Genomic DNA, 57,414 nt, shown 5'->3' with positions numbered 1-57,414 from the left:
GATAAGAAAAAATTCTTGGTGATAGAGCCGGCTAAGGGAGAGTATAAAGATGTATTTGGAAACTACAATGATGTGAATGTATTTTCTACTAATCCAAATTTAGCCTCCTTAGTACACATAAACCCATTCGTATTTCCTAATTCCGTACATGTCTTAGAACATATTGACGGATTAGTCGAAATATTTAGTGTTTGTTGGCCGATGTATGATGCCATGCCTGCTTTCTTTAAGGAGGCAATCCTACAAGCATATGAGGTTGTCGGTTGGGATTTAATCTCTTCAAGATTTGAAGGGGAAGAAAAAGTCTATCCTAATTTTGAAGTAGTATCTGAGGAATTGGAGAATTTGATTGACCAATCGGACTATGCTTCAGATATTAAATCCAATTACCGAGGCGCGTTGTTGACGCGTGTTCGTTCATTGACAGTAGGACTAAATCGATTGATTTTTTCAAACCAACATACCTCTTTTGAACAACTATTTGATGAAAATTGTATTTTAGATATAAGTAGGATTAAATCAGCAGAAACAAGGGCATTGATAATGGGCTTGACAATTTATGCACTTAATGAGCATCGACAAGATCAAGTGGAGCGCAAGATTCTTAAGAAGAACCAAGAGTTTTGGCATGCAACTATTATTGAAGAGGCACATAATTTATTAAAAAATACCAGTCAGCAAGGAGATTCTAGTTTGATTGGTAAGTCTGTTGAAATGGTAACCAATACAATTGCAGAAATTCGTACATATGGAGAAGGTGTGATCATTGTGGACCAGTCTCCTTCGGCAGTTGATATTGCAGCAATCAAAAATACGAATACAAAAATTATTCTACGAACACCAGAAGCAAATGATAGGGAAGCGATTGGTCGTTCCATTGGATTAACCGTTGATCAGGTGAATGAAATTGCTAAATTACCTAAAGGGGTAGCAGTTGTATATCAAAATGAATGGCTCAGTCCAGTTTTAACAAAAGTTGATAAGGCACCTGTTAAGGAAGGTGAATATCAAAATAGATTTCCTCAACTTATTCAGTCAGTTAGAGAGGCTCGATCTGATTTGATCTCGGTTTTATTACAAGCTTGGTTAGAATCAATTCCAATTTCTAAAAAATCATTATTAGGTAGTTTAGAATTGATAGATGTGAGTAGAAAAACACGAAATCTCATCAGTCATTTAATTGATGACTATGCTTTTTTAGGAGGAAAATTAATTTGGTCAAATCAGGAAATATTATTGTTACAAGGATTAGTTTTGGAAGTATTAGGAATCAGTCAATCCTTGTTTGAACACACTGTGGATTTGGGAGCACAAGCTTTAAGGGATTTGGTAATCAGTAGGACAAATGGATTTAATCAGAGTCAGATTGATGCCATTTGCCACGTATTAACAAAGGTGGATTAAGATGGAAAAGAGTTTACGGTTTGATAGTTTAGAAACAAATAGACTAGATACCTTTAGTCATAATATTGAAGATAGGTTAAGAAATATACATAAGGAATTTCCTTCAAATGTTAAAGCTAAGGATGGAGTATACGGGATACAGGAAATCCAAAAAGAAAATGGGCTAGTTGAGAGAATTGGCAGAAATGAACAAAACAATGTTTATAAAGAGTATTTACGAGATGGTCAGCTTTATCTTCGGAGGGAAAAAATTAATACAGGATTTTGGAAACATTCTTATATTGATGATTCTGGGCAGGTGTATCTAGAAGAATGGCGTAGTAAAAATTCAGATGGAACTTGGCAACGCAATCAAAGAGTAAAACCAAATATTGTAATAAAAAAAGGTAATGTGACTTCTGTTTCAGATAATCAAGGCAGAATAACTTCGACGTCAATTGAGGACTTGCAATTGAAAGTGGGAGAGAAGCGGTCTAGTATACAAGGAATAAAAAGAGAAAGCTATTATAGAGTTAATGATCAAAAAGGACATCTGATTCCAGACAGATTTTATGGTTCCAACTTGCCAGAAAATATTGTTGCTCAGCTCGATAGAGTCAATCAAAGAAAAATAAAAGAAGTAGAAGACCTTGTTGCAAATCTAAAAAATGAGGGAAACAAGGTAAACTACCGAATTGATGTGAATTACCATCCGAATTCTCAGCGACCAACTTCATTTGAGCCACATATAAGAGTAAATGGGGAGAAGTATCCACTAACTAAAGATTTACAAAAAATCTATAATTCTGATGTAAAATTACTTGGACGAATAGCAACCGATCTAGGTGAAGGTGCAAATAAACTATTGGTATCCGATATACATAGAGAGGGCATGAAGAACGGAAAAATGGCTATGGCTTTGACGGGAGCTATGTCATTAATTGATAATACTGTGAAGATTGTTGAAGGCCAACAATCAGTTGAAGAAGGATTTGTAGCCTTTACAAATGATACTGGAACTGCAGGTGCTATTGCTTATGGAACAGGTATTATTACAGAGACAGTCAGCCAAAGGATGGCAAATTCCAGCCGTGCCTTACTGAAAGGAATGGCCAAAAACAATATTCCGGCAATCACCGTATCTTACGCAGTTGAATCATATGATACAGTTTCTGAATTTGCTCGTGGGAAAATTGAAGGAACTGAGTTCACCTATCGGATGGGAGATCATACAGCAGCTACTGCTGGTGCTGTTGCAGGTGCAAATGTTGGCGCTGTATTAGGAACCTCTGCTGGTCCAGCTGGAACTGTAGCAGGAGGAGTTGTTGGTGGTATGGTTGGCTATGTGATTGCATCTGAAGCTTATCAGTCAGCAATTGAGATGGGGTCTCCTGCGGTTGAAGCCTTGGGTGAAAAGGTTCAAGAGTATGGCCAACAAGTAGCAGAACTCGCAACAGAAACCATTCCTGAAAAAGCAAGTACTTTAATTGGAGATATGACCAAATACGCAAGTGAATTTAAACTCCCTCTGCAATTATAAAAAATGAGGTTCCAGTTGGAGCCTCATTTCTTACTATTAAATACAAACAGTTTACTCAAAACATAATTGAGTACAATCACTAAGACTTGTGAGAAGAGTGTTGCAATGGCATTGACAAGGGAACGGTCATTGTTTACAAATTGACCGATTATACCTGGGAAAGCCTGTACTAAGAGAAAAGCCAGAAGCATATCTAGTCCCATAGTAACAAGTCTGGCAGATACAAACTTAAGAAGTCTTTTCTCCCATCCCCTAGATTCTTGCCGAAAGACGATTCGGTCATTTGTGATAAAGGCAAACAAAATGGCGATAACATTAGCAAGAAAAGCAACAAGGACTACTTGATTGAGAAAGGCAAATAATAGGATCCGGGCGACCATATACACTAAGGTTGCAGCAACACCAAATATTAAATAAAGGATAACTTCGTTCTGGAATGTTTTTTTCATAATATTTTTCATACGTCAAGTCTATCATTTTTTAATAAAATATGCTATACTTATCAACGTTGTTGATAGTTATGTGCAACAACCCTTGGGGCTTACTCACTTTACCCAAGCATATTACAAGCATTTTGCTAAAGGAGAATCAGGATGAATACATCTAAATGGTCCGCCCGTGATTTGGCGGAAGTTGCTCTTGTTGCTGCAATTTATATTGCACTAACTGTTACCCCACCTTTAAATGCCATTTCGTTTGGTGCTGTACAGTTCCGAATCTCAGAAATGTTGAATTTTTTAGGTTTTTATCATAAAAAATATATTCTTGCTGTGACGATTGGATGTATGATTTCCAATCTGATGGTATATGGGGTTGTTGATCTACTGGTTGGTGGACTCTCTACCTTACTCTTTGTAAGTATCGGTGTCCTTTTGTTTGAACGATATAAAAAAGAATATCTTTTTAATGGCTGGATGAACAAAGCATTTTTCTATTTTTCATTTTTCTTTGCTGCAACGATGTTTACCATTGCATTAGAACTAAACATCATGTATCAAGCCCCTTTCTTCTTGACTTGGCTAACTACAGGTTTAGGTGAATTGTTATCCCTGTTAATTGGGGCAGTTGTTATTGAATCAGTGATGAAACGTATTCCGGGATACACACGCTTATAATAAAAAAACAATCCTAGCTATGATTGCTCGGATTGTTTTCTATTTAGAGAATTATTTTTCTAAAAGCCCCAAACGGTTTAATTCATGATTAATTGTCATAAGCACAGTTTCTAAATCTTGTGGATTGTTTACAAAATCGAACTGATTTCCATCAATTCGGATTTTAGGAGAGGCTTTATAATCTTGGTACCAACTTGGATAGGCAGAATGGACCTGTTGATAATACTCAAGAAGTTCAGGATTTGCTGTTACCTGTTCGTAGGAGCGACCACGCAGTTGGATTCGACTCAACATGGTTTCAAGAGATACATCGATGTAAACCAATAAATCTGGAGATTTCTTAGGCATCCCTTCTAGTTCCTCCAGCATATTTGCTAATAATTCTTTATAGATTTCTAGCTCCATTTTTGTGACATTGCCATTTTGATAATTAAGAGTTAGAAATAACTCATCCTCAAAAATAGAACGATCTAGAATATTATTATCTGCTCGGTAGGCCTCTTTAATGGATTGGAATCGTTTGTTTAAAAAGTAAATCTGTAATAAAAATGCGTATTTCTCAGGATCTTGGTAGTACAAGTCCAAAACAGGGTTTTGATCAACGGCTTCATAAAAAACATCGGTTCCAAGATGTTCTCCGAGAGCTGTAGCTAATGAGCTTTTTCCTGCTCCAATCGTTCCGGCTAATACAATCAACATAGTGCTCCTCTCTTTTTCTAACGTTCTCATTGTATAAAATTATGGTATGGTTTTCAAGAATTAGACACGATTCCATTCAAATAAAATTCCCTCAAAATTTCTAGTAGGAGTCACAAACCTGAGGTAAAAGAGAATTTAAAAGCTCTTTTTTCTGTTGTCAACCAAGGCCGATTTCGTGCTATAATAGTGTTTATGGAAGAAAAATATTTGAAAATTGCCCAAGAATTGGGTGTTAGTTTAAAACAAATTGATACAGTCTTGACGCTCACTGCAGAGGGAAATACCATTCCTTTTATTGCCCGATATCGTAAGGAAGCAACAGGAAACCTCGACGAAGTGGTCATCAAATCAATTATTGATCGTGACAAGGCTTTAACAGCTCTGGCTGAGCGTAAGGCGACGGTTTTAGCAAAGATTGAAGAACAAGGGAAATTAACCGATCAGCTCCGTCAAGCGATTGAAGAAGCAGAAAAGTTAGCGGATGTGGAAGAACTGTATTTACCTTATAAAGAAAAACGTCGCACAAAGGCCACAATAGCTCGTGAAGCTGGATTATTCCCACTAGCACGTCTTATTTTACAAAACGTAGCAGATTTGGAAAATCAAGCAACTCATTTTGTTTGTGAAGGTTTTGACACGCCTGAAGCTTGTCTTGTAGGTGCTGTTGATATTCTCGTAGAAGCTATTTCGGAAGATCCAAAGCTCCGTGCATGGACCTATCATGAAATTCAAACAAATTCGAGTCTCTATTCTGAATTAAAAGACCAAGTTGCTGATGAAAAGTTTGTGTTCCAAATGTATTACGATTTTTCTGAAAAAGTTGCGAAAATGCAGGGTTATCGTACCTTAGCTTTGAATCGTGGAGAAAAATTGGGCGTTCTTAAAGTTCATTTTGAACACAATTTGAATAAGATAATTCGTTTCTTTGAGGTTCGTTTTCCACAGAAAAATGCTTATATAGTAGATGCAATCAATCAGGCAGTTAAGAAAAAAATTATCCCAGCTATGGAGCGGCGCGTTCGGACAGAGTTGACAGAAAGTGCAGAAGAAGGGGCGATTGCTCTCTTTTCAGACAATCTTCGGAACTTGCTTCTCGTTCCACCATTAAAAGGAAAAATGGTCTTGGGTTTCGACCCCGCCTTTCGTACTGGTGCTAAGTTAGCTGTCGTAGATCAGACTGGTAAGCTACTGACGACACAAGTGATTCATCCAGTCAAGCCAGCTTCTCAGGCCCAGATTGCTCAGGCAAAGGAAGAGTTGGCCGACTTAATTGGTCAATACCAGGTGGAAATTATTGCCATCGGGAATGGGACAGCTAGCCGAGAATCGGAAGCTTTCGTTGCTGATTTGTTGAAAGATTTTCCGACGGTTTCTTACGTGATTGTAAATGAGAGCGGAGCTTCTGTCTACTCCGCATCTGAACTGGCTCGAACCGAATTTCCAGACCTAACGGTAGAAAAACGCTCTGCTATTTCCATCGCACGCCGTCTGCAAGACCCATTGGCTGAGTTGGTTAAAATTGATCCAAAATCGATTGGTGTTGGACAGTATCAACATGATGTCAATCAAAAATTTTTGTCTGACAGTCTAGATTTTGTCGTTGATACAGTTGTTAACCAGGTCGGGGTCAATGTCAATACTGCAAGTCCTGCTCTTCTTTCACATGTGGCTGGCCTCAATAAAACTATTTCAGAAAACATTGTCACGTATCGTGTAGAAAATGGTGCTCTGACTTCTCGTCAACAGCTTAAAAAAGTTCCTCGCTTGGGAGATAAGGCTTTTGAGCAGGCAGCTGGTTTCTTGCGTATTCCAGATGGAACAAACTTTTTGGACAATACTGGCGTGCACCCAGAGTCATATAAGGCTGTAGAGACGTTGTTGAAACTGCTAGAAATTGACCACTTAGATGTTGCTGCGCAGGAAAAATTAAAACAAATTTCTATTGAAAAGATGGCAGAGGAAATTGGTGTCGGTCAGGAAACGTTGAAAGATATTATCGCTGACTTGCTCAAGCCTGGGCGTGATTTGCGTGATGAATTTGCAGCGCCAGTTCTTCGTCAAGATGTTCTTGATTTTAAGGATTTGCAAATTGGTCAGAAGTTGGAAGGTGTGGTCCGGAATGTGGTAGACTTTGGTGCTTTCGTGGACATTGGTATTCACGAAGATGGGCTGATTCATATATCAAACATGAGTAAGAATTTCATCAAGCATCCAAGTCAAGTTGTATCTGTTGGTGATTTGGTGACAGTTTGGGTTCATAAACTTGATCAGCAACGTGAGAAGGTTAATTTGACCTTGGTGGCTCCCCGTGAATCTCACTGAGTATGTTCAGCAGGTATCTGTAGAGGACTTCGGTAAAGAATTTCGACATGTAGCTCTTTGGAATAGCCGATTACGGTCGACAGGTGGTCGTTTCTTCCCAAAGGATGGCCACTTGGATTTTAATCCCAAACATCTGGAGGAGCAAGGGTTGGAAGTTTTTAGAAAGATTGTCCGCCATGAACTCTGCCATTACCATCTTTACTATGAGAAGAAGGGTTATCGGCATGGAGATACGGATTTCAAGAAACTGCTGGCTGCGGTGGACGGCCTGCGCTATGCTCCTAAACTGGAACAAGCTACCAAGCCTAGTCTGCATTATATCTGTCAGTCCTGTGCCCAAGCCTACCAGCGCAAGCGCCGCATTGATCTAAAGAAATACCGGTGTGGAAAGTGTAGGGGGCTTTTAGAGAAAATACTTTAATACAAGAAAACCAGTCCTAAGAGATTCACTTAGGGCTGGTTTTCTGTGATAAGGTATTGGAGATATTATTGATAAAAAGGTTTAGATATAAGTAAAAGGATTAGGGATGAAGGATCGGTTCTGGGAGTTGTAAAATGATATTTTTATCATTTTTGGCAACTTTATTTGAATGGTGTGAAAGTTGTTCGATGTAGTATTGTCTACTAGTATTGAAAAGTGTAATGAGTTCGGAGTAGAGAGACTGACCATGGAGTTCCACCAGGATTTCACAGAGTTTTAAAACTCGGAGATAAGCAGATTGGAGATTTTTACGAATTTGATAGGTATCATAGCGATTAACTTTGCTGCGAATGTCAGTAGTGTTGGAGAAAACTGTTTCAAATTCCTGCTGACTTTCTTTCAGGTTCTCAAAAAATCTTTTTAAACCAAGGATTTCGATATATTCAATTGCTTCTGGACTGGATAAACGATTAAATAGTTTGTCCAGTTCTAGACTTTCTTTTTCATAATCAAGTCTATGTATTTCTCGGAAAGGTTTTACAATTTCTGTTAATTTACTATAAGCAGTTTTTTCAGATTGTCTTTTGCTCGTTTCGAAGGCAGCTAGACTACGTTTGAAAATAGAAAAGTCGCTGTTACGGAGTTGGTTGGCATCCTGAATCTTTTTTGTTATTTCTTTGCCCTTATCTTGATTGATGGCTTTTTGGTATTGGTTGAAGGACACTTGCCACTTATCTATTGCAAGAGTCAAATGGTTGTCCTGACTGTAAGGTATTTGACTTTGTTGTAGCGTTTTTAGGCTGCGAGCATTAAGTTGGTAGAAGTTGCTATTGTCCAACTTTTGCAGTGGTAATGGTTTCACTTTACTTATTTGTGTGCTTGTGTTTGATGTAGAGTGATTTTCCTTTTTTGCTGTCATCAGCTATCCTCATTTCTTATGTGATGGTACTATGATAGCAATTATCCTATCTTTTCAACAGGACATTTTTGTCCCGAAAATGAATATGGAAGTGATTAGGTACTATTTTTATTTCCAGATGACAAATAATGAACTAATTGGTCAGTATATTTCTCTTATGTAGGTCTTTATTCTAATGATTGGTTGATGATTTTAATACTTGTCGCATTAAAATAGCCAAGTTAGATAACATTTTTGTATGTTATTGCATTCAAAATAAAATAAGTACAAAGAAGTTTTTGCTTGGGAGCTTTCAGTCGATGGATTAGTCGGCTGATTTGTAGTTTGTTAGCTGATAGGAAGATTTTTGGAAGCATGAAAAATGATAAGCAAAGTCAGTATATCGTTCAAGATAAATAAAGAATTTTATTTTGTAACGTGATATAATTTTATAGAAAGCCCTTACGCTATTTCAGTGCGTAAGTTAGGAAAAAACCACGAGGAGAAACCATGATTACTTCAGAAGAAATAAAATTACGTTTGTGGAACGGAGCCAATGAACTCCGCGGCTCCATGGATGCCAGTCGTTACAAGGATTATATGCTTGGGCTCATGTTCTACAAGTTTTTAAGTGACCAAACCCTGAAAACATTCGCATCAACAGCAGGTGTGGGAAATGAGAGCAATTGGTACCAAGAGTATATCCTTGCCCATCAAGAATACGGTACGGAATTGGAAAAGATGATCCAGGACGTTTTGGGTTATTTTGTCCGTCCTGAGCACCTCTATCAAACCTGGGTCAAGGATATGAATGAGGGCAGGTTTGAAGTCCAAAAGGTAACGGATAGCTTGAGCCAGTTTGAGCGGAGTATCGCTGTTGCTAATGGTTCTGATGATTTTCAAGGCCTATTTGCCAGCTCAACCCTTGACTTGACAGATACAGCATTGGGAAGCAATCTCAATGAACGCAGTAAAAATATTCAAGCCCTCATCCGTTTGTTCGAGGATTTGGATATGGTTGCTCTACAAAATGGAGATGTCTTGGGAGATGCTTATGAATACCTGATTGGTCAATTTGCCATGGAATCTGGTAAGAAAGCGGGTGAGTTCTACACGCCTCACCAAGTCAGCGAAGTCATGGCTCAGATTGTCGCAACCAACTCATCAATTTCTTCTATCTATGACCCAACGGTTGGGTCAGGTTCCCTCCTTCTGACCGTAAAAAAACACTTGTCAGAAGACAAGCAAAAAAGTTTAAACTACTACGGTCAGGAGAAGAATACAGCTACCTATAACTTGACCCGCATGAACCTCTTGCTCCACGGTGTCCGTCCGGAAAAGATGAGTATTAAAAATGGTGATACCCTATCGCAAGACTGGCCAGAAGATCCAGAACGTCCAAATGAAGGTGTCCAATTTGATGCGGTGGTCATGAACCCACCATATTCTGTAAAAAATTGGAATCGTTCAGGCTTGAAACCCAGCGACCCCCGTTTCGAAATCGCTGGTGTTCTTCCACCTGACTCAAAAGGCGATTTTGCCTTCCTTTTACACGGTCTCTATCACCTGGGAACCCATGGAACCATGGCCATTGTCTTGCCACACGGTGTTCTCTTCCGCGGAGCAGCTGAGGGTGAAATCCGCAAGCGTCTTTTGGAAAAAAATCAGATTGATGCCGTTATTGGTTTGCCAAGCAACCTCTTTACCAACACTGGTATCCCAGTTTGTATCATCATCCTCAAGAAAAATCGGGATTTGAATGAGCCTGTACTCTTTATCGATGCCTCACGAAACTTTATCAAGGCAGGTAAACAAAATGCCTTGCAAGAAAAGGACATCGCAAAGATTGTGGATGTCTATACGAACAGAACGGAAGAAGATGGCTACAGTCACTTGGCAAGTCGTCAGGAATTGATCCAAAATGACTATAATATGAACATCCCACGCTATGTGACTGCTCTGGATAAAGAAATTCCCCATGATGTGGATGCGCATCTTTATGGTGGTATTCCAAAGAAAAATATAGACTCCCTGATGGTACTCAATCAGACAGTCAAAGAGGTTTTGGACAATGCCTTTAGTGAAAATCGTCCAGGCTACTTAACTTTACATCAGTCCATTGAAGAGTTTTCAAGAGCAATCTTATCCAGCCCAGTTGTTCGGGCAGAATACGAACAAGTCCAGTCAACTATTACGGCCTTTATCGAAGAATATTGGACAAAATTGCACCGTTTACAAACGGAAACCAATACAAGATTATTGAAAGAAGAAATGTTGGCAGACATTAAGAAATGCTTGTCACAATTTGACCAAATTGATATCTACGAAGGTTATCAAATCATTGCAGAAATTTGGACTAAGACCCTGACCCATGACGCAGAGTTGATTGAGCAATTAGGATTTTATGAGGCTGGGCGTACCCGTGAGCCGAATATGGTGGCTAAAGGGAAGAACAAGGAGAAGGTTCAAGATGGCTGGAATGGTGTGATTATTCCTAATAGTTTGATTGCTAGTGAGTGCTACGGTGAAGAACTTACCCATATTGACAGCCTGAAAAACCGGATTTCGGAAATTGACAGTGAAGTCAGTGAATTGGTGGAAAATGCCAAGGTGGAAGATAGCGAAGAGTATAATGCCTTCTTTGATGTCTTGAAAAAGAATGACGATGGGGAAGCACAGGATAGTTTTGAAGGTAAATTGGTCAAGGCTGCTCTGAAAGAAGCAGTAAAAGGCTCTACAGAATTTGGTTTCTTGAAACAAGTGGATGATCTAGCCAAGGAGAAGTCGACAGTAGCCAAGGAAATCAAGACCAAGGAACAGGAACTCAAGGAACTGGTGTCAAACCGTATCCAAGTCTTGACAGATGAGGAAGTTGATCAGCTACTCTATAAGAAATGGTTTGGTCAGGTGACGGACAAGGCATTGGAACTGGTTGAATTGCCATTAAAGGCTGAGATTGCCATTATCGAAGAACTCCATAATCGCTATGCTGAAACCTTGGACGACATGGATGCGGAAATAGCCCTGCTTGAAAGAGAACTTGAAAATCTGATGAAAGAGCTGGTGGTATTATCATGAAGATGATGAAACAAACTTTCAACAAGAGCTATTTTATAGCCCAAAAATCCTGTGAAAGAAAATCATTAACAGTCATTTTCTGCGATTTTCCGAAAACGAAAGAAAAATCGAAAGAAGTTGGGGGAATATAGCAATGCCGAACAAAGATAAAAATATCCCCAAACGCCGCTTTAAAGAGTTTGAAAATGCAGATGCTTGGGAACTGCGAAAGTTTGGGGAAGTGGTTTATCGTTCAAATCTAATATCATCTAGTAAAGATTTACCTAGATTGGAGTTTGAAGATATTAACTCAGGATTAGGTACTTTAAATAAGGATATTTCTCAGAAATTAGATTATAGGAAAGGTTTAGAGTTTAATGTGGGGGATGTACTATTCGGAAAATTACGTCCATATTTAAAAAATTGGTGGTATGCAGAGTTTAAAGGAATAGCACTAGGTGATTTTTGGAATTTAAAGTCGGATCTTTGGCATAGTTGTTTTTTATATACCTATATACAGAGTAATTCTTTTCAATTAGTTGCAAATGATACTTCTGGTACGAAGATGCCAAGATCAGATTGGAATTTAGTTGCTGAAAGTATTGCAAAGTTCCCCTCCCTCTCCGAACAAGAAGCCATCGGCACTTTCTTCTCCACCCTAGACCAACACATCACCCTTCATCAGCGTAAGCTTGACAAATTAAAGAGTGTAAAACAAGCGTATTTGAGTGAAATGTTCCCCGCTGAAGGAGAGCGTGTGCCAAAACGCCGTTTTCCTGGATTTACTGACGCTTGGGAACTGCAGAATGTAGGAGAAATTTGTAGAATTTCAACTGGTAAAAGTAATACTCAAGATAGAGAGGAGCAAGGTAAATTCCCATTCTATGTGAGATCTCCAATAATTGAAAAATCGACTAAGTATTTATTTGATGAGGAAGCAGTTCTCACAGTTGGAGATGGAGTTGGGACAGGTAAGGTATTTCATTATGTTCATGGTAAATATGACTTACATCAACGAGTTTATAGGATGTTTTCATTCACCCATGTTAACGCTAAATACTTTTATTATTACTTTTCAAAAAAATTTTTTGATAGAGTGATGGCTATGACTGCAAAGAACTCTGTCGATTCAGTTCGTTTAGAAATGATCTCAGATATGGAGATAACTATACCACAATTAGAAGAACAAGAAAAAATTGTTAAGATACTCTCCACCCTCGACCAACAAATCACCCTTCATCAGCGTAAGCTAGAAAAACTCAAAAACTTGAAAAAAGCACTTTTAAATGAGCTGTTTGTATGATTTTCAGCGTAAGTAGCAGTTACTTACATGATGATAGAAAGGAAATGAATGGAAACTATCTCAAAAAACGCTTCAGAACGTGAATTTCAAGATAAATTCGTTCGGGAATTATCCAAGTTTAAATGGCAAACTCCTGAACACCTAAATGGAAACTTACAGAAAGTTACAGTTCAGGATTTGATAAATAATTGGCGGTCAGAGCTAAATCGTATGAATGCGGATGTCTTGGAAGGTGTTGCTCTTACCGATAGCGAGTTCGATCAAGTCATGACAAAGGTCAAGCAGATTTCCAATAGTTACGAGGCCGCAAAAATCCTATCCATGGAAGGTTCTACGGGTAAAATCGATGGTATATACCGTGACCAGCACCCACATGTGACCAAGAAGCAAATTACCTTAACCATTTTGAAAAAGGCTCAGGTTAGTGGGGGAGATTCCAGCTATCAAGTGGCTCGCGAAGTTTGGTCGGACAATGGCAACCGCTTTGACCTAGTCTTATTGATTAACGGTCTGCCCTTGATTAACATTGAGCAAAAGCGGAGTGACAAGTCCTTGGACGAGGCCTTTGGTCAGTTTAAACGCTACTATGCCGATGGGGAATATACCAATAACTTCATGGCCTTTTCTCAAATGATGGTGGTCACAACAGACATCGAAACCCGGTATTTTGCAACGCCAAAATCTATCAATGATTTTAATCCTGCCTTTGTTTTTCATTGGTCTGTCACCAAGAAGGACCAAGAAAGTGGTAAGCATTTGGGACAAAGGGTCTTGACAGATTTCAGAGAAGTCATTGAGCATTTTCTGATGGTTCCAATGGCTCATCAGATGGTGGGCGACTACCTGATTATCGATGAAGATCTTGACAATGAGGAGAATAGACGCCACATGCTTATGCGTCCCTATCAGGTCTATGCCCTGCAGGCAGTTGAAAAGGCAGCTTTTGGATGGGATAATGCGGAAAAAATACCCCATGGAGGCTTTGTTTGGCATACGACAGGTTCTGGAAAGACCATTACCAGCTTTAAAACAGCTCAATTTCTTTCGACACGAACGGAGTTTGACAAGGTTGTCTTCTTGCTAGATAGGCGGGATTTGGATGAGCAGACTTCCAAGGCCTTTAAGGCTTACGCGACCTATGAATCTGTCAATGTTGACGATACCAAAAGTACTTATCAGCTCCGTAAACAACTAACAGCTTCAAAGAGCGGTATTGTTGTGACCACTACCTTCAAATTGAGCAATTTGGTCAAGGACTTGATGGAAGCTGATGATCGAAGTTTGACAAATAAGAAAATGATTTTCATCATTGACGAGGCCCATAGGACAACCATGGGCGGTATGATGGGGATGATTAAGGATTATTTCTATAAAAATGGTCTATTCTTTGGTTTTACAGGTACTCCCCTCTTTGATGAAAACAAGGTCAAGGGGAAAATTAACGAACGCAGTGAGTTGATTAACACGACTGAAAAATTGTTTGGGCCTCTTTTGCACCAATATACGATTGACGAGGCGATTGCGGATGGGAATGTCCTTGGCTTCCATGTGGATTACATCAATACTGGTGAATTTAGGAGCTATGAAGACTTGCGTGAAGATTTGATTGAACTTCTAACAGAAAAACATCCAGAAAAAGCTATCAAAGAGATTGAACGTCAAGTCATGCGGCTGTCAGAATTGGATGTAGAAAAGCATGCGGCCAAAGAGGGACTTTTGGTCTATCACGATCAAACCCATATTCCTAGAGTGGTAGAGGAGATTTTGGCGGGCTGGCAGGAACAATCACAGGGTGGCGAGTTCAATGCCATGCTGACGGTTGCTTTTAAGGAGCGGGTCATCGCCTACTATCACGAGTTTAAAAAGCAAATAGCAGAGCAGTTTAGGGATGGAGATGCCAAGCCCAATATTGCCATGACCTTTAGTTTTGGAAATGAAAATGATTCTGACAATGTCGCTAGGGAAGTCATTGAAGAGATGTTCGCGGATTATGAAGGTTTTACAGGTATCCGTTTTATTGCTGGTGATAAGAAAAAGGGCGAGGATGCTTATTTTGAAGATGTGACTGACCGTGCCAAGCGTGGTGGAAGTGGTCGTAATCCTAAGAATATCGATATTCTCATCGTTGCAGATCAGCTTTTGACGGGTTATGATGCGAAACGCTTGAATACTCTCTACGTTGATAGGAAGCTGGAATTACAGGGCTTAATACAGGCATATTCTCGAACCAACCGGGTTTTTGGTTCCAGCAAGGAATTTGGTACTATTATCAATTTCCAATACCCTCGCATAACAGAGGAAATTGTTAAGGAAGCCTTGTTGCTATACGGTAGCGGTGGTAGCAATAGCCGTGTTCTTGTTGAAAAATATGGGGTTGCGGTAGACTTACTTCGGACAAAAGTAGAGGCTCTACGGTCAGAATTGCCCAACCCGACCAAGTGGATTGACATCCAGTATGATGAGGAGAAGAAGGTAGCGTATAAAACTGCTTTTAAAGAAAGCTTCAAGCAACTGGATCGTGTCAAGCAATACTATGAATTTGTTTGGGATGATGAAGCCTTTGGTTTGGATGAGCATAGCTGGCTTCAGTACATCGGTGCTTATAGAAACCTGTTTCCTAGAGAAACTGGTGGCGATGATTGGATACCAAAAGACTTGAAGGGGCGTACCAAATTGCAGGGTAGTCAAATCATTGATGCCCAAAGTTTATTTGCTTTGATAGGAAACAAAACAACCAATGAAGGTGGTTTCCAAGTAATCAATGACAATAATTTGGTCTTGATTTTGGAGCAAATCCAAGAATTGAGTGACCTTGGTGAGAATGAACTGGCTGAAGCCTTGAAAACCTTTATTAACGAAGAATTGGTCACAGGTAAATTGTCTGCCTCTGTCGATTTTGACGTCGCTTTTAAAGAATGGCAGGAGAATAGACAGTTTGCGGTCATCAAGGAATTTGCAGGCCAGTGGGGAATTGGTAGCGACTTGCTTAGAAAGTCACTACAGGAGTACAACACAAGTAAGCCAGGTGAGGTTCCTTACCGTAATGAAATTGCTACGACCTTGGATCCAGATCAAGCGACCAATGAGTTCGCAGGTAATAAGCTGAAGTTAAATATGAATTTGAACAAGGTTCTCCCACAGTGGATAGCAGAAACCAAGCAGAAATACAAATAAGACCACTAAGGCCAAGATTTTTCTTGGTCTTTTTCATCGTTTTCAGAAACCAACAGAAAACATTTTCTAGTAGCTATCGAATGAATAAACTGTCATCCTCAGCCACTGTGGAATAGGGTAAAAAATACTCCTGCTTGGGAACTGCGGAGATTTTCAGAGTTAGCGGAAATTCGTAGAGGATTGACTTACTCCCCTGTCAATATCCGTTTAGAAGGTATTAGAGTGTTACGCTCTTCTAATATTGATGAAGATACATTTACATTTGGAGAAGATGATGTTTTTGTAGATAAAGGGGTAGTAAAAAGTCCATTGGTCAAAGAAGGTGACATTCTGATAACGGCTGCGAATGGTTCTAGCAGACTAGTTGGGAAACACACTATAATTAAAGATTTACCAGAAAATTCTGCAATACATGGTGGATTCATGTTGTTAGCTTCTTGTAGAAATCCAGAGTTCATCAACTCACTTATGAGTTCTGCATGGTATACCAAATTTATCAATCTATATGTTGCTGGTGGAAACGGAGCTATTGGTAACTTAAACAAACATGATTTAGATGAGCAAAATGTTTTGGTCCCTAGTCAAAAAGAACAATCTGCCATCGGCACCTTCTTCTCCACCCTTGACCAACACATCACCCTTCATCAGCGTAAGTCGTAGAAGGATTGGATATGATGAATAAAATTACACGAGAAACCTTACTTCACGAATATTTTAAACAATGGACCAGGCTATTTAAAGAGGGGGCGGTTCGACCGATTACTTTGGAAAAGTATAGAAATAATTATGTTCATTTGAAAAATATTGTTCCTGATTTGTCTCTTTATCAGTTAGATAGGACGACCTATCAGCAAATTTTGAATGACTATGCTTTGACCCATGAACGTCAGACAGTTATTGACTTTCATCACCAGCTCAAGGGTGCGGTCTTGGATGCTGTTGATGAGGGTTATATTGACCGAGATCCGACCCGTAAAGTGGTTTTTAAGGGCAAGGCACCAAGAATTAAAAAAATGAAATACCTAAATCAGTTTGAACTCCACAATGTCCTTTCTGATTTGAACTTGGAGTGTCGGATCAACTGGGACTGGCTGATTTTGCTCATTGCGAAGACAGGGCTGCGATTTTCAGAGGCTTTAGGTCTGACACCAGCTGATTTTAATTTTGTTCAGCAGAATGTTTCCGTGACAAAGACATGGAATTACAAGGGAAATGGTGGTTTTTTACCTACCAAAAATAAATCTTCCATGCGGAAAGTGCAGATTGATTGGCAGTTGAGTATGCAATTTCAGCAACTCATCAAAGACTTACCCCAGGATAAGCCTATTTTTGTCAATGGTTCAGTCTGCAACTCCACTCCAAATAAGTGGTTGGAGCGCCACTGCAAAAATGTGGGTGTACCAGTCATTTCTATCCACGGGCTTAGACATACCCATGCCTCTCTTTTGATGTATGCAGGTGTTTCAATAGCTAGTGTGTCCAGACGATTGGGACACTCCTCCATGACAACCACCCAAAAAGTCTATATGCATGTCATCTCGGAACTTGAAAATCAAGATACAGATTTAGTCATGCGTTACCTATCTGGCTTAAGCTAGACATCAAATCGACTTACGCTGATGAAGGGTGATAGTGGCATCTAACTGTTTGAAGAAGACACCAATTTTTTGTTGTTCTTCCATATTTTCCGTAAAACACACATCTTGATTTTTCAAAATTGTAAAATGACGCTTATATCCTTGTGGTTCAGGTTTATAACGTTCTAAAGTTGTATACAGATAATCACCTTCAAAATTATCTGCACTTAAAATTTTTACGCCATCAGTAGCAACAAAGAAGGGGCTTTTGGGCTTATATAATGAAACTGTATGGTCCCCAAACAGAGTTACATCTTTGTAATCAGTAAAAGGTTCACCATCAAAATATCCAACAATTGGCTTATCACCTTGTTGAATAACTTCGTACTCACCATTCTCTGAAACACCAGCTAAGTACGAACGGAACGAGTGTGTTTTTAGAATGTCTTTGAACTTCCGCAGTTCCCAAGCGTGATGATTTTTATACGCTCAGAGTTGAGTAATAGAATTAAATTTTTGGTTTTCAAAGCAGAATTTTCATCCATTTTCAGAAAATCTATCAATTGCCTTGGCAAAGCTTGGTTTTCTAGAATCAGTCCTTGGGCTGATTTTTTTGTTGGGAAATATGGTATACTAGTATGGAATTGAGGTGAGTCTATGACGCAAAAGAGAGAAGAACGCTTAATTGAGTTATATGAAAAAGGTGTCTTGACCAAGGAAGAGGCTCGCGCCTGTTTTAAGGAAATGAATCAAGAACCAGACTTTCTTTTTGTGGAAGAAAAAGCAAAATTGAATTTTACCTTACCAAGTTTCAAGGTCTTTGCTTCCTCAAAGCTGAAACAGGCCTATTCATTTGATGGAATTGAATCACTCTTTCTAAAATTATCCGAGGGGCGGCTGACTCTGACTAAGTCTAAGAATGAACAGATCACCGTAGAAATTGTTTATAATCAAGATGCGCCAGAAGACAAGCTCCCTCGTCTTTATGTTGAAAAGAAAGGACTATATTTCAACAGTAGTTTGGCCTGTCACTTGACCATTAGCTTACCCCAGGAATGGATGTCAGTACTAGCTGTAGAACTTGGTCAAGCAGATGCCCGGTTAGACTACTTGCCGTTTGAAGATATTTCTATCCGCAGTTCAAGAGATAAAAAACAACAGGATATTCGCTTGACAACCTGCGGTGGCTACCCACAACATTTGTATGTGCAATTGGCACACGCGCCCTTCACCTTACAAACAGGGAAGGGGCAGGGAATTCGAGGTCAGATTGAGTCTCAATCAGGACAGGTTGTAGTCAACCGAAAGAAGAAAAATAGTCCTTATCAATTTGAAAAATCAGGAAATGATTTACTCTTTATAAAAGCACAGACTGGTCAAGGTGCTTTTTATGTGAAAGGAATAAAAGATGTCAATTGATTTGTATAGAGTAAGAAAGGGAAAAGTTGTGTCTGGCGTTCTTGCAGGCATTGCTCATAAATTAGGATGGGAAGCATGGCTTGTTCGAGCCCTCTTTATAGCAGGTCTTCTATTTGGAAAATCTTTTATCTTGTTAATCGCCCTTTACGCAGCAGCAGTTTACTTCTTACCATATAAGGAAGATAAGGATGCCGAGAAATATGGAACTGGCCCGCGTAAGATAAAAGATGCTGAGAAGATACATAAATCTTGGTTTGAATAATGCAAAAAAACTTGAGTTTAAAAGCTCAAGTTTTTTGTATGCTTAGTTTGCGTGACTAGCTATTAATTCCATTTGACCTGTAAAGGTCCAGTCTGATACATCGGCTGGTAAGATAAAGTGGGTACCTTTTTGAAGTGGATAGCTGGTTTCACCGACTTGGATGGCACCTTCCCCTTCGATGACACTGACAAGCAGGTAAGGAACGGTCTGTCCCATTTTGATTTCTTGATGAATATCCCATTTATAGACTGTAAAAAACGGATTTGCTACTAAGACGGTCGAATCAAGATGATCGATTTTAAGCTTGGCAGGTGTTGAATTGGCAACTGGACCAATTGTCAGCACATCAATCGATTTTTCAATGTGTAGTTCACGGAGGTTGCCTGCATCATCACGGCGATCAAAGTCATAGACACGGTAGGTTGTATCGCTAGATTGTTGGGTTTCTAGTATCATGATACCTTTACCGATGGCGTGCATGGTTCCGCTTGGTACAAAGAAGAAATCACCCTTTTTGACGGGTACATGGGTCAACAGCTTGTCCCAATCTCCAGCTTCGATTTGCTGGCGGAGTTCTTCTTTGGATTGGGCTTTGTGGCCATAAATGATTTCAGCTCCGTCCTCAGCTTCTAAAATGTACCAACATTCTGTCTTGCCCAATTCACCTTCGTGAGCCAAGCCATAGCTATCATCGGGATGGACTTGGACGCTAAGCCAATCGTCTGCATCAAGGATTTTGGTTAATAATGGAAAGACATTATCTGTGGGATTGCCAAATAAATGTTTTTCATTCTGATAGAGGTCATCCAGTCCTCTTCCTTTATATTGACCATTTGAGACTATTGTTACGCCGTTTGGGTGGGCAGATATAGCCCAACATTCACCAGTCTTTTCACTAGGAATATCGTAGTGGTAGTTGGTTTTCAGGCGTTGACCACCCCAAATTTTTTCGTGCATTACAGGTGTGAGAAACAAGGGTTCCATATTCATCTCCTTTTTAAAAAGAATTCTACTATAAAAGTATAACAGAATTGTTAGAATTGTGTATCTGATAGCATGAGTGTTTTTTATTGACTTTAATTGAATAAGTAAGTAAACTTATTCTTTTTATTAATATAGTCCACTTCTTTCCCCTGCAAGCGCTAGCTTATGGTATAATATAATAAAACTGAAAGTGAGGGAACAAATGACCGTTTATGTAAAAGATCTGGTCGATAATCTGCGGATTGAATGTGCTTATAGTACTGAAGAGCTCCTGAAAAAACCAATTACAACGGCAGACATTACCCGTCCAGGATTGGAAATGACTGGCTACTTTGATTATTACGCCCCAGAACGCATTCAACTGATTGGTATGAAGGAATGGTCCTATTTGACAGCAATGACTGGTCATAACCGTTATCAGGTCCTTTCTCAAATGTTCCAACCAGAAACGCCTGTTGTTATTGTTGCCCGTGGTCTGGAAATTCCTGAAGAGATGTATAAGGCTGCTAAGGAAAAACAGATTGCAATTTGTAGAAGTAAAACTGCGACTAGTCGACTGTCAGGGGAACTCTCCTCTTATTTAGATAGTCGATTGGCACAACGTACCAGTGTTCATGGTGTCCTGATGGATATCTATGGCATGGGGGTTTTAATCCAAGGTGATTCTGGTATTGGTAAAAGTGAGACGGGCCTAGAGTTGGTTAAACGAGGACACCGATTGGTGGCTGATGACCGAGTTGATGTCTTTGCCAAAGATGATGTTACCCTTTGGGGTGAGCCTGCAGAAATACTTCGTCATTTATTGGAAATTAGAGGAGTTGGGATTATTGATGTGATGAGTCTACATGGTGCAAGTGCCGTTAAAGATTCATCAGAAGTGCAATTAGCAGTCTACCTTGAAAATTTTGAAACTGGCAAGGTGTTTGACCGACTGGGAAATTCTGGTGATACGATTGAGATTGCTGGGATAACGGTTCCTCAAATTCGTATACCTGTAAAAACAGGACGAAATATTTCTGTAGTGATTGAAGCAGCTGCAATGAATTACCGAGCAAAACAAATGGGATTTGATGCGACAAAATTATTTGAGGAGCGTCTTTCCAATTTAATTGAACACAATAGGAGTGAAAACTAAGATGGATCCAGTTGCAATTACATTAGGCCCCCTAGAGATTCGTTGGTATGCCGTCTGTATTTTACTTGGTTTAATGCTCGGAGTTTACTTAGCAGTAAAAGAGGCTCCACGCAAGAAAATCCTTCAAGATGATATTATGGATTTTATCTTGATTGCCTTTCCACTTTCCATTATTGGAGCGAGAATATATTACGTTGCCTTTTCTTGGAGCGACTATAAAGACGATATCTTATCCGTTTTTGCTATTTGGAATGGCGGAATCGCTATCTATGGTGGTTTGATTACGGGAGCCATCATCTTGTATTTCTTTACACAGTACCGCTTTATCAAAACTCTAGATTTTCTAGATGTCGTTGCGCCATCGGTCATGTTGGCTCAAGCGATTGGTCGTTGGGGAAATTTCTTTAACCAAGAAGCTTATGGTAAAGCTGTTGATAGCCTAAATTATTTACCAAGATTCATACGTGATCAGATGTATATAGACGGTGCTTATCGTCAACCAACCTTCCTATTTGAATCGTTGTGGAACTTATTGGGATTTGTAGTGATTTGTATATTACGCAGACGTCCTAAACTTCTCAAACAGGGAGAAATCACAGCTTTCTATCTCATTTGGTATGGTTGTGGTCGTCTCTTAATTGAAGGATTGCGGACGGATAGTCTCATGTTCTTGGGCATACGCGTCTCACAATGGTTGTCTGGAATCTTAATCCTCGTTGGTATTATCATGGTTGTACTACGGAGGAGAAAGGCAACTATTCCGTTCTATCAATCATAAAGGAGAGAATATGATTATTGAAATTTCAGTGTTGATTATTGCCTTGTCCATCGCGGCGGTGGCAGTATACATTATTTTGTTTTTAAAAAAATTGAATACAGTAACGGATGAAGCGCAACAGACCCTAAAGGTCTTGACTAGTGATGTGAATGTGACACTCTACCAGACCAATGAGCTATTAGCTAAAACCAATGTCTTGGTAGAAGATGTCAATGGAAAAGTTGCAACACTCGATCCGCTATTTGTAGCAGTGGCAGACTTGTCAACTTCTGTTTCTGACCTGAATACATCAGCAAGAAATTTGACAGTCAAGGCTAAGTCTGCTGGAGCAAGTACAGTGAAGGCAGGTGGAGCGCTCTCTGCACTGTCAGCTATCTCATCTCTCTTAGGTAGGAAAGGAGAAAAAAATGGTAAGAAAATCTAGTAGTGTACTAACCAGTCTCTTATTGGGAGCAGCAGGAGGTGCAGCAGCAGCTGCATTTCTAGCAAGCAAAACTGGTAAAGTAGTCAAAAAAAAGGTAGTCAATTTTGCAAATGATTATAAGGAAAATCATGATGAAATCAATGCTGATTTCGTGAACAAAGCTCAAGATCTAGGAAAACAAGCATCTGAACGGTTCACTGAAGTGAAAACACAACTTGAAACTGGTGAACTGAAAGTTGAAGACTTGGTCAAATCTGGCAAGGAAAAATCTTTGGAAACCTTTGAACAAATCAAAGAAAAAATTGCAGAACAAAATCTTTCTACAGCGGATATTCTGGATGCAATTAAAGCTAAAACCGCTAAAGCACCAACAGTTGATGTAACGGCTGATGATATAGAAGATGCTGTGGTAGTTTCAGAGGATATTGAAATTGATATTGATTCTGTTGTTGTTGAACCTACTGTGGAGGAAGTAACTGAAGCACCAACAAATGATAGCGAAGAGTCTCACAACCTCTAAAATAATAGTCAAAGAATCAATTTAGCATTGCTAAATTGATTCTTTCTTTTGACAAGAAATTGGTTCATTTGTGAGGGAAGGAATAATTTTGCCACAAAAACCTTCCTAAATTCTATTATTTCCAGTATTGAAATAATCATTTCATGTTACAATGATTGATAGAGAATATTAGAAAGAAGATTAAGATGAAATTACCACGTTTTGGGGTTGAAGAATGGCTGAATGTCCATGAAAAAAATGCAAAATATGATATCGCAGGAGTTTCCATCAAATCATTATCCTTAGATGAACTTTTTGAGTTGACAAATACTTCTGCAGCGACATTTTATAAGGAACTGGGAAAGACAAAATTGGATTATGGCTGGATTGAGGGGTCTCCAGGGTTTAAGAAATCGGTCAGTCAACTCTATCGTACAATCGAACCAGAACATATCTTACAGACAAATGGTGCTACTGGAGCAAATTTTCTAGCCCTCTTTAGTCTAATTGAACCAGGTGATCATATTATTTCGCTCTATCCCACTTACCAACAGCTCTATGATATTCCAAAATCACTAGGTGCAGAGCTTGAATACTGGCAGATCAAAGAAGAATTGAATTGGTTACCAGATTTAGATGATTTACGTCAATTAATTCGCCCTCAGACAAAGATGATTTGTTTAAATAATGCCAATAATCCTACGGGTGCGGTAATGGATGATGTTTTCCTAAAAGAAGTGGCTACGATTGCGGCCAGTGTTGGTGCCTATGTACTAGTCGATGAAATTTACACATCGTTTTCAGAAAACAACAATTCTTCCATTGTAGACCTGTATGAAAATGGCATAGCAGTCAACAGTTTGTCCAAAACCTACTCCTTAGCAGGTATTCGTATTGGCTGGGTCGCTGCAAATGATAAGGTCATTTCCATTTTACGTGATTATAGGGATTACACTTTGATTTGCGCAGGTGTATTCGATGATATGGTGGCTCAGCTTGCTTTGGAAAATCGCCAGGCAATTTTGAAAAGAAACCACCGCATTATCCACGAAAATCTATCAATTTTGGACCATTGGGTATCTATGCAACCTAGGGCATCCTATATAAAACCTGCTTTTGTCTCAACCTCCTTTGTCAAATTGGATGTTCCCATTCCGATTGAAGAATTTTCTTTGAACCTATTAGAAAAATATGGGGTATTGGTTGTACCTGGAAGTCGATTTGAAAAAGAGGGCTATGTTCGCATTGGTTATGCCTGTGACCAAGAGACACTGAAAAAAGGATTGGAGCTATTAGGAAATGCTTTAGCAGCATACGACAAAAGTCATTGAAAATCAACTAGAATCGAAGATCCATTGACAACTCATCACAAATGATATGAGTTCTTCCCAGTCTATCTTTAAGTCAAAGATAGCACCTTCTGGCATTCTTTTTTAAGGTAACAGGCAGAAATGTAGCACTAGAACTTTTCACTCATCGAGGATCTTGACGAGAGGGTAAGTAGTATAATCTTAAAGTACATAAACAAAGCTAGCTTAGAGAACCTAAACTAGCTTTTATTTTTATTGATAGTTGGGAGAGTAAAGAGATCGTTCCAATCAGGGAAATTTAGGTCGGGTTTTGGGAGGCGATTATTCCATCCCTTTAGCCAGATTTGATAACGGGTATCAAAGAGCATGCGAATGAGTTTATCCATCATCTCGGCTTCTTGAGGGGAGAATTCTTTTCTTAATCGATCAATCTCCTGTAATTTTTGCAAGGGATTGATGACAAAGTCACTAAAACGTTCGATACCAGCTTGAATGAAAATACCAAAAAATAGATCGAAAAAGGCTTGTAATTCTTCCTCTGTCAGACTAGCAGTCCATGCTTTTAAGGTACGGTCGATTTGCAAACTTTCTTCAGTAAGTGCTGGGGCGGTCCGGAAATCGTACCCATCTACCTCCCAAGAAAAGCTGATGTGTTGTAATAAACCGATTGTGCGGCTGCTCACTATTTGCGCTTTTTCTGGTGTTTCCAACATCATCCCTACAATGGAATTTTGAGGAATAATCGGTACAATTTTTTGTTCGATTCCCAAATACCCATTCGACGTCAAATACTGTTTATGAAGTCCTGGAGCGTCAAAAGCGTAAACAATCAAAATATATTGTTGAAGGGCTGGTGGGAGTTGAGAAGTAGCATAAATTGCTAAATTACCACCCTTCGAGTGGCCTGAAACATAAAAATCAGAATGTTGAGCAGCCATGATATCCTGCAAATAGCGACTGGCAGATTGTTGTGCAGGAATTTCCTTCATATAGGTCATATGGAAATCTTCCTTCCACCCAATGATGGTATCATCGGTGCCACGGAAACAGGTCAACACTGTATCTCTATCCAAGTGATAGCTAACTGCTGCAAATTGTTGTTGTAAATCAATCTGATAATCATTAACATAGGCAAATGCTTTCAAGTATTTATAGCGTTTTGAGCTAGCCATTAATTCAAAAAGAGTTAAGCGGCTCTTTGTGACCATGGTAAAAGGAGGAAATTTTTGATTGTATTTTTCATTGAAAGCATCAAATAATTTATCAATACGAATACCAGAACTGGTGAATTCTGTCGGAACAAGATCGTCAAAGGGGAGATAGGATAATTCTGTCAAGGCTAGAATATCTAATTTATTAATAGCTTGGTCATAGAAACTATCGTATTTGATATTTTTAATGTAATCTAGTAAATTTGGCATAAAAACCTCAAGTTTTCTTATAGATAAATAGTATAACCTAATCATGCATAGATGACAACTATTCGTATAGTTATTTGGCCATTTTCATAAAAATTTCACATTCATTTCCACCGAATAAATTTGCATAAATTTTATTGAATAGGCTATAATAATAGAAGAGTGAAAGGAGACACAGATGCAGAAGATTTTTCTAGTAGAAGATGATAAAACCATTAGCCAATTGGTCGCTAAAAACTTGACGAACTGGGGGTATCAGGTCCAAGAAGTAAAGGATTTTCAGACGATTTTGAAGCAAATCGACGATTTTCAACCTCACTTGATTATACTTGATATCAGTCTTCCTTTCTTTAACGGCTATTATTGGTGTCAGGAAATCCGTAAGACCTCTCGTGTCCCCATCATGTTTTTGTCTTCGCATGATCAGCCGATGGATATTGTCATGGCGATTAATATGGGAGCGGATGACTTTGTGACCAAACCCTTTGAAATGACAGTGCTTTTGGCAAAAATACAAGGACTTTTGAGAAGAACCTATGATTTTGTTGGTGAGCAGAGTTTACTCTGGTTTGAACAGGTTGCACTTGATTTAAAAACTATGCAGGTCTCCTATACAGAAGCTGTTGAAGAATTGACTCGTAATGAATTTCAGATTTTACGAGTACTTTTTGAGCATGGCAAAGAAGTCGTTAGCCGCGAGGCATTGATGCGTGAGTTGTGGAACAGTGATATCTTTGTCGATGATAATACTTTATCAGTAAATATTGCCCGATTGCGCAAAAAATTGACAGAATTGGGCTTGCCTGACCTCATTGCGACCAAGAAAGGAGTTGGCTACGGCCTAGTGTGGATACATGAATAAAAATGATGTTGGTAGCGTTTTTTATCAATTTCTAGGTTCCTGGCTAGGCCATCGTTGGATTTTTCTCCTTGCTATTATCGTTTTTTCGGGGATTACTCTAGGATTCGGCTCTCTTTTTGAAATAGACAGCAATTTAATCATCTATGCCCTTACCCTTCTCAGTCTCTGCTGGTTTCTTGCTCTTTTGTTCGACCTTCTTGTCGAGTTTTCTCGTTTTAGAAAAATCTGGCGTGGTCAGAAGGTCGCATCAATGACAGCTAGTGAGCGTTGCTTACAGGAGAAGTTGGAAAGACTGGAAGTCGAAAACAAATCACTCTTTGAAAAGCAGCGAAAGGACAAGGCTGAATTAGATGATTACTATACCCTATGGGTTCATCAAATGAAAACACCCATAGCAGCAAGCCACCTCTTAATCAATGAAATTGAGACCAGTCAAATTCGTCACCAATTAGAATCTGAGTTGTTCAAGATAGAGCAGTATACTGGTTTGGTCCTGAATTACTTGCGACTCCAGTCTTTTCATGATGATTTAGTCATTGAACCTGTTCATTTAGATGAGCTTATCAGGACTTTGGTGAAGAAGTATTCTCTCTTTTTTATACAGTCTAATAATCGTTTGGACTTAGGACAACTGGATCGGATTGTAAGGACTGATAAACGATGGCTAGGACTTCTGATTGAGCAAATTTTATCCAATGCCCTCAAGTATTGTCAGAAAGGGACCATTTCGATTGTTTTGGACGGAGATGATTTGGTCATTGGTGATACAGGAATCGGGATTGCAGAGAGTGATTTGGAACGGGTCTTTGAACGTGGATTTTCAGGATTTAATGGTCGTAGAACACAGCAATCTTCGGGACTTGGGCTTTATCTTTCACGTAAAATCGCAGCGGAGCTGGGCTATTCCCTAAAACTAAGCTCCAAAGTGGGACAAGGCACAGAAGTTCGGATTGGTATCAAGGAGGTGGAACTGGTTTTGGATTAATCTTACAAAACTGTAACGTAAATGAAAGCTTGAACTATGGTAGCTTATGTTGGCTTAAGCTAGAATGGAGGTAGAAAAAGAAAGGGAGTGATGTTATGACTGTCTTAGATGTTCAGCATGTGCAAAAGATTTATAGTTCACGCTTTAAGGCGGGGCAATTAGAGGCCTTAAAAGATATTCATTTTACTGTAGAAGAGGGAGAATATGTCGCTATCATGGGTGAGTCTGGCTCAGGGAAATCGACCTTGCTCAATATTTTGGCCACCCTCGATAAGCCAACGCGAGGTAAGGTTTTGCTGAACGGTTTGGATACACAGTCTATCAAGAGTAAGGAAGCAGCAGCCTTTCGTCGGGAGAAATTGGGCTTTGTGTTCCAGGACTTTAACCTCTTGGATACCTTATCTGTCAAGGACAATGTTCTCCTGCCATTAGTTCTTTCTCGCTATCCGATAGATGAGATGAACAAGCGTTTGGTACATACACTCAATAGTCTTGAAATTGGGACCTTGCAGGAGAAAATGCCATACGAAATCTCTGGTGGTCAGCAACAACGAGTTGCGGTGGCGCGTGCCATTATCACACGACCAGAAATTCTTCTAGCAGATGAGCCGACTGGTGCCTTAGATTCCAAATCGTCAGCAACCTTGCTGGATATTTTTGAACAAATTAATCAGCAGGGGCAAACAATTCTGATGGTAACCCATTCGACAGCTGCAGCAAGTCGGGCAAAACGGGTTTTATTTATCAAAGATGGTATTCTCTATAACCAAATCTACCGAGGTGAGCGGACCAGTCAAGAGATGTTTCAGTTGATATCAGATACTCTGACTCTTATGGCGAATCGAGGTGAGTAGTATGTTTGGACTATGCTTTCGATTGGCGCTAACCAATCTAAAAAAGAACCGTCGTCTCTACTACCCATACGCAATAATGACCATTGTTTCCACAGCCATTTCTTATATATTTGCATCATTAGCTTTTCATCCTGATTTAGGTCAAGTCAAGGGAGCAAATGGAGTGACCCAAGTGTTGGGGTTTGGTATGATTGTGGTCATGTTAGCAGTTGCTATTATGGTTTTATATGCCAATAGTTTTGTCATGAAGCAACGGTCAAAAGAGTTCGGTGTCTATAGTATTCTGGGTTTGGAGAAAAAACACCTTCTTTTGATGACTTTCCTAGAAAATGTGGTCTACTCAACTAGCACTATTTTGACCGGCCTCCTTTTAGGACTGGCCCTGGACAAACTTTTCTATGCGCTCTTGCTTAAGACCATGCAGATGCCAGTTGTTTTGACATCCGTCTTTCAATTGAAAAATGTGGCAATTGTACTTGCCTATCTCTATGGGATTTTCATTTTAGTCAGCCTAGTTAATATCGGAAAGCTAGGCTTGACTGACTCTCTCAAGCTGGTTCAGGGCAAGAAGCGAGGGGATAAGAAAACAGGATTCCTCTGGTTGCAAACTCTTTTAGCTCTTATTTTATTGGGAGCAGGCTATGTTATTGCCCAACTAGTGACGAGTCCTATACAGGCTATTCCAAGCTTTTTCGGAGCAACTCTTCTGGTTATCCTTGGGACTTATTTGCTCTTCCAAGCAGGTGTTATCAGTCTATTAAACTGGCTAAAGAATCGTCAGACCTACTATTATAAGCCAGATAATTTCATTTCTGTATCTAACTTGATTTTCCGTATGCGGAAAAATGCTCTGGGTCTTGCTACGATCACCATTTTATCCACTATGTTTTTAGTGACCATGGTTGGAGGACTTAATATTTACATCGGTGGTAAAGATTATATCGCCAACCAGAATCCAAATGATTATTCGATTGATGTTGTCATGGAACCTACCACTTCAAAAACACAAGTGGAGGAGTGGGCGGATGCTATCTTGGAAGAGGCGAAGATTCCTGTGGAAAGTAAGGTAGTCTATCCCTACCAACAAGCCTATTTTTCTAATGTGACGAATCAGCAAGTGGCATTTTTGTCGGATGAAAAAGCCGCTAGTATAGATTTCTCTGACCTTGGTGTTGGGTTTATCCTTGATCAAGCCAGCTATGAAAAGATGACTGGTCAAAAACTGGAGTTGGAAGCAGACCAAGTGGCCATTTATAGTAAGGTAGTCCAATTTCAAGCTGGTCAAACCCTCGCCTTTGATGAAAAGGAGATGGAAGTTGCCCAAGTCTTGTCTGAAAATGTGACCTTGGGACATCTTCCAGACCATGTGTCTTTCATTGTAAGTCAGTATTTAATCGTTGTGGTTCAAGATTTGACGATATTTGAAAATCAAGCTGAGAATCACTATTATATGGGCTTTGAAAGCAGTTTGTCAGAAGAAGAACAGGTAGATAGCCAAGAGACTTTCTTATCAGGTAGTTTTGAAAGTGAGCTTTGGGAGTCCAATATATTACCGGATGGAACGAACTCCATTAGTCTGGCCTACCGCGCCTACGCAACACGTAACTTCTTTAGTTTTGCTGGTTCACTTTTCTTCATTGGGCTCTTGCTATCGCTCACCTTCCTTATGGCGGTGGTTTTGGTGATTTACTTTAAACAGATTTCAGAAGGCTATGAAGACAGAGATCGCTTTATCATCATGACCAAGGTTGGTCTGGATGAGAATCAAGCCAGACAGTCCATCCGTAAGCAGTTGTTGATGGTATTTTTCCTTCCAATCTTGTTGGCTATAGTTCATCTTGGTTTTGCCTATAAGATGTTATCCGCCATCCTTGTCTCAATTGGTGTCGTAAATATGGAATTAATGTTACATGTAACGATAGGAATTTGTTTGGTCTATTTCTTGCTCTACTTGATGGTTTTTGTAATAACAACACGGACTTATAAACAAATTGTTTCCTAAAAACTTGGGGTTTTCCCCAAGTTTTTTGATATTTCTAACATAACGTGGAACATTTTTAGAATTTTCTGTCAATTTAATATTTACATATTAAGAGGATAGTGATATTGTATATAGCGTAACAAAAAGTTCATTCTATAGTTGTTTAGTGTCATCGTTCTTGCCTTTTATAAAAAAAGAAGACAGTAAGATAAGTGCTAACAATTAAGGGATAAAAAAGGAGATGTGCTTATGAAAATTGAAGGATCAAGTATTGCCTTTATAGTGATTTGTACAGGTTTGGTATTTTTAATGACGCCAGCCCTTGCTTTCTTCTATGGTGGTCTCGAGAGGCGGAAAAATGTCATCTCAACGATGATGATGTCTGTTGTCTCGCTAGCTATCTCAACGGTGATGTGGTTCGCTGTTGGTTACTCTCTATCATTTTCAGGGGATGGTAATCTTATTGGTGATCTTGGACATGCGTTTTTCCAAGGCGTCAGTGACTCAGAGAGTACAAGGGGCTTGACGATTCCGGACTCACTTTTCGCAGTTTTTCAGATGATGTTTTCTATCATTACTGTTGGGATTTTAACAGGATCCGTAGTGGGACGGATGCGATTTAAACCTCTCTTAATCTTCATAGTTGGTTGGCTTCTTTTAGTTTACTATCCATTTGCCCATATGGTTTGGGATGAAGGGTTACTTGCTCAGTGGGGTACAATTGACTTTGCTGGTGGTGATGTTGTCCATATTACATCAGGGGTAAGTGGCTTGGTTTTGGCTTTGGTAGTTGGCAAGCGCAAGGACTTTAATCGCCTCGAATACCGTCCACATAATGTACCATTTGTCCTATTGGGGGCTGGCTTACTTTGGTTCGGTTGGTTTGGTTTTAATGCAGGTTCTGCCTTAGCAGCCGATGGTTTGGCTGTTCATGCCTTGGTAACGACACATTTGTCAGCTGCAGCGGCCATGTTCTCATGGATTTTGTTAGAATATTTAAAGAATGGAAAACCATCACTTGTCGGTGCTTCAACAGGATTAGTAGCTGGATTGGTTGCTATTACGCCCGGGGCTGGTTTTGTATCAACGTGGAGTGCAGTGATTATCGGATTATTGGTTAGTCCAGTTTGTTTCTATGCAATTGCTATTGTGAAACATAAACTTGGTTACGATGATGCCTTAGATGCTTTTGGCTGTCATGGTGTCGGTGGTATTTTTGGAGGTATCGTAACAGGACTGTTTACTACTCCTGAATTGGCTCTCGACCCTGACAATATTGGCTTGATTTATGGTAATCCACGCCTGTTCTTGGTAACCATCGCAGCGATTGTTTTTACAATTGTTTGGTCTGCAGGCATGACATTTGTTCTCATAAAGGGAATCTCATTCTTCATGCCACTCCGCGTTTCAGATAGAGAAGAAGCAATTGGTTTGGATAATACAGAACATGGTGAGACAGCTTATCCAACATTTATGGGCTTAGATTCATAAGAGAGGTGTTTTTGATGAAAAAAATAGAAGCAATTATTCGTACAGAAAAATTAGAAGATCTTAAGGTTGCCATAACTAGTGCAGGAGTTGCTAAGGGAATGACGATTTCACAAGTTCTGGGTTTTGGAAATCAAAAAGGCTTTGCGGAATTTGTTCGTGGTCAAAAGGTGACTCCAACCATGCTTGCTAAGGTAAAAGCAGAGATTGTTGTTGAAGATGCCGCAGTCGAAGAAGTTGTTGATGTCATCACTACTGTAGTCCGAACAGGGGAAGTCGGTGACGGTAAAATATTTATTCAGCCAATCGATGATGTTGTTCGCATTCGGACAGGGGAACGTGGTCGTGATGCAATTTAGAACTTGGATTCACAGCCCAGCACTTTCATTTAAGTAAGCTTTTCAACACTAGTTCTTGTCAAAATACAGTTAGTGTTCTCTCAAAAACCAGTGTAGATCGCTTTCTTATCTAAAAGTTTGTGATTGGTGAATATTGGTTCTTAGAAATAGATATGATGAACTTGGGGCAACCCAAGTTTTTTTTACAGGTTCTAAGATAAGTTGCTACCGCAACTTTTTATCTTCCCCCTTCATCAGTCTCTCAGCTTGTCTTTTCCCACCTTCAACAGTCTCCCAGATTGTTTGGACACAAACTACGTTTGTTTTATTTCCCACCTCCAACAATTTCCCATATTGTTTGTACACAAACTGCGTTTGTTTTATTTCCCACCTTTAACAGTCTCTCCCCAGACTGTTGAAGCAATCTATCACTGTGCTGAGACGTTAACGCAAACTTTTAAAAGTGATTTATTTTTAAATATTTTTCACTATATTGCTTTACATACTAGGTATCTTGTATTATAATATAGATATAATACTAATAGGTAAAACAAACTAGTGGTAAAAGACAAAGAAAATAACTTTTTTTATCAGGCTAGTTGGTATTACAAACTAGATGGGAGGAAGTATGAAACTGGATAAGAAAAGTCGCGAAAATTGGAAACTAGCAGGCATCACGCTTGTGACGGCGATTATAACAGGCTGGGCCTTGGATTCTATATTGATCTTAGGTATCATGTTAGCGTCAGGCTTGCTGTTTGGATTTTTTGCAGAAGATGAGGAGGGCTTATGAAAGAAACCCAGATGCTCAAGGGGGTTCTAGATGGCTGTGTATTACAAATTATCAGCCAGAAGGAGATTTATGGTTACGAATTGGTTCAGGAGTTGAGAAATCAGGGCTTTGAAAACATGGTCGGAGGGACGGTTTATCCACTCCTTCAAAAGTTAGAAAAAAATGACCTGATTCTTAGTCAGAATAAGCCCTCACCAGATGGACCCGACAGGAAGTATTTCTATCTGACAGACCAGGGAAAGGCTTATCTAGAAGATTTTTGGAGCCAGTGGACGGAATTGGTTCAAAAAGTTCAGCGATTGAAAGGAGAATAAGATGAGCAAACAAATGGAATACCGCAAGCAGATTGAAGTGATTGAAAGCCAGTTGATCAAGGAAAACAAGGAATACATGGGCCGTATCAATGGCTACATGATGATTGCCTCTGTCTTTCACAGGCAGGAAGAAGCAGTGACTGCCCAGCTTTTATCCATTTACCAAGATGTTCTGGAAGCCCAAAATGACGGGCTTTCGGCGGAGGATTTTCTGGGCAAAGACAGCAAGCAAATGGCAGATGACCTACTCAGCTACCTTCCTCCAATTGGTTTCATGGAAGTCGCAAACCTGAGTGGCCTCATGCTCATCATCTACCTCGGCAGCCAATGGCTGGTAGACTTTGCAGGGACAGGAACCATTTCCCTCAACTGGCTGGGCTTGGTGTGTGACACAGCTCTCAGTTTCCTCCTGCCAGCAGGGATTTTCCTCCTCATTCGCGGTCTGATTTACCAGACCAGCAAAATCAAGGTCTGGGCAAGTTTTCTTTGCATCCCCCTTCTTTTTCTCGTGATTTGTGGACTTCGTCTTTGGGCAATCCCCAAGGAACCTGACCTAGTCTTGACTGGCTGGGGGCTACTAGTACCACTCACCTTGCTCGGTCTCGTTCTGCTATTTTTCCAAAAGGAAAAGTTGGTCCGCTATGTCTTTTTACCGACCTATCTCTTTATGATTGTTGGCGGTGTGGTAAATATGGTCATGGCTGTTCCAGTTTGGTTCAATCTGATGTTGGTGATTCTTCCAGCCATGGCCTTTTGGATTGGAACTGCGGTTTTGTTGGTGAGGAAGGAGAAGTAAGATGAACAAGCAACAGGAACATTTGAACACTATTAGCAGCTTACAGGGGAAGTTGACCAAGGAAAACAAGGCTTATATGCGTAAGCTCCATGCTTACTTGATACTGGCATCAGCCTTCCATGAGCAGGAGGAAAGAGCGACGGAACTCTTGCTTTCTATCTATCAAGATGTCTTGGATGCCCAAGCAGACGGTCAATCGGCAGAGGATTTTTTAGGCAAAGATAGTAAGCAGATGGCGGATGAACTCTTGTCTGACCTGCCGCCTATTCGCTGGTACTATGGTTTGCGGTTAACAGGATTGATTTCCTTGGTCTATATTAGTTGGTTTTTCTTAGGTTTGTTTGGAGTGACTGGTGAAATGGTCCTAGAATGGCGAGGCTTGCTGTGCGATTTGCTTCTGGCGCTCATTCTGCCCAGCTCTGCATTTTTCATCCTAAAGAACCTAGTCTATGAACGGTCAAAAATCAAGTCCTATCTGCTGATGGGGACGTGGGGACTTAGCTTTGTAGGGCTGATTGTCTTGCGTTTTTGGATTAGTCGTCAGTTTTATGAAGGAGTTCCCCTGCCCTTGTGGGCCAGTCTCTTGATAATCTTAGGAATCGCAGCTGGTCTCTTCTACTATCGCAGTAAGTCAGCAATTGTAGATACCTTGATTCCAGCCTATGTGTTAACGGTGCTCAGCGGCTTTAGTCAGCTGCTGGCCAGTCAGTTTGGCTACGGACCGCAGGATTGGACAGGTTGGTTGCCTCTGCTCTTTATGGTTCTTGCCTTTTTCTCAACACTTGCAGGCACATTTTTCCTATTGAAAAAGGAGAATGTGGGGTAGAAACAGAATCAGGCTAGCCTTTAGAGTAGTCTGATTTTTTGGTATAATGATTGTAAGATAGAAGAATAAAGGAGTAACCCATGACATTTGAAGAAATTTTACCAGGCTTGAAGGCCAAGAAAAAGTACGTTCGCACAGGCTGGGGTGGAGCGGAGAACTACGTCCAGCTCTTTGACACCATTGAGGTCCACGGGCAAAAGCTGGAGGCGACGCCCTATTTCCTCATCAACGTGACAGGCGAGGGCGAAGGCTTCTCCATGTGGAGCCCGACTCCCTGCGATGTCCTTGCGACCGACTGGGTAGAAGTCCATGACTAAGACAGCCCTCATCACAGGCGTTTCCAGCGGCATCGGACTAGCTCAGGCAGGCATTTTCTTGGAAAATGGCTGGCGTGTGTACGGGATTGATCAGGCCAGCAAGCCTGATTTGGCAGGAGATTTCCACTTTCTACAGCTGGACCTGACAGGCGATTTAAGCCCAGTCTTTTCATGGTGCCAGACAGTCGACGTCCTCTGCAACACCGCAGGCATTCTAGATGATTACCGTCCCCATCTGGATATCGAGGAGGATGAATTAGCTCGCATCTTCGAGGTTAATTTTTTTGCGGTGACTAGACTGACTCGCCCCTATCTGCAGCAAATGGTGGACAGACAGTCTGGCATCATTATCAATATGTGCTCCATTGCCTCTAGTCTAGCAGGAGGAGGGGGCTCAGCCTATACTGCTTCCAAGCACGCTTTAGCAGGCTTTACCAAGCAGTTGGCTTTGGACTATGCCAAGGACAAGGTTCAGGTCTTCGGTATCGCCCCAGGTGCCGTCCAAACAGGCATGACCCAGAAGGATTTTGAGCCGGGTGGTCTGGCGGACTGGGTGGCAGACCAGACTCCAATCGGATGCTGGACCCAGCCCAGCGAAATCGCAGAGCTGACATTTATGCTAGCCAGTGGCAAACTGGCTTCCATGCAAGGCCAAATTATCACCATTGATGGTGGCTGGAGTTTGAAGTAGGGAGGAAATTCGATGATTCTTGAAACCAATAGATTGATGCTTCGACCTTGGAGTGAAACAGACGCAACTGATTTATTTGTTCAAGCCAGTCATCCGGAAGTTGGTCCTGCAGCGGGTTGGCCTGTTCATCAGAGCGTGGAAGAAAGTCGAGAGATTATCAAGACTGTTCTCAGCCAATCAGAAACCTATGCCCTTTTTCACAAAGAAAAAGGACAGGTGATTGGCAGTATCGGACTGATGATTGGCAAGAAAGGTGGTCTTGAATTGGCTGATTCAGAGGCCGAGATTGGTTATTGGATTGGTCATTCATTTTGGGGACAGGGATTGGTGCCAGAGGCTAGTCAAGTTTTACTGGATTACGGCTTTTCCCAATTGAATCTTGAGAAAATCTGGTGTCGTGCTTTTGTAGAAAATAGCAAATCATTACGTGTCCAAGAAAAACTGGGCTTTGTTTACCAATACCTCTTGGAAGATGTGCATTTCCCACTCATCGATGAAGTTCGTACCGAACGAGTGAGTTTATTGACGAGAGAGGAATGGTATTCTAGAAAGGAAAACCCATGACACCAACACAACTCTGGCAAGAATTTCTTGCAATCAATTCCCAAGCTGGTTCTGAGCCGGAGCCCTGGGCCTTTGGGGCGGAAGCTGATCGACTGGCCGATTTGGTGGCCAGGGGCATAAAAACTTCGACCAGCTCTGCCCATGCCCTCTATGCAGTAGAGGGAGAAGATGTCCCAACAGCTGGTGGCTATGACATCATTCTGGACGGACAAGGTAAGGCTGTGTGCATTATCCAGACCACCAAGGTCTATGTGACGCCCTTTTCCCAAGTGACGAAAGAACATGCCTATAAGGAGGGCGAGTTCCGTCAGGGAGGTGACTTGTCTGACATAAAAGCGAAAAGTCTGATCCACTGGCGACAGGTTCATGAAGACCTTTTCACTATCTGGCTGGCAGAAGCAGGCCTTTCCTTCTCAGAAGATATGCTAGTCGTCTGTGAAGAATTTGAATTGGTTTACCCTAAATAGACAATTCTATTGGATGCAATCAACCTGTAGTTTGTTTTCTAATACTAGAAATTGTTGAGAAACTGGCTTCATTCCAGTTTCTTTTTTTATTTACGAAAAATCCTTATAAAACTGCCATTTTCCAAAAAAATCAAAATTTGCTATAATAGTGTTATTACGAAGAAAAGAGAATTATTTATGAGCAATAACTATGCAATTATTCTAGCGGCAGGTAAGGGTACTCGCATGAAGTCTGATTTGCCAAAGGTCCTACATAAAGTGGCAGGAATTACCATGTTGGAGCATGTTAAACGTGCAGTTGATGCTATGGAACCTGTTAAAACAGTAACCATTGTCGGGCACAAAGCAGAATTGGTTCAAGCTGTTTTAGAAGGTCAATCAGAGTTTGCTCTTCAATCAGAACAGCTGGGAACAGGCCACGCCGTTATGATGGCTGAGCCAGCTCTTGCAGGTTTGGAAGGTCAGACCCTAGTTATTGCAGGCGATACACCGCTGATAACAGGAGAAAGCTTGAAGAGCCTCATTAATTTCCATGTTAGCCACAAAAATGTTGCAACCATCTTGACAGCTCAGGCTGATAACCCATTCGGATATGGTCGGATTATTCGCAATGCTGATGGGGAAGTGCAAAAAATTGTTGAGCAAAAAGACGCCAACGATTTTGAAAAAAAAGTGAAAGAAATCAATACAGGGACCTACTTGTTTGATAATAAGCGTCTTTTTGAAGCACTTAAAGATATTAATACGGACAATGCCCAAGGTGAGTACTATCTGACAGATGTTATTTCGATTTTCCGTCAGGCAGGCGAGAAGGTCGGTGCTTATGTCTTGCGTGATTTTGACGAAAGTTTGGGTGTCAATGATCGCGTCGCTCTTGCTACAGCTGAGTCTGTTATGCGCAAACGAATCAATGAAAAACACATGGTCAATGGTGTGACCTTTATCAACCCAGATGCTACATATATTGATATTGATGTTGAGATTGGTGCAGAAGCTGTTATCGAAGCTAATGTTGTCTTGAAAGGTCAAACGGTGATTGGTGAACGTACTGTTTTAACCAATGGTACTCGTGTACGTGATGCGAAAATTGCAGCAGATGTCGTCATCAGTAACTCAGATATTGAAGAATCAGTTATTGAAGAAGGCGTAACGGTCGGACCATATGCCCATATTCGTCCTCAATCAATTCTATGTAAAGATGCACATGTAGGTAATTTTGTTGAAGTTAAGGCTACGACACTTGGCGAACATTCTAAGGTGGGTCATCTAACTTATCTTGGTAATGCAACGATTGGAAAAGGTGTCAATATTGGAGCAGGGACAATTACAGCAAATTATGACGGGCAACATAAATACCAGACAATAATCGGAGATGGTGTATTTGTAGGGTCAAACTCGACAATTGTGGCTCCAATTTCTGTAGGTGACCATGCTCTTTTAGCAGCTGGTTCAACCATTACAAAAAATATTCCCAAAGATGCAATTGGTATTGGACGTGGTCGTCAAGAAAATAAAGAAGGTTATGCGATACGTTTTCCGTTCCATCCAAGTCAAAAATAGGTATATATATATGAATTTTGAAGAAAAAACAGTTCAGCGGACAGAGATTTTTAAGGGACACATTTTTGATGTAGTAGTGGATGATGTCCAACTCCCAGATGGTAAGATAAGCCAGCGCGAATTAGTTTTTCATAGAGGAGCAGTTTGCGTATTAGCTGTGACGCCAGAGGGAAAAATGATTTTGGTGAAACAGTACCGGAAAGCGATTGAACGTGCCATTTATGAGATTCCTGCAGGTAAGTTGGAATTAGGTGAAGAAGATACGCTGGAAGATGCTACCTTGCGGGAATTAGAAGAAGAGACAGGTTACTCCAGCGACAAACTGACATTGTTAGCAGATTTTTACTCAGCTATCGGTTTTTGCAATGAGCGAATTCGCTTGTATTTAGCTGACCATCTGGTCAAAGTTGAAAATCCACGTCCAATGGATGAAGATGAGGTTATCGAATTACATGAGGTAAGCTTGGAAGAGGCTTTGAACTTGGTGGCTACTGGCGAGATTTGTGATGCAAAGACCATCATGGCTGTGCAATATTTACAACTCATGAGAAAGTAGGTTAAGGCATGAGGAAGCCCTTGTTAACGGATGATATTTTAGAGAAAGTGAAAAAGAATCAGTATTCAGGTCAATCAAATCAATTTGGACATTATCGTCCAAATCAAGATGTATCAATGGATGACAATGTATTTGAGCCTTATCTAGACGAAGAGTATCAAGGGTATGAGGAAGGGCAAACAATCCGAATTCCAGTCAAACCTAGTGTGGTAAAAAGTCGTCGTATTGAAACCATCAAAAGAGAAGCATTCCGTAGTAAAGTGAATAAAATCCTTTTTTGGGTTATTATCTTGCTGATTATCTTTATCATTGCAGTATTATTTATTTAGGAGAAGAGATGAAATTTGGAATTATCGCAGCCATGCCACAAGAATTAAAGATTCTTGTAGAGCATCTACAAGATGGAACAGAAACCATCGTTTTGGGTCGAACCTACTATCAGGGACAAATCGGTCAACATGATGTAGTTCTCGTCCAATCAGGTATTGGAAAGGTAATGTCAGCCATGTCTGTTGCTATTTTGGCAGACCATTTTGCAGTTGATGTCATTGTTAATACAGGCTCAGCCGGAGCTGTTGCTGACGGTATAGCTATTGGTGATGTGGTTGTAGCAAATCAATTGGCATACCACGATGTCGATGTGACAGCTTTTGGCTATGCTTACGGACAAATGGCAGGGCAGGAATTGTATTATCCAGCAGATCAAGCCTTGTTAGAACAGCTGAGAACCGTTTTAGCAGAGCAGGAAATCATTAACCATGTGGGTCTGATTGTGACGGGTGACAGTTTTATCGCAGGTCAGGAGAGAATTACTACGATCAAAACTCATTTCCCAGAAGTCCTTGCCGTAGAGATGGAAGGAGCAGCTATCGCTCAAGCAGCTGTCAATACAGGTAAGCCATTCTTGGTTATCCGTGCCATGAGTGACACAGCTCAGGGAGATGCCAATATTACCTTTGATGAATTTATCATTCAAGCAGGAGAACGTTCTGCCCAGACCCTGATTGCCTTTCTGGAGAAAAATTAAGCAGGTTTTGACAACAATACATTGAAATAGGATGACAGTAGCAAAAAATTGTTACTGTTTTTCTTATGCAGTAATTTTAGCCCAACATAATAAGGTTTTAGGCATCTGTCCCCATACAGTTGTGGATATGTAATATTGAAAAATGTATGATAATACTTTACAATTTTGTTTATGAAAAATAATTTAGGAGGTTGTTATGGTTCAGCGATTATTGCTTGCGAACGACTTACCTGGTGTTGGTAAGGTTGCACTAGCAACTAGTATCCCAATTGCAGCAGTTTGTCAGGTAGAAACAATGCTTTTACCTACAGTTCTTTTATCCTCACACACAGGCGGTTTTCCAGATGTTGTCATTGAAGATATGACTGACTTGAATCGTGCCTATTTTAGACAGTGGAAGAAATTGAATGTAAAAGTAGCGGGAATTCTGTCAGGTTATTGTAGAAATCCTCAGCAGCTTAGACAATTGGCAATGTACGCCAAGCAAACAAAGACACCATTGATTGTAGATCCGATTATGGGTGACAGTGGAAGACTGTATACAGGTTTTACATCATCCTATGTAGAGGCCATGAAAGAATTAACTCAGTCGGCCAAGCTCATTCTTCCAAATTTGACAGAGGCTGCGTTGTTAACTGGTCGGGAATATGTTGGAGAACACTATGATTTTTCGGTGATTGAAGACTTATTGGAGGCCTTGGCAAAGCAAGTGACAGCAGATATTGTACTGACAGGAATTTCCTTTGATGATAGCCAAATAGGTGTAGCCTATTTTCAGCAGGAAACAGGGGAAATTACTACCTATTTGTCTAAAAAATATCCAGCAAATTTCTTTGGAACAGGTGATATTCTATCTACCTTGTTAGCAGTAGCAACCATTGAACAAATCAATCTCCATCAAGCTATCCCTCTTGCTTTAGAATTTATTGACAAAAGCTTAAGACAAACCCTTTCATTGAATCGAGACCTAAAGTTAGGGATTTATTTTGAGCCATTTTTAGCAGAGTTACAAGAAACATTTCAAACATTAAAGGAGAAATTATGAAACAGAATCAATTACGTCAATTAACCGAAGTTAGTTTATTTGCAGCCCTTATTTGTGTGGTTGTCTTCTTTATTCGCATTCCATTTGGGAGTCAATTTGTTCACTTAGGCAATGCTTTAGTAGTGGTAGGAGTTTTACTATTTGGAGCTAAAAAAGGAGCTGTGGCAGCGTCACTTGGTCTAGGCATCTTTGATTTACTATCTGGTTATGCTTCAGTCGCTTGGATTACCATTTTAGAATCGCTCATCGTCTGCTTCATTTTGCATTTATTTTATGAGAAATTCCTCAAGAAAAATGACCGCTTAACTAATATTATTTTGGTTGGAATTGTTGCGGCAATTACAAAAATTATCTTGAACCTATTGAAGTATACATTAACGGGAAGTTTTGTCGGAGGGTTAACCTTCTCAGCTTCCTTCCTCGCAGCATTGGGTAGAATCTTAGGAACCTATGGCACTGCAATTACGACCATCATTGCTGTACCAATCCTCTATCAAGTATTCAAAGGTTTATATAATGGAAAATAAGGAAAGCAATCGTAAAAAAAATGGGAGTGGGAAAGAACTCGACTATTCATAGAATAGTTCGTCTTCCCACCCCCGCACAGTTGATTAGGTCAGATTTGGAGTGTAAAACACGAACAAATCTGCCAATCAACCACTGCGCTGAGATGTTGACACTGACTTTGAGAAGCAGTGCTGGGCTTTTTGCTCAGACTCATTTTTTATTGGTCTGACCTAGTTAGTGTAGTCTTTAATGATCTCAATTGACTCAATCTTAACATCTGTTTTTGGTTTATCATTGTCATCCGTCTCAACAGAAGCAATCTTGTCGACGACATCCATTCCATCAATCACTTGACCAAATACAGTATGTTTGCTATCTAAGTTTGGATTTCCACCTTTTTTATAGGCTTCAACAATCTTACCAGGATAGCTGGAACTAGAAAGTTGGCTTGACATGTCTGTGGTATTTTGGTTGATAAAGAATTGGCTACCATTTGTACCGGTACCAGCATTGGCCATCGAAAGCGAGCCACGAATATTGTAAAGGAAGGCTGAAAACTCATCTTTGAAACCATTTCCAGCATCGATGGTCGTATCTTTTCCTGCCCAGATAGATTCACCACCAGTACCATTTCCAAGTGGATCTCCACCTTGAATCATAAAGTCTTTAATGACACGATGGAAGATGGTGCCGTCATAGTATCCTTCCTTTGCATGGGTTAAGAAATTTTCAACGGTCAAAGGTGCCTGCTCAGGGAAGAGTTTGATAGTAATATCCCCTTCAGTTGTCTTGATTTTAACGGCAGCCTCATTTTCAGCTATATCAGTTGACAATTGTGGAAAGGAAGCAGATGGATTGTTGATCGCATAAGCCAAATCCTTTGCATATTGACTTGATGCTGTCGTATCCGTAGTTGTAGATGCTACAGATGTTGAACTTGTGGAGCTGGAGGAATCTGAAGTTGATGAGCTATTTCCGCAGGCAGTTAGAAATAAACTGGATGTCAGTAAAAACAGTATTGCTTTCTTCATAGAAAATACCTTTCTGGTTCTTATTAATTATGCACATTCTACCATGTTTTCCTAATTTTTTCAAATTTTCTCCTAGATGAGATCAATCGTTTCTAACTGAACTAAATATGATATACTATTGTTATAAATGCAACAGGAGGTTACCATATGTTTGGAAATTTATTTGGTCCACATGGAGGAATTATGTGGGAAATGGCTCTTTTTTATTTCGTTTTTATTTTCATAATTGGGCTAATATGTTTTCAAATCCTTCGAAATTTTATGGAGTGGCATCGTAATAACCAATCACCAATTGAGACTTGTCAAGCCTTACTGGTCACAAAGCGAACGGATGTTTTTGGAAATGAAACAGCCCGGACCAATTATTACCTGACATTTGAATGGAATGGTCAAAGAAGAGAGTTTCGTGTCAAGGATCATGAATACGGATTGTTAACGGAAGGTGATAAAGGAATATTGACCTTTCAAGGAACTCGCATGCTCTCTTTTGAACGCAAATCCTAGTCACTAATCTAGGTTTTTCCTGTGGAATAGTGTATAATGATCTTACTATTTAGAGATAATAATGTGAGGTAATTATGTCTGTTGAACAACGCATCGCAGAAATGTATAATGACTATGAGGTCAAACCCTATATTTCCCCAGAACGTGATCTTGCGACCTGGCTATTAGAAGCAAAACCGGTGCCAAAGCGTAATATGGTTCGTCTAGAAGAAGGTCTGCTACCAGGGGATATCATTTTATTATGGCGCATTAACTTTGGAACGTTTGAAACAACCACCCCCTATTCAAAGTATTTTGAGTATATCTATGGTATCAATGGTCCAGAACATATGGAACAATTAATCACAGATGGATATGCTTATGTTGAGTCTGCCTTTGATTCATTGGATCACATCACTTCAACTGCTAAGAAAAATATTCTCAAAGCAGAAGGAGTTACTGGTTTATCCAAGTTAAAAGTTGCTGATCTTGATGCAGCACTTAAGGAGTATTTGACTGAAGAAAAACTGGCACCATATTTTTCAGTTCGCGGCTACGCCTTGACGGAAAAGGGAAAATCAGCACTAGACAATCACCCCGAAGTAATCGACAAACATCCGAAGAAAAAAATGTGATCAGCAAGGCTGGTCCTTTTTTCTATCATGAAAATTCTTCTCAAATATGATAAAATAAGGAGATTGAGAAAGTTGAGGTATATATGAGAAAGACAGGTAAGAAAGGAAAGGCGACAAGACGGCCGACAAAGGCGGAACTGGTTCAACAAGAGCGTGTTAAAAAGATGGTTATACGCATCATCAGTCTCCTTTTTTTAGCATTTACAGCAAGTCGATTGGGAGTGTTTGGGGTAACCAGTTACAACATTTTCCGATTGCTTTTTGGTAGTTTGGCCTACCTTTTGATTGTGGGTGCATTTGTTTATTTCTTGCTTCCAAATCAAATTCGGAACCGTGAAGGAACCATTTCCGGTTTTTGGCTAATCGTTGCAGGACTCTTGCTTGAATTTCATGCCTATTTTGACTGGAATTTTAAGGGTGAAGATTTATTCCAACAAACACTTAAATTAGCAATTGGAGACTTGTCATCATTCCAAGTGATGGAGTTCTTTGGAGGTGGTCTGGTTGGGAATGTTCTTTATCTGCCGGTTTCGTTTTTATTTTCAAACATTGGAGTATTTTTCATCGGCTTCTTATTGATTGCCTTTGGGATTTTCTTTATGAGTCCGTGGTCTGTATATGAAGTGGCGGATGGAATGGCAGTTTTCAGAGATAGACTTTCTGAAAGACAAGAAAAAAGAGCAGAGCTTCGTGCACAGAAGCGGGTTGAACGAGAAGAAAAACGCCAGCAAGAATTAGCTCGTCTTGAGGAGGAGCGCCTCCGGATTGAAAATGAAGTTGAGGTTACCGATGAAAGCACCTCTCCTCAACGAAAAATTGATCTTGAAACAGAGGAAATCATAGAGGAAAAAGAGATAGAAGAACCCGTTCAAGTACCAATTTTTTCTGAATACGATCATTTGGAACCCGAAGATGAGTTTCCAGTCATGCTTGCACAAGATGAGCTTCCAGTTATGGAGGACCAGCAGGAACTCGCAGACGAAGAAGTTGAAGATACTGACATTCAAATAGATTTTAAACCCAAGCAACGATTGGCTTACAAATTGCCAACCATTGATTTATTTGCCCCAATAAAAGTAAAAGGACAAACCAATGAGAAGCGAATCGTTCGTCAGAACATAAAAGTGTTAGAAGATACCTTTGCAAGTTTTGGTATCAAAGTAGTTGTTGAACGGGCAGAAATTGGACCTTCTGTAACTCGGTATGAGTTGAAACCAGCTGTTGGGGTTCGAGTCAGTCGTATTTCTAATTTGGCAGATGATCTGGCTCTTGCCTTAGCTGCTAAAGATGTTCGGATTGAAGCCCCTATTCCCGGGAAGTCTTTAGTCGGTATCGAAGTTCCTAATACAGAAGTGGCAATGGTGCCTTTCCGAGAATTATGGGAACAATCCATGACAGACCCAGCTAAATTGTTAGAAATTCCGCTTGGTAAAGCTGTCAATGGGACGGTGCGTTCGTTTGATTTGACACGGATGCCCCACTTGTTAGTTGCTGGCTCGACAGGATCGGGGAAATCAGTGGCAGTCAATGGAATCATTTCATCTATTTTGATGAAAGCAAGCCCAGACCAAGTGAAGTTCATGATGATTGACCCTAAAATGGTAGAGTTATCGGTTTACAATGATATTCCTCATTTATTAATTCCTGTTGTAACCAATCCACGAAAAGCAGCGCGTGCCCTTCAAAAAGTCGTTGACGAAATGGAAAAACGGTACGAACTTTTCAGCCAAGTGGGGGTTAGAAATTTAGAAGGCTACAATGCCAAAGTGGAAGAATTTAACAGCCGTTCTGACGAAAAACAAATTCCATTACCACTTATCGTCGTTATCGTAGATGAATTGGCAGATTTGATGATGGTAGCTAGCAAGGAAGTTGAAGACGCAATTATACGTCTTGGTCAAAAAGCCCGTGCCGCGGGTATTCATATGATTTTAGCAACACAACGTCCTTCAGTAGACGTTATCTCTGGTCTAATTAAGGCAAATGTTCCATCTCGTATTGCTTTTGCTGTGGCATCAGGTACGGATTCACGGACTATTTTAGGTGAGAATGGAGCAGAAAAACTGCTTGGACGGGGGGACATGCTATTCCATCCAATTGGAGAATCTGCACCAATGCGTTTACAAGGGTCCTTTATTTCAGACGATGATGTAGAACGTATCGTTCAATTTGTAAAAGATCAGGCTGACGCAGAATATGATGAGACCTTTGATCCAGGAGAAGTATCTGACAGTGATACAGATTACGGTGCAAACGGTGGATCCAACGAAGGAGATCCACTCTATAATGAAGCAAGAGCATTAGTCATAGAGACGCAAAAAGCAAGTGCATCGATGATTCAACGTAGGCTATCGGTCGGATTTAATAGGGCGACTCGATTAATGGAAGAACTAGAAGTTGCTGGTGTGATCGGACCTGCAGAAGGAACAAAACCAAGAAAGGTATTAGAAACGCAATAATGAAACTTGATACTGTACACCATATTGCTATCATTGGTAGCAATTATGAAAATACAAGGGAATTTTATGTTGAAAAGTTAGGGTTCGAACAACTTGACGAGCATATCCGTCCAGAAAAAAAGGATATTCTTTTTAATGTAAGAAAAGGTAATCTGGTTTTGGAAATTTTCATTAAACCAGATGCCCCAAAGCGACCAGCTATGCCAAATCCAGAGCATACAGGTCTTCGTCACCTTGCGTTTAGAGTTGAGAATGTTGAAAGATGTTTAAGTGAGTTTGACGCTCAGGGAATACGACATGAGAACGTACGAACAGATGATTTTGACGGAAAAAAAATGGCATTTTTCTTTGATCCAGATGGTCTTCCATTAGAAATACATGAATAATTTCGTCATTACTTGAAGGAATTTGAGCAAGTTCTAATAAAATTTGAACCATTGATTGGAATAAAAGTAGTTAGTAAACAGCTAATTACTTTTTTTGTCAAATAATTTTATGCTTCAATGTAATAAAAACCAACATTATGTGTAAAGGATACAAAGTATGTCATATACTGTATAATTTCACAGATCAGACTTTTGAGAAATAGGGGTAAAAACGAATGTTGTCAAGTGTTTACGAAAACATAATTCGCGATTAGTATAAAAAATAAGTATGCCACAACAGGTGCTAATATATATTACGTATATTAAAAAATGATCCAATTCATCCGTACACGAAGAGTTTGCTTTCTGCTATCCCTGAACCGGATCCAGAATTTGAAAAAGATCGTGTCCATATGGAATACGATCCAAGTGCTGAATTAGATGGTCAAGAACGTCAGATGCATGAGATTACGCCTGGTCACTTTGTATTGGCTACAGAAGAAGAGGCTGCGGCATACCGCGCTGAACGAAACAAATAAGAAATAAAAAAACCTGAAAATTTCAGGTTTTTTCTGTATGTGATAAGTTTCGAACTTAGTTTTTTAAAGTTAGGACAGCAATCACCAAGGCCAAATACATCAGGAATGTCAAGATAAAGCCAGCTCTCCAAAATACTTTGAAAAATCGTTTGTAGTTAAACTGTCTTTTTTGAAGCAAGAAGAAGAGACAAAGACCGATGGCAAGTACTGACAGTGAGAAGGTCAGATGAGGTATTAAGCTACTATAGTAAGCCTTGTCAGAAATAAGATAAAACTCAAAGGCAAATAATGGAAAGGCAATATCCGCAAAATTCCATCCTCTTTTTTGCAATTTAAAAAAATTGACAACTATAATGGAAAGTGCCAAAGTTAGAAATAGAAATAATATTGCCGCAATCTTTAAAAAAATCATTGATTCAAACATAAGTCTATTCTATAAAAAATGTGAACAAAAGTAAACCTAAAGCTTGCATTTCTTTGAAAATCGTGTATAATGAAAAAGTATGTGTAAAACACATATTTGTGGGAGGTAAAAATCTGTAATTACCGCCAAAACCACAATAGGAGGATTTTATATCATGGCTAAAAAAGTCGAAAAACTCGTAAAACTTCAAATTCCTGCAGGTAAAGCTACTCCAGCTCCACCAGTCGGACCAGCACTTGGTCAAGCAGGTATCAATATCATGGGATTCACTAAAGAGTTCAACGCTCGTACAGCTGACCAAGCTGGTATGATCATCCCAGTCGTTATCTCTGTGTATGAAGATAAATCATTCACTTTCATCACTAAAACACCACCAGCTGCTGTTCTTTTGAAAAAAGCTGCAGGTGTTGAAAAAGGTTCAGGTACACCAAACAAAACTAAAGTTGCAACAGTTACTCGTGCACAAGTACAAGAAATTGCTGAAACTAAAATGCCTGACTTGAACGCTGCATCTGTAGAAGCTGCAATGCGTATGATCGAAGGTACTGCTCGTTCTATGGGATTCACTGTTACTGACTAAGTAGCACCCTAGTTTATCTGATTACAAGGAGACATATAATATGGCTAAAAAAAGCAAAAACTTGCGTGCTGCTCTTGAGAAAATCGACAGCACAAAACTGTACAGCGTAGAAGAAGCTGTTGCTCTTGCAAAAGAAACTAACTTCGCTAAATTTGATGCGTCTGTTGAAGTTGCTTACAACTTGAACATCGACGTTCGTAAAGCTGATCAACAAATCCGTGGTGCAATGGTATTGCCAAATGGTACTGGTAAAACTTCACGTGTTCTTGTTTTCGCACGTGGTGCAAAAGCAGAAGAAGCAAAAGCTGCTGGTGCAGACTTTGTTGGTGAAGATGACCTTGTTGCTAAAATCAACGGTGGTTGGTTGGACTTCGACGTTGTAATCGCAACTCCAGATATGATGGCTGTTGTTGGACGTCTTGGTCGCGTACTTGGTCCACGTAACTTGATGCCAAACCCTAAAACTGGTACAGTAACAATGGATGTTGCTAAAGCAGTTGAAGAGTCTAAAGGTGGTAAAATCACTTACCGTGCTGACAAAGCAGGTATCGTACAAGCTCTTATCGGTAAAGTATCATTTGACGCTGACAAACTCGTTGAAAACTTCAAAGCATTCCACGATGTAATGGCTAAAGCTAAACCAGCTACAGCTAAAGGTACTTACATGACTTCAGTAACAATCACAACAACACAAGGTGTTGGTATCAAAGTTGATCCTAACTCACTTTAATCAATAAGAAGATTGTCTTAGGGCAATCTTTTTTTTCTTGAGATTTTCTTGACAAGCAATTGATTTCGATTTATACTATATTCAATTTACATAAAGGAGTCATCCAATGAAAATAGCGGAAAAAAATGAGTTTTATAACTACCTTTCTGCGACCTACAACCTTCCGCAGGAAGCATTTTCAGAAGCCCTGCGTGAAAAAATATTGGAGGTGGCAGGTCAGCTGGACAAGGAGGAAAATCTCTATATACTGGCTGGACACTTAAGTCGCTTTATCAATGCAGAGCTAACAGCTCTCACTTGTCGAGCACCTAAGGAATTGGTTCAGTTAGCTCACTATCTTCAAGAACTTCAAAATCACTATCGTTATGCAAGCATTATTCCAGGTAAGATAGAATAGGGGAAAACATGACAGGATATATAAAGCCACTCGTATGGAAGTGGGAAGATAAAAATGACAACCGATCTGGCAATCGCCCCACAGCAGGTAGTCGCTTTGAACAAAAACTACCAAAAGGAGAAAAACCTTTCCAAGTTTATTCACTGGGAACGCCAAATGGTATTAAAGTAGCTATCATGTTGGAAGAACTGAGGGAATTTGGTGTTTCGCATGCAGATTATGACCTGTTTCTCATTAATATCGGTCAAGGAGACCAATTCGGCTCCGATTTTGTTGCTATCAACCCCAATTCCAAAATTCCAGCCATGGTAGATTATTCTGAAAAAGAACCCGTTCGCGTCTTTGAATCAGCAAATATTCTTCTCTATTTAGCAGAAAAATTTGATGTTCTCTTACCGAAAGAATGGGCTGAACGGACTGAAGTCCATAACTGGCTCTTCTGGCAAACTGGCGCAGCTCCATTTGTTGGTGGAGGGTTTGGACATTTCTTCCATTATGCTCCGACCGTGCAAGAATATCCGATTAATCGCTATACAATGGAGACCAAGCGTCAGCTGGATCTGTTAGATCAGTTATTAGCGACTAGAGAATATGTGGCAGGCAACACTTATACTATTGCTGATATCGCTATTTGGTCTTGGTATGGTCGCTTGGTGCAAGGAGAACTATATCCAGGTTCAGCAGAATTTTTAGATGTTGCTTCTTATACGCATCTAAAAGACTGGGTAGAGAAGATTGCTCAGCGTCCTGCTGTACAACGAGGGTTGACAGTGAAGTATCAGTCCATTGATCATTAAACCACTCACCCCACCCATTGGGTGGGTTTTTCTTTTACTTTGGTATCATAAAAGTTTATAATGAGAGGGTTAGACTTTGTGAAAATCCAAAAATAGAAATTAATAATTGATACTCAATCAAAATCAGAATTAGACTAGGCGACGTAGATGCAGATAGAACTGAAGTTCATCAAATCAAGTCAACAACGTCTGATTTTGATTTTCGAAGAGTATGAGTTTTTCCTGTCTTATATTTACATAGAAAGTAATAGAAAAATGTCCGAAAAAGTTGAAATGCAGCAGTCCAAAGAACAGGCGACAATGGCCAGAGGCTTGGCTTGGTTGACTGCTGGAAATATTCTTAGTCGCCTGCTTGGTGTTGCCTATGTTATTCCCTGGTATATTTGGTTAGGGGAATATCGAGCTGAAGCCAATGCCCTCTTTAGTATGGGGTATCAAATCTATGCCAACTTCTTATTGATTTCAACAGCTGGTCTTCCGACAGCTATTGCTAAACAAGTAGCTAAATACAATGTCTTGGGTAAAGAAGAGGTGTCGCTCTACTTGGTCAGAGAATTCTTCAAGCTCATGTTGGTCTTTGGAGCTGTCTTTGCAGGGGTCATGTATCTAAGTGCTCCGTGGTTGGCAGACGCATCGGGGTCGAAGGAAAAGTTACTTCCAGTCATGTATAGTCTAGTCCCGCCTCTCTTTATCTTCCCAGCCATGAGTATCTTGCGTGGTTTTTTCCAAGGTCGGCACGATATGAAGCCCTATGCGATCAGTCAGCTTGCAGAGCAGCTGGTACGGGTTATCTGGATACTGGCAGCAACATTTATGATTATGAAGTTGGGTAGCGGTGACTATCTTGAAGCGGTTGTCCAATCTACCTTTGCAGCTTTTGTCGGGATGATTGCTAGTGTTGGGATTTTAGTTTATACTTTATGGAAGCAAGGTTACCTTGGCAAGTTGCTTCATGCTAAGAAACAAAAGATTTCTTTGGATACAGGTCAACTTATTAGGGAAACTGTTCGAGATGCGATTCCAATTATCATTTTAGGTCTAACGATTCAATTATTGCAGTTTATTGACCAAGTCACGTTTATTCGTGTTATGGAAAGAATTACGAATTACAGTAATTCGGAACTTTTGGAACTTTATTCGTATATGGCTGCCAATCCAAGTAAGATTACGATGATGATTATCGGGATTTCACTGAGTTTGGGAAGTGTGGCCATTCCTTTGATAACAGAGAAATTTGTCAAGAAAGATTTGAAGGCGGCATCTCATTTAGTGGCGGATAATCTACAATTACTCTTTATATTCACTATACCGGCTATTGTTGGTACTGTTCTATTAGCTCGTCCTTTGTATACGGTATTCTATGGTCCATCAGAAGAAATTGCTATTACCTTGTTTATTTGGAATCTTTTTATGATTCTTCCTTTGGGCTTGTATTCAGTCATTAGCGTTGTTATTCAATCAATCTTTGAAAACAGACATGGAATTTATTATTTCTTGATTGGTATGCTAGTGAAAATTGTTTTACAAGTACCAATGATGTATCTTTTCAAAGTTTATGGCAGCTTTATTTCAACAATTTTTGGTTTAGGTATTATGCTGTATCTCTTTTATAAACGAATTGATAAGATACTAGATATTGATGAACAATTAGTAGTGAAGGATATTGTGACAATTAGTTGGATTTCCGCGGTGATGGGCTTGATTGTCTGGGCTATCGAGTTCCTTCTAGATATCGTTGTTCCAGCAAATGGATATGTTTCTAGCTTTATCCATTTAGTGATTGCTGGTGGTGCTGGTATTATTGTTTTCGGTCTACTGACATTAAAGACGCGTCAGTTAGACCGCCTAATCGGTGGTAGAGCACAACCTTTACGTAGAAAGTTACGGCTGGGATAGGGTCTTCGAGAGGGTTAATCTGGCTGGTATTGCGGGATCATTGTGCAGTAAAGATAGGCTAGTACGTAATAAAAGGAAAGAAAATTCATGATGGATTTTCTTTTTTCTTGGAGATTTCAGTATAAAAAAAATTGAATTTATGGTAGAATAGTAGGGACAAAAAAGAGGAGTAAGAGAATGAAACCTAAATACGAACGCATTCTAATAAAACTGTCTGGAGAGGCTTTGGCCGGTGAACGTGGTATCGGCATTGACTTGAAAACCGTTCAAGAAATGGCAAAGGAAATCCGGGAAGTTGCAGAATCAGGTATTCAAATTGCCCTTGTAATTGGTGGCGGTAACTTATGGCGTGGAGAACCTGCTGCTGAGGCGGGCATGGATCGAGTTCAGGCTGATTATACTGGTATGCTTGGAACTGTTATGAACGCCCTTGTAATGGCGGATTCTCTTAAACAACTTGGTGTAGATACACGTGTACAAACCGCCATTGCCATGCAATCGGTTGCTGAGCCTTATATTCGTGGTCGTGCGCTCCGTCATCTGGAAAAAGGTCGTATTGTTATCTTTGGTGCAGGTATTGGTTCTCCATACTTCTCAACCGATACAACAGCTGCCCTTCGAGCTGCTGAAATTGAGGCGGATGCAATTTTGATGGCAAAAAATGGTGTGGATGGTGTGTATAACGCTGATCCGAAGAAAGATGCCAATGCTGTTAAATTTAATGAATTAACTCACCGTGAAGTGATTAGTCGTGGTCTTAAAATTATGGATGCGACTGCTTCAACACTTTCAATGGACAATGACATTGATTTGGTTGTCTTTAATATGAATGAACCAGGGAACATCAAGCGCGTTGTCTTTGGTGAACCGATTGGGACAACTGTTTCAAATTATACTGCAGCAAAATAATAGATTGAAATTGAGTTCAGTTTTCATCTATTCAATAGAAAAATAAAAAAAGTAGGAAGTTTTATGTCTAAAGAAATTATTGCTAAAGCGCAAGAGCGCATGAACCAATCTCATCAGAGTTTGGCGCGTGAATTTAGCCACATTCGTGCTGGTCGTGCAAATGCTAGCTTGTTGGACCGTATTTCAGTTGAGTACTACGGTTCTCCAACACCATTGAACCAGTTGGCTGGTATTACAGTGCCAGAAGCGCGTGTTCTATTGATTACACCATTCGACAAGTCAATATTAAAAGATGTTGAGCGTGCTTTGAACGCATCTGACCTTGGTTTGACACCACAATCTGACGGTACTGTTATCCGTTTGGTCATTCCTGCTCTTACTGAGGAAACTCGTAAGAATTTAGCGAAGGATGTGAAAAAAGTGGGTGAGAACTCTAAAGTTGCTATCCGCAATATCCGTCGTGATGCTATGGATGAAGCAAAAAAAGCTGAAAAAGCAAAAGAAATCACGGAAGACGAATTGAAGTCACTTGAAAAAGATATTCAAAAAGTAACAGATGATGCTATCAAGACAATTGATAAAATGACTGCCGACAAAGAAAAAGAATTGTTGGAAGTTTAATCAACACGTTTTTAGGCTAAAAAATAGATCATCACTGGGCTGTCTAACTTCCAGTGGTGTATCAATAAGAAATCTAATGGAGGGGGGGTTAGACAGACTCCCCCTTTTTTAATCAGAAAGAAGAAAATCATGAATGATTTATTAGCACAGTATATCGTTGGTTTAGTGACTGACGAAAATGATCAGTTTTATTTTGTCCAAAAAGGAGGAGTTACCTTTGCGCTCTCCAAGGAAGAAGGAGAACATAGTCTAGGTCAATCTGTTAAGGGATTTGCCTATACCGATATGAAACAAAAACTCCGTTTGACAACTAAGGAAGTTGGAGCGAGTCGTACCAGCTTTGGTTGGGGAACTGTCACTGAGGTACGTAAGGATTTGGGTGTCTTTGTGGATACAGGTCTGCCAGACAAGCAAGTAGTTGTTTCCTTAGACATTTTGCCTGAAATCAAGGAACTCTGGCCGAAGAAAGGTGATCAGTTGTACGTCAAATTAGACGTCGATAAGAAGGACCGCATTTGGGCTCTACCAGCTTTTCAGGAAGAGTTTCAGAAAATGGCTGGACCTGCTTATGACAATATGCAAAACCAAACACTGCGAGCGATTGTCTATCGTTTGAAAATGAATGGTACTTTTGTCTATTTACCAGACAACAATATGCTTGGTTTTATCCACCCAAGTGAACGATTTGCGGAACCACGTCTGGGTCAGGTTTTGGAGGCGCGTGTTATCGGCTACCGTGCAGTTGATCGGACCTTGAACTTGTCTCTCAAGCCACGTTCATTTGAGATGCTGGAAAATGATGCTCAGATGATATTGACTTATCTGGAAAGCAATGGAGGTTTTATGACCTTGGACGATAAGTCTGCTCCGGAAGACATCAAGGCTACCTTTGGTATTTCCAAAGGGCAATTCAAAAAAGCTCTTGGTGGTTTGATGAAGGCTGGGAAAATAAAGAAGGACTCAGTGGGAACAGAATTGGTATAGGAGGCGTCTATGCTCGTATATATTGCTGGTAGTGGAGCGATGGGGTGTCGGTTTGGTTATCAATTGTCTAAGACAAATCATGAAGTGATTTTGCTGGATAATTGGGAAGAACATATCGAAGCAATACGAGAAAACGGCTTGAAAGTGACTGGAGATGTAGAGGAAATTGTACACTTACCCATCATGAAACCGACCGAAGCAACGAGAGAAGCAGATTTTATCATTCTATTGACTAAGGCTGATCAGTTGCCAAAGATGTTGAGGGATATTAAGCCAATTATCGGTCCAACTACCATGGTTTTGAGTCTCTTGAATGGTTTGGGGCATGCGACGACCATGCGTCGGTATGTACCAGATGAAAGTATCATGGTTGGGGTGACTATGTGGTTGGCGGGACTAAAGGGTCCGGGACATGCTCACTTAGAAGGTCCGGGTTCTATCTCCGTTCAGCATATTCTTGGCGATGAGCAATCAGTTGCGGATATTATTGAAATGCTGAATGAAGCTGGGCTAAATGTGATCTATGACAATCATGTTGTCAGTGCTATTTGGCAGAAAGCCTGTGTCAATGGTGTGATGAATCCAACTTGTACCATTTTAGACTGTACAATTGGTGAATTATTCGGTACGGAGGCTGGACTGAATCTAGTACAGGGGATTTTCAAAGAATTTATTGCTGTTGCTAAGTCTGAGGCAGATGGAATTGACGAAGAAGCTATTTGGAAATATGTTATTGATGCTTCGAAGAAGGCTTCCAATCACTATCCATCTATGCACCAGGATTTGGTCCAATATGGTCGAAAGACAGAAATTGATTATCTGAATGGAGCGGTTGTTTTTAAGGGCAAACGTGCAGGTATTCCAACACCCTATTGCCAAATGATAACGGATATGATTCATGCCAAAGAGAGTATGCTGGGGTTGAGATAGGAGAAAGTCATGCTGATTGAAGCGGAAACGATTGAAGAATATATGGCTGCCTTGCCTGAAAATCGGAAGGAAGCAGTTGAATGACTCCATCAAGTGATTGTGGAACAGTTACCAGCTGGTTTTGAAGTAGGAATCTTGGGAGCTATGATTAACTATTATGTGCCGCTTGCCGCCTACCCTGATGGTTATCACTGCACACCGGGAGAACCCTTGCCATTCCTTGCCTTGGCATCACAAAAGGCACACATCGCCCTCTACCACATGGGAATCTATATGGACCAAGAATTGAATGATTGGTTCGTTGCTGCTTATCAAGCACAGGTGCCTACCAAACTGGATATGGGCAAGTCCTGTGTTCGTATGAAAAATCCCAAGAATATTCCTTATGAATTGATTGGGGATTTAGTTAGTAAAATGTCTATGGAGCGCTATATAGAGCTCTACGAAGAAAATCATAGAAAGTAAATGTAGTGAGAAGAAGTTTTTATTCTTGGTTGATGACCCAGCGCAACCCGAAAAGTAATGAACCAGTAGCTATCTTGGCAGATCATGCCTTTGATGAATCTGATTTTCCTAAGCAATCAGATAATTTCGATGAAGTCAGTCGTTTTTTGGAGGAATCGGCCAGCTTTGCTTTTTCCATGGCTGATTTTGATGGGATTTGGGAAGATTATTTGGGACATTGATGGATAAAATAGTACAAAATAGCCTTGTTTGGGCTATTTTTGTTATAATAGAGAAAAGGACAGGAAAAGGAGCAACTCTTGCTAGAACATTCAATTGATATTCAACTCAAGCATCCAGATGATTCGTTTAGTCTATTTGGTTCGAATGAACGTCATCTGAGATTGATGGAACAGGAACTAGGTGTGGTTATTCATGCCCGTACGGAAAAAGTGCAGGTGATTGGACAGGAAGAACATGTAGAACAGGCACGTCTTGTTATCCAGTCTCTCCTTGTCTTGGTGAGTCGTGGTTTGGTTATCAATACGCCAGATGTGGTCACAGCTATTTCCATGGCAAAAAATGATGAGATTGAGAAATTCGTTGCCCTCTATGAAGAAGAGATTATCAAGGATAACTACGGCAAACCTATTCTCGTAAAGACCCTTGGACAGAAACTCTATGTGGACAGCGTGAAGCGTCATGACATCGTGTTTGGAATTGGACCTGCTGGTACAGGTAAGACCTTCTTGGCGGTTACTCTAGCTGTAACAGCCCTCAAGCGGGGACAGGTCAAGCGGATTGTCCTGACCCGTCCTGCGGTAGAAGCAGGCGAAAGTTTAGGCTTTTTGCCAGGGGACTTAAAAGAAAAAGTAGATCCCTATTTGCGTCCTGTCTATGATGCCCTCTACCAGATTTTGGGCAAGGAGCAGACCACGCGCCTAATGGAGCGCGAGATTATCGAGATTGCACCGCTGGCCTATATGCGGGGGCGGACCTTGGAAGATGCCTTTGTCATCTTGGATGAGGCGCAAAATACCACCATTATGCAGATGAAGATGTTCCTGACCCGTCTGGGCTTTAATTCTAAGATGATTGTCAATGGGGATATTAGTCAGATTGACCTGCCACGCAAGGTTAAGTCAGGCCTGATTGATGCGACGGAGAAACTAAGCAAAATTCCACAGATTGATTTCGTACATTTTTCAGCCAAGGATGTGGTTCGCCATCCAGTAGTTGCCCAGATTATCACTGCCTATGAAGAGGAGGCTCGGGCGGCTGATAGTCGAGCAAGTTTTGAAACGATTGGACAGCCTGGTCGGAGCGAAGAGGATGAAGACTAGTCAATGTTCAAATCGTTATCAAGTACGAAAGTTAGTAGACGCCGACTTAAAGCAGGTCTTGGTCAAAGATCATAGCAGAGCTCCTTTCTCAGTTAGCAACTTACTTCAAAAAGATGCGTCTAGGTTATGTAGAAAGCAATCCTCAGTCCAGTCATTTT

At 40.2% G+C, this 57,414-nt stretch carries 61 protein-coding genes, 2 pseudogenes and 1 riboswitch (1 of these 64 running past the window's edge); of the genes and pseudogenes, 55 read left to right on the top strand and 8 right to left on the bottom strand.

Going from position 1 to position 57,414, the window contains the following annotated elements; all coding sequences use genetic code 11:
• Positions 1-1,404, top strand: the end of a protein-coding gene (locus D2A30_07890) for an ATP-binding protein (protein ID ULL21496.1). Its footprint begins 1,593 nt before the window's first position; 1,404 of the gene's 2,997 nt are visible here — the last part of the coding sequence; its start codon lies beyond the left edge, outside the window; it ends in the stop codon at positions 1,402-1,404.
• 1 nt (position 1,405) lies between these two features.
• Positions 1,406-2,923, top strand: coding sequence for a hypothetical protein (locus D2A30_07885; protein ULL21495.1), 1,518 nt, complete (start codon positions 1,406-1,408; stop codon positions 2,921-2,923).
• Positions 2,924-2,946: 23 nt separating this feature from the next.
• Here the strand turns inward: D2A30_07885 and D2A30_07880 are convergent, their stop codons facing one another.
• A complete protein-coding gene (locus tag D2A30_07880; GenBank protein ID ULL21494.1) occupies positions 2,947-3,384 on the bottom strand; it encodes a GtrA family protein in 438 nt (145 codons plus the stop codon).
• Positions 3,385-3,412: 28 nt separating this feature from the next.
• A riboswitch (PreQ1 riboswitch) is annotated at positions 3,413-3,519 on the top strand.
• Here D2A30_07880 and D2A30_07875 point away from each other — a divergent pair.
• Positions 3,517-4,038: a queuosine transporter QueT gene (locus D2A30_07875; protein ID ULL21493.1), complete on the top strand. Its 522-nt coding sequence runs from the start codon at positions 3,517-3,519 to the stop codon at positions 4,036-4,038. Its footprint overlaps the riboswitch before it by 3 nt.
• Positions 4,039-4,089: 51 nt before the next feature.
• Here the strand turns inward: D2A30_07875 and D2A30_07870 are convergent, their stop codons facing one another.
• Complete coding sequence (locus tag D2A30_07870; protein ID ULL21492.1) at positions 4,090-4,737, bottom strand: deoxynucleoside kinase; 648 nt, start codon at positions 4,735-4,737, stop codon at positions 4,090-4,092.
• Between the two features lie 192 nt (positions 4,738-4,929).
• Here D2A30_07870 and D2A30_07865 point away from each other — a divergent pair, with 192 nt between their 5' ends.
• Together D2A30_07865 and D2A30_07860 are read left to right on the top strand one after the other, a co-directional pair.
• Entirely contained in the window at positions 4,930-7,059 is a 2,130-nt protein-coding gene (locus tag D2A30_07865; GenBank protein ULL21491.1) for an RNA-binding transcriptional accessory protein, read from the top strand.
• The gene (locus D2A30_07860; GenBank protein ULL21490.1) at positions 7,046-7,480 is read left to right on the top strand and encodes a SprT family protein; all 435 of its coding nucleotides are present in this window, start codon (positions 7,046-7,048) and stop codon (positions 7,478-7,480) included. The genes D2A30_07865 and D2A30_07860 overlap by 14 nt, the downstream gene beginning before the upstream one ends.
• Positions 7,481-7,580: 100 nt before the next feature.
• On the opposite strand, the gene D2A30_07855 is transcribed toward D2A30_07860, so the two are convergent.
• Positions 7,581-8,399 carry a hypothetical protein gene (locus D2A30_07855; GenBank protein ID ULL21489.1) on the bottom strand — a complete coding sequence of 273 codons (819 nt, stop codon included), beginning with the start codon at positions 8,397-8,399 and terminating at the stop codon, positions 7,581-7,583.
• Positions 8,400-8,888: 489 nt separating this feature from the next.
• Between D2A30_07855 and D2A30_07850 the strand changes: the two genes are divergently transcribed.
• The 5 genes from D2A30_07850 to D2A30_07830 all read left to right on the top strand — a co-directional run bounded on the left by D2A30_07850 (position 8,889) and on the right by D2A30_07830 (position 17,510).
• Positions 8,889-11,456, top strand: a complete 2,568-nt coding sequence (locus D2A30_07850; protein ULL21488.1) for a type I restriction-modification system subunit M — start codon at positions 8,889-8,891, stop codon at positions 11,454-11,456.
• A 133-nt stretch (positions 11,457-11,589) separates the two neighbouring features.
• On the top strand, positions 11,590-12,738 hold the full coding sequence (locus D2A30_07845) for a restriction endonuclease subunit S (GenBank protein ID ULL21487.1): 1,149 nt from the start codon (positions 11,590-11,592) through the stop codon (positions 12,736-12,738).
• 48 nt (positions 12,739-12,786) lie between these two features.
• Positions 12,787-15,912, top strand: coding sequence for a type I restriction endonuclease subunit R (locus D2A30_07840; GenBank protein ID ULL21486.1), 3,126 nt, complete (start codon positions 12,787-12,789; stop codon positions 15,910-15,912).
• Positions 15,913-15,996: 84 nt separating this feature from the next.
• On the top strand, positions 15,997-16,572 hold the full coding sequence (locus D2A30_07835) for a hypothetical protein (GenBank protein ID ULL21485.1): 576 nt from the start codon (positions 15,997-15,999) through the stop codon (positions 16,570-16,572).
• A 14-nt stretch (positions 16,573-16,586) separates the two neighbouring features.
• Positions 16,587-17,510, top strand: coding sequence for a site-specific integrase (locus D2A30_07830; protein ID ULL22018.1), 924 nt, complete (start codon positions 16,587-16,589; stop codon positions 17,508-17,510).
• Between the two features lie 3 nt (positions 17,511-17,513).
• Here D2A30_07830 and D2A30_07825 read toward each other — a convergent pair whose 3' ends face one another.
• Positions 17,514-17,951, bottom strand: coding sequence for a hypothetical protein (locus D2A30_07825; protein ULL21484.1), 438 nt, complete (start codon positions 17,949-17,951; stop codon positions 17,514-17,516).
• A gap of 195 nt (positions 17,952-18,146) precedes the next feature.
• Between D2A30_07825 and D2A30_07820 the strand changes: the two genes are divergently transcribed.
• Positions 18,147-18,908 (top strand): hypothetical protein, encoded by a 762-nt coding sequence (locus D2A30_07820; protein ID ULL21483.1) that lies wholly within the window; start codon positions 18,147-18,149, stop codon positions 18,906-18,908.
• Complete coding sequence (locus D2A30_07815) at positions 18,898-19,170, top strand: PspC domain-containing protein (protein ID ULL21482.1); 273 nt, start codon at positions 18,898-18,900, stop codon at positions 19,168-19,170. The genes D2A30_07820 and D2A30_07815 overlap by 11 nt, the downstream gene beginning before the upstream one ends.
• Positions 19,171-19,212: 42 nt before the next feature.
• On the opposite strand, the gene manA is transcribed toward D2A30_07815, so the two are convergent.
• Positions 19,213-20,154: a mannose-6-phosphate isomerase, class I gene (gene manA, locus D2A30_07810; protein ULL21481.1), complete on the bottom strand. Its 942-nt coding sequence runs from the start codon at positions 20,152-20,154 to the stop codon at positions 19,213-19,215.
• Between the two features lie 202 nt (positions 20,155-20,356).
• Here manA and D2A30_07805 point away from each other — a divergent pair, with 202 nt between their 5' ends.
• From D2A30_07805 to D2A30_07785, 5 genes are all read left to right on the top strand, one after another.
• Entirely contained in the window at positions 20,357-21,289 is a 933-nt protein-coding gene (locus D2A30_07805; protein ULL21480.1) for an HPr kinase/phosphorylase, read from the top strand.
• A gap of 1 nt (position 21,290) precedes the next feature.
• The gene (locus D2A30_07800) at positions 21,291-22,067 is read left to right on the top strand and encodes a prolipoprotein diacylglyceryl transferase (GenBank protein ID ULL21479.1); all 777 of its coding nucleotides are present in this window, start codon (positions 21,291-21,293) and stop codon (positions 22,065-22,067) included.
• A gap of 10 nt (positions 22,068-22,077) precedes the next feature.
• Positions 22,078-22,491 carry a DUF948 domain-containing protein gene (locus D2A30_07795; GenBank protein ID ULL21478.1) on the top strand — a complete coding sequence of 138 codons (414 nt, stop codon included), beginning with the start codon at positions 22,078-22,080 and terminating at the stop codon, positions 22,489-22,491.
• The gene (locus D2A30_07790) at positions 22,475-23,011 is read left to right on the top strand and encodes a YtxH domain-containing protein (protein ULL21477.1); all 537 of its coding nucleotides are present in this window, start codon (positions 22,475-22,477) and stop codon (positions 23,009-23,011) included. The genes D2A30_07795 and D2A30_07790 overlap by 17 nt, the downstream gene beginning before the upstream one ends.
• Before the next feature lie 185 nt (positions 23,012-23,196).
• Positions 23,197-24,321 carry an aminotransferase gene (locus D2A30_07785; GenBank protein ID ULL21476.1) on the top strand — a complete coding sequence of 375 codons (1,125 nt, stop codon included), beginning with the start codon at positions 23,197-23,199 and terminating at the stop codon, positions 24,319-24,321.
• Positions 24,322-24,539: 218 nt separating this feature from the next.
• Here D2A30_07785 and D2A30_07780 read toward each other — a convergent pair whose 3' ends face one another.
• On the bottom strand, positions 24,540-25,721 hold the full coding sequence (locus D2A30_07780) for a DUF2974 domain-containing protein (GenBank protein ULL21475.1): 1,182 nt from the start codon (positions 25,719-25,721) through the stop codon (positions 24,540-24,542).
• Between the two features lie 175 nt (positions 25,722-25,896).
• Here D2A30_07780 and D2A30_07775 point away from each other — a divergent pair, with 175 nt between their 5' ends.
• The 20 genes from D2A30_07775 to D2A30_07680 all read left to right on the top strand — a co-directional run bounded on the left by D2A30_07775 (position 25,897) and on the right by D2A30_07680 (position 41,709).
• A complete protein-coding gene (locus D2A30_07775; GenBank protein ULL21474.1) occupies positions 25,897-26,580 on the top strand; it encodes a DNA-binding response regulator in 684 nt (227 codons plus the stop codon).
• Positions 26,573-27,565, top strand: coding sequence for a sensor histidine kinase (locus D2A30_07770; GenBank protein ULL21473.1), 993 nt, complete (start codon positions 26,573-26,575; stop codon positions 27,563-27,565). The genes D2A30_07775 and D2A30_07770 overlap by 8 nt, the downstream gene beginning before the upstream one ends.
• Before the next feature lie 95 nt (positions 27,566-27,660).
• On the top strand, positions 27,661-28,419 hold the full coding sequence (locus D2A30_07765; GenBank protein ULL21472.1) for an ABC transporter ATP-binding protein: 759 nt from the start codon (positions 27,661-27,663) through the stop codon (positions 28,417-28,419).
• A 1-nt stretch (position 28,420) separates the two neighbouring features.
• A complete protein-coding gene (locus D2A30_07760) occupies positions 28,421-30,421 on the top strand; it encodes an ABC transporter permease (GenBank protein ID ULL21471.1) in 2,001 nt (666 codons plus the stop codon).
• Between the two features lie 234 nt (positions 30,422-30,655).
• Complete coding sequence (locus D2A30_07755; protein ID ULL22017.1) at positions 30,656-31,891, top strand: ammonium transporter; 1,236 nt, start codon at positions 30,656-30,658, stop codon at positions 31,889-31,891.
• A gap of 14 nt (positions 31,892-31,905) precedes the next feature.
• Positions 31,906-32,247: a P-II family nitrogen regulator gene (locus tag D2A30_07750; GenBank protein ULL21470.1), complete on the top strand. Its 342-nt coding sequence runs from the start codon at positions 31,906-31,908 to the stop codon at positions 32,245-32,247.
• Positions 32,248-32,854: 607 nt separating this feature from the next.
• Positions 32,855-33,019, top strand: a complete 165-nt coding sequence (locus tag D2A30_07745) for a hypothetical protein (protein ID ULL21469.1) — start codon at positions 32,855-32,857, stop codon at positions 33,017-33,019.
• Positions 33,016-33,333, top strand: a complete 318-nt coding sequence (locus tag D2A30_07740) for a PadR family transcriptional regulator (protein ID ULL21468.1) — start codon at positions 33,016-33,018, stop codon at positions 33,331-33,333. Before D2A30_07745 ends, D2A30_07740 begins: the two co-directional genes overlap by 4 nt.
• Before the next feature lies 1 nt (position 33,334).
• The gene (locus D2A30_07735; GenBank protein ID ULL21467.1) at positions 33,335-34,129 is read left to right on the top strand and encodes a hypothetical protein; all 795 of its coding nucleotides are present in this window, start codon (positions 33,335-33,337) and stop codon (positions 34,127-34,129) included.
• A 76-nt stretch (positions 34,130-34,205) separates the two neighbouring features.
• Positions 34,206-34,955 carry a hypothetical protein gene (locus tag D2A30_07730; protein ULL22016.1) on the top strand — a complete coding sequence of 250 codons (750 nt, stop codon included), beginning with the start codon at positions 34,206-34,208 and terminating at the stop codon, positions 34,953-34,955.
• An 80-nt stretch (positions 34,956-35,035) separates the two neighbouring features.
• On the top strand, positions 35,036-35,272 hold the full coding sequence (locus tag D2A30_07725) for a DUF2829 domain-containing protein (GenBank protein ID ULL21466.1): 237 nt from the start codon (positions 35,036-35,038) through the stop codon (positions 35,270-35,272).
• Complete coding sequence (locus D2A30_07720; GenBank protein ULL21465.1) at positions 35,265-35,963, top strand: 3-oxoacyl-ACP reductase; 699 nt, start codon at positions 35,265-35,267, stop codon at positions 35,961-35,963. The genes D2A30_07725 and D2A30_07720 overlap by 8 nt, the downstream gene beginning before the upstream one ends.
• Before the next feature lie 12 nt (positions 35,964-35,975).
• A complete protein-coding gene (locus D2A30_07715) occupies positions 35,976-36,527 on the top strand; it encodes an N-acetyltransferase (protein ULL21464.1) in 552 nt (183 codons plus the stop codon).
• Positions 36,524-36,994 (top strand): ASCH domain-containing protein, encoded by a 471-nt coding sequence (locus D2A30_07710; protein ULL21463.1) that lies wholly within the window; start codon positions 36,524-36,526, stop codon positions 36,992-36,994. Before D2A30_07715 ends, D2A30_07710 begins: the two co-directional genes overlap by 4 nt.
• A 177-nt stretch (positions 36,995-37,171) precedes the next feature.
• Complete coding sequence (gene glmU, locus D2A30_07705; GenBank protein ULL21462.1) at positions 37,172-38,554, top strand: bifunctional UDP-N-acetylglucosamine diphosphorylase/glucosamine-1-phosphate N-acetyltransferase GlmU; 1,383 nt, start codon at positions 37,172-37,174, stop codon at positions 38,552-38,554.
• Between the two features lie 10 nt (positions 38,555-38,564).
• The gene (locus tag D2A30_07700; protein ULL21461.1) at positions 38,565-39,110 is read left to right on the top strand and encodes an NUDIX hydrolase; all 546 of its coding nucleotides are present in this window, start codon (positions 38,565-38,567) and stop codon (positions 39,108-39,110) included.
• 8 nt (positions 39,111-39,118) lie between these two features.
• Positions 39,119-39,439 (top strand): hypothetical protein, encoded by a 321-nt coding sequence (locus tag D2A30_07695; GenBank protein ULL21460.1) that lies wholly within the window; start codon positions 39,119-39,121, stop codon positions 39,437-39,439.
• 8 nt (positions 39,440-39,447) lie between these two features.
• Positions 39,448-40,137, top strand: a complete 690-nt coding sequence (locus D2A30_07690) for a 5'-methylthioadenosine/adenosylhomocysteine nucleosidase (GenBank protein ULL21459.1) — start codon at positions 39,448-39,450, stop codon at positions 40,135-40,137.
• A gap of 196 nt (positions 40,138-40,333) precedes the next feature.
• Positions 40,334-41,182: a pyridoxamine kinase gene (locus D2A30_07685; protein ULL21458.1), complete on the top strand. Its 849-nt coding sequence runs from the start codon at positions 40,334-40,336 to the stop codon at positions 41,180-41,182.
• Positions 41,179-41,709, top strand: a complete 531-nt coding sequence (locus tag D2A30_07680) for a hypothetical protein (GenBank protein ULL21457.1) — start codon at positions 41,179-41,181, stop codon at positions 41,707-41,709. Before D2A30_07685 ends, D2A30_07680 begins: the two co-directional genes overlap by 4 nt.
• A 210-nt stretch (positions 41,710-41,919) precedes the next feature.
• Here the strand turns inward: D2A30_07680 and D2A30_07675 are convergent, their stop codons facing one another.
• Positions 41,920-42,720, bottom strand: a complete 801-nt coding sequence (locus D2A30_07675; protein ULL21456.1) for a peptidylprolyl isomerase — start codon at positions 42,718-42,720, stop codon at positions 41,920-41,922.
• Between the two features lie 147 nt (positions 42,721-42,867).
• Here D2A30_07675 and D2A30_07670 point away from each other — a divergent pair, with 147 nt between their 5' ends.
• From D2A30_07670 to D2A30_07650, 5 genes and pseudogenes are all read left to right on the top strand, one after another.
• Entirely contained in the window at positions 42,868-43,224 is a 357-nt protein-coding gene (locus tag D2A30_07670) for a DUF2500 domain-containing protein (GenBank protein ULL21455.1), read from the top strand.
• Between the two features lie 74 nt (positions 43,225-43,298).
• Positions 43,299-43,838, top strand: a complete 540-nt coding sequence (locus D2A30_07665) for a hypothetical protein (protein ULL21454.1) — start codon at positions 43,299-43,301, stop codon at positions 43,836-43,838.
• Positions 43,839-43,921: 83 nt separating this feature from the next.
• Entirely contained in the window at positions 43,922-46,297 is a 2,376-nt protein-coding gene (locus D2A30_07660) for a DNA translocase FtsK (protein ID ULL21453.1), read from the top strand.
• Positions 46,297-46,683 carry a VOC family protein gene (locus tag D2A30_07655; GenBank protein ULL21452.1) on the top strand — a complete coding sequence of 129 codons (387 nt, stop codon included), beginning with the start codon at positions 46,297-46,299 and terminating at the stop codon, positions 46,681-46,683. The genes D2A30_07660 and D2A30_07655 overlap by 1 nt, the downstream gene beginning before the upstream one ends.
• A gap of 308 nt (positions 46,684-46,991) precedes the next feature.
• A pseudogene (locus tag D2A30_07650) lies at positions 46,992-47,201 on the top strand (ABC transporter ATP-binding protein).
• A gap of 55 nt (positions 47,202-47,256) precedes the next feature.
• On the opposite strand, the gene D2A30_07645 reads toward D2A30_07650, so the two are convergent.
• Positions 47,257-47,625, bottom strand: coding sequence for a DUF3397 domain-containing protein (locus tag D2A30_07645; protein ID ULL21451.1), 369 nt, complete (start codon positions 47,623-47,625; stop codon positions 47,257-47,259).
• 154 nt (positions 47,626-47,779) lie between these two features.
• On the opposite strand from D2A30_07645, the gene rplK reads away from it, so the two are divergent.
• The 13 genes and pseudogenes from rplK (at position 47,780) to phoH (ending at position 57,256) form a co-directional block, all read left to right on the top strand.
• Complete coding sequence (rplK, locus tag D2A30_07640) at positions 47,780-48,205, top strand: 50S ribosomal protein L11 (protein ULL21450.1); 426 nt, start codon at positions 47,780-47,782, stop codon at positions 48,203-48,205.
• Between the two features lie 40 nt (positions 48,206-48,245).
• On the top strand, positions 48,246-48,935 hold the full coding sequence (locus D2A30_07635) for a 50S ribosomal protein L1 (protein ULL21449.1): 690 nt from the start codon (positions 48,246-48,248) through the stop codon (positions 48,933-48,935).
• A gap of 106 nt (positions 48,936-49,041) precedes the next feature.
• A complete protein-coding gene (locus D2A30_07630; protein ID ULL21448.1) occupies positions 49,042-49,332 on the top strand; it encodes a hypothetical protein in 291 nt (96 codons plus the stop codon).
• An 8-nt stretch (positions 49,333-49,340) separates the two neighbouring features.
• On the top strand, positions 49,341-50,129 hold the full coding sequence (locus D2A30_07625; GenBank protein ULL21447.1) for a glutathione-dependent disulfide-bond oxidoreductase: 789 nt from the start codon (positions 49,341-49,343) through the stop codon (positions 50,127-50,129).
• Positions 50,130-50,245: 116 nt separating this feature from the next.
• Complete coding sequence (locus tag D2A30_07620; GenBank protein ULL22015.1) at positions 50,246-50,344, top strand: hypothetical protein; 99 nt, start codon at positions 50,246-50,248, stop codon at positions 50,342-50,344.
• Positions 50,345-50,384: 40 nt separating this feature from the next.
• Positions 50,385-52,025: a polysaccharide biosynthesis protein gene (locus D2A30_07615; GenBank protein ID ULL22014.1), complete on the top strand. Its 1,641-nt coding sequence runs from the start codon at positions 50,385-50,387 to the stop codon at positions 52,023-52,025.
• A 177-nt stretch (positions 52,026-52,202) separates the two neighbouring features.
• Positions 52,203-52,934, top strand: coding sequence for a UMP kinase (locus D2A30_07610; GenBank protein ULL21446.1), 732 nt, complete (start codon positions 52,203-52,205; stop codon positions 52,932-52,934).
• 63 nt (positions 52,935-52,997) lie between these two features.
• Positions 52,998-53,555, top strand: a complete 558-nt coding sequence (locus D2A30_07605; protein ULL21445.1) for a ribosome recycling factor — start codon at positions 52,998-53,000, stop codon at positions 53,553-53,555.
• A 129-nt stretch (positions 53,556-53,684) separates the two neighbouring features.
• A complete protein-coding gene (locus D2A30_07600; protein ULL21444.1) occupies positions 53,685-54,539 on the top strand; it encodes an RNA-binding protein in 855 nt (284 codons plus the stop codon).
• A gap of 9 nt (positions 54,540-54,548) precedes the next feature.
• Positions 54,549-55,469 (top strand): 2-dehydropantoate 2-reductase, encoded by a 921-nt coding sequence (locus D2A30_07595; protein ID ULL21443.1) that lies wholly within the window; start codon positions 54,549-54,551, stop codon positions 55,467-55,469.
• A gap of 9 nt (positions 55,470-55,478) precedes the next feature.
• Positions 55,479-55,934 (top strand): annotated as a pseudogene (locus D2A30_07590) (DUF1801 domain-containing protein).
• A gap of 5 nt (positions 55,935-55,939) precedes the next feature.
• Positions 55,940-56,155 (top strand): YozE family protein, encoded by a 216-nt coding sequence (locus tag D2A30_07585; GenBank protein ULL21442.1) that lies wholly within the window; start codon positions 55,940-55,942, stop codon positions 56,153-56,155.
• Between the two features lie 78 nt (positions 56,156-56,233).
• Positions 56,234-57,256: a phosphate starvation-inducible protein PhoH gene (phoH, locus tag D2A30_07580; protein ID ULL21441.1), complete on the top strand. Its 1,023-nt coding sequence runs from the start codon at positions 56,234-56,236 to the stop codon at positions 57,254-57,256.
• Positions 57,257-57,414 lie beyond the last annotated feature (158 nt).

This window comes from Streptococcus suis, assembly GCA_022354845.1.
GTDB classification, from domain to species: Bacteria; Bacillota; Bacilli; order Lactobacillales; family Streptococcaceae; genus Streptococcus; species Streptococcus suis_AA.
Note: the sequence above shows the minus strand (reverse complement) of the source record. Positions and strands in the feature narration are given on the sequence as shown.

Bases quoted from the DNA above. Each gene is read 5' to 3' on its own strand.
- D2A30_07885 (ULL21495.1), top strand. From the start codon at position 1,406: ATGGAAAAGAGTTTACGGTTTGATAGTTTAGAAACAAATAGACTAGAT.
- D2A30_07880 (ULL21494.1), bottom strand. From the start codon at position 3,384: ATGAAAAATATTATGAAAAAAACATTCCAGAACGAAGTTATCCTTTAT.
- D2A30_07875 (ULL21493.1), top strand. From the start codon at position 3,517: ATGAATACATCTAAATGGTCCGCCCGTGATTTGGCGGAAGTTGCTCTT.
- D2A30_07870 (ULL21492.1), bottom strand. From the start codon at position 4,737: ATGTTGATTGTATTAGCCGGAACGATTGGAGCAGGAAAAAGCTCATTA.
- D2A30_07865 (ULL21491.1), top strand. From the start codon at position 4,930: ATGGAAGAAAAATATTTGAAAATTGCCCAAGAATTGGGTGTTAGTTTA.
- D2A30_07855 (ULL21489.1), bottom strand. From the start codon at position 8,399: ATGACAGCAAAAAAGGAAAATCACTCTACATCAAACACAAGCACACAA.
- D2A30_07850 (ULL21488.1), top strand. From the start codon at position 8,889: ATGATTACTTCAGAAGAAATAAAATTACGTTTGTGGAACGGAGCCAAT.
- D2A30_07845 (ULL21487.1), top strand. From the start codon at position 11,590: ATGCCGAACAAAGATAAAAATATCCCCAAACGCCGCTTTAAAGAGTTT.
- D2A30_07840 (ULL21486.1), top strand. From the start codon at position 12,787: ATGGAAACTATCTCAAAAAACGCTTCAGAACGTGAATTTCAAGATAAA.
- D2A30_07830 (ULL22018.1), top strand. From the start codon at position 16,587: ATGAATAAAATTACACGAGAAACCTTACTTCACGAATATTTTAAACAA.
- D2A30_07820 (ULL21483.1), top strand. From the start codon at position 18,147: ATGACGCAAAAGAGAGAAGAACGCTTAATTGAGTTATATGAAAAAGGT.
- D2A30_07815 (ULL21482.1), top strand. From the start codon at position 18,898: ATGTCAATTGATTTGTATAGAGTAAGAAAGGGAAAAGTTGTGTCTGGC.
- manA (ULL21481.1), bottom strand. From the start codon at position 20,154: ATGGAACCCTTGTTTCTCACACCTGTAATGCACGAAAAAATTTGGGGT.
- D2A30_07805 (ULL21480.1), top strand. From the start codon at position 20,357: ATGACCGTTTATGTAAAAGATCTGGTCGATAATCTGCGGATTGAATGT.
- D2A30_07800 (ULL21479.1), top strand. From the start codon at position 21,291: ATGGATCCAGTTGCAATTACATTAGGCCCCCTAGAGATTCGTTGGTAT.
- D2A30_07795 (ULL21478.1), top strand. From the start codon at position 22,078: ATGATTATTGAAATTTCAGTGTTGATTATTGCCTTGTCCATCGCGGCG.
- D2A30_07790 (ULL21477.1), top strand. From the start codon at position 22,475: ATGGTAAGAAAATCTAGTAGTGTACTAACCAGTCTCTTATTGGGAGCA.
- D2A30_07785 (ULL21476.1), top strand. From the start codon at position 23,197: ATGAAATTACCACGTTTTGGGGTTGAAGAATGGCTGAATGTCCATGAA.
- D2A30_07780 (ULL21475.1), bottom strand. From the start codon at position 25,721: ATGCCAAATTTACTAGATTACATTAAAAATATCAAATACGATAGTTTC.
- D2A30_07775 (ULL21474.1), top strand. From the start codon at position 25,897: ATGCAGAAGATTTTTCTAGTAGAAGATGATAAAACCATTAGCCAATTG.
- D2A30_07770 (ULL21473.1), top strand. From the start codon at position 26,573: ATGAATAAAAATGATGTTGGTAGCGTTTTTTATCAATTTCTAGGTTCC.
- D2A30_07765 (ULL21472.1), top strand. From the start codon at position 27,661: ATGACTGTCTTAGATGTTCAGCATGTGCAAAAGATTTATAGTTCACGC.
- D2A30_07760 (ULL21471.1), top strand. From the start codon at position 28,421: ATGTTTGGACTATGCTTTCGATTGGCGCTAACCAATCTAAAAAAGAAC.
- D2A30_07750 (ULL21470.1), top strand. From the start codon at position 31,906: ATGAAAAAAATAGAAGCAATTATTCGTACAGAAAAATTAGAAGATCTT.
- D2A30_07745 (ULL21469.1), top strand. From the start codon at position 32,855: ATGAAACTGGATAAGAAAAGTCGCGAAAATTGGAAACTAGCAGGCATC.
- D2A30_07740 (ULL21468.1), top strand. From the start codon at position 33,016: ATGAAAGAAACCCAGATGCTCAAGGGGGTTCTAGATGGCTGTGTATTA.
- D2A30_07735 (ULL21467.1), top strand. From the start codon at position 33,335: ATGAGCAAACAAATGGAATACCGCAAGCAGATTGAAGTGATTGAAAGC.
- D2A30_07730 (ULL22016.1), top strand. From the start codon at position 34,206: ATGCGTAAGCTCCATGCTTACTTGATACTGGCATCAGCCTTCCATGAG.
- D2A30_07725 (ULL21466.1), top strand. From the start codon at position 35,036: ATGACATTTGAAGAAATTTTACCAGGCTTGAAGGCCAAGAAAAAGTAC.
- D2A30_07720 (ULL21465.1), top strand. From the start codon at position 35,265: ATGACTAAGACAGCCCTCATCACAGGCGTTTCCAGCGGCATCGGACTA.
- D2A30_07715 (ULL21464.1), top strand. From the start codon at position 35,976: ATGATTCTTGAAACCAATAGATTGATGCTTCGACCTTGGAGTGAAACA.
- D2A30_07710 (ULL21463.1), top strand. From the start codon at position 36,524: ATGACACCAACACAACTCTGGCAAGAATTTCTTGCAATCAATTCCCAA.
- glmU (ULL21462.1), top strand. From the start codon at position 37,172: ATGAGCAATAACTATGCAATTATTCTAGCGGCAGGTAAGGGTACTCGC.
- D2A30_07700 (ULL21461.1), top strand. From the start codon at position 38,565: ATGAATTTTGAAGAAAAAACAGTTCAGCGGACAGAGATTTTTAAGGGA.
- D2A30_07695 (ULL21460.1), top strand. From the start codon at position 39,119: ATGAGGAAGCCCTTGTTAACGGATGATATTTTAGAGAAAGTGAAAAAG.
- D2A30_07690 (ULL21459.1), top strand. From the start codon at position 39,448: ATGAAATTTGGAATTATCGCAGCCATGCCACAAGAATTAAAGATTCTT.
- D2A30_07685 (ULL21458.1), top strand. From the start codon at position 40,334: ATGGTTCAGCGATTATTGCTTGCGAACGACTTACCTGGTGTTGGTAAG.
- D2A30_07680 (ULL21457.1), top strand. From the start codon at position 41,179: ATGAAACAGAATCAATTACGTCAATTAACCGAAGTTAGTTTATTTGCA.
- D2A30_07675 (ULL21456.1), bottom strand. From the start codon at position 42,720: ATGAAGAAAGCAATACTGTTTTTACTGACATCCAGTTTATTTCTAACT.
- D2A30_07670 (ULL21455.1), top strand. From the start codon at position 42,868: ATGTTTGGAAATTTATTTGGTCCACATGGAGGAATTATGTGGGAAATG.
- D2A30_07665 (ULL21454.1), top strand. From the start codon at position 43,299: ATGTCTGTTGAACAACGCATCGCAGAAATGTATAATGACTATGAGGTC.
- D2A30_07660 (ULL21453.1), top strand. From the start codon at position 43,922: ATGAGAAAGACAGGTAAGAAAGGAAAGGCGACAAGACGGCCGACAAAG.
- D2A30_07655 (ULL21452.1), top strand. From the start codon at position 46,297: ATGAAACTTGATACTGTACACCATATTGCTATCATTGGTAGCAATTAT.
- D2A30_07645 (ULL21451.1), bottom strand. From the start codon at position 47,625: ATGTTTGAATCAATGATTTTTTTAAAGATTGCGGCAATATTATTTCTA.
- rplK (ULL21450.1), top strand. From the start codon at position 47,780: ATGGCTAAAAAAGTCGAAAAACTCGTAAAACTTCAAATTCCTGCAGGT.
- D2A30_07635 (ULL21449.1), top strand. From the start codon at position 48,246: ATGGCTAAAAAAAGCAAAAACTTGCGTGCTGCTCTTGAGAAAATCGAC.
- D2A30_07630 (ULL21448.1), top strand. From the start codon at position 49,042: ATGAAAATAGCGGAAAAAAATGAGTTTTATAACTACCTTTCTGCGACC.
- D2A30_07625 (ULL21447.1), top strand. From the start codon at position 49,341: ATGACAGGATATATAAAGCCACTCGTATGGAAGTGGGAAGATAAAAAT.
- D2A30_07615 (ULL22014.1), top strand. From the start codon at position 50,385: ATGTCCGAAAAAGTTGAAATGCAGCAGTCCAAAGAACAGGCGACAATG.
- D2A30_07610 (ULL21446.1), top strand. From the start codon at position 52,203: ATGAAACCTAAATACGAACGCATTCTAATAAAACTGTCTGGAGAGGCT.
- D2A30_07605 (ULL21445.1), top strand. From the start codon at position 52,998: ATGTCTAAAGAAATTATTGCTAAAGCGCAAGAGCGCATGAACCAATCT.
- D2A30_07600 (ULL21444.1), top strand. From the start codon at position 53,685: ATGAATGATTTATTAGCACAGTATATCGTTGGTTTAGTGACTGACGAA.
- D2A30_07595 (ULL21443.1), top strand. From the start codon at position 54,549: ATGCTCGTATATATTGCTGGTAGTGGAGCGATGGGGTGTCGGTTTGGT.